This window comes from Nocardia vermiculata NBRC 100427 (assembly GCF_001613265.1).
GTDB classification, from domain to species: Bacteria; Actinomycetota; Actinomycetes; order Mycobacteriales; family Mycobacteriaceae; genus Nocardia; species Nocardia vermiculata.
Genome location: NZ_BDCA01000025.1, coordinates 1 through 57671, shown reverse-complemented (window position 1 = coordinate 57671; position 57671 = coordinate 1). Strand labels below are relative to the sequence as shown.

General features: G+C 66.6%; 48 protein-coding genes and 1 pseudogene (1 of these 49 running past the window's edge). 23 read left to right on the top strand and 26 right to left on the bottom strand.

Annotated elements, in window-relative coordinates; genetic code table 11:
* Both NV2_RS23180 and NV2_RS23175 read left to right on the top strand, forming a co-directional pair.
* Positions 1-244 carry the 3' end of a carbohydrate ABC transporter permease gene (locus tag NV2_RS23180; RefSeq protein WP_067878275.1) on the top strand. The gene continues 599 nt to the left of window position 1, outside the view, so only the last 244 of its 843 coding nucleotides appear in the window; its start codon lies off the left edge, out of view; its stop codon occupies positions 242-244.
* Positions 241-1527 (top strand): ABC transporter substrate-binding protein, encoded by a 1287-nt coding sequence (locus tag NV2_RS23175; protein WP_067878273.1) that lies wholly within the window; start codon positions 241-243, stop codon positions 1525-1527. Before NV2_RS23180 ends, NV2_RS23175 begins: the two co-directional genes overlap by 4 nt.
* Positions 1528-1608: 81 nt before the next feature.
* Here the strand turns inward: NV2_RS23175 and NV2_RS23170 are convergent, their stop codons facing one another.
* Both NV2_RS23170 and NV2_RS23165 read right to left on the bottom strand, forming a co-directional pair.
* On the bottom strand, positions 1609-2556 hold the full coding sequence (locus tag NV2_RS23170) for a DNA-3-methyladenine glycosylase family protein (RefSeq protein WP_245662745.1): 948 nt from the start codon (positions 2554-2556) through the stop codon (positions 1609-1611).
* A 453-nt stretch (positions 2557-3009) separates the two neighbouring features.
* Complete coding sequence (locus NV2_RS23165) at positions 3010-5787, bottom strand: FAD-binding and (Fe-S)-binding domain-containing protein (protein WP_067878270.1); 2778 nt, start codon at positions 5785-5787, stop codon at positions 3010-3012.
* A 145-nt stretch (positions 5788-5932) separates the two neighbouring features.
* On the opposite strand from NV2_RS23165, the gene NV2_RS23160 reads away from it, so the two are divergent.
* Positions 5933-7813 (top strand): ABC transporter ATP-binding protein, encoded by a 1881-nt coding sequence (locus tag NV2_RS23160; protein ID WP_067878410.1) that lies wholly within the window; start codon positions 5933-5935, stop codon positions 7811-7813.
* Between the two features lie 44 nt (positions 7814-7857).
* Here the strand turns inward: NV2_RS23160 and NV2_RS23155 are convergent, their stop codons facing one another.
* The 6 genes from NV2_RS23155 to NV2_RS23130 all read right to left on the bottom strand — a co-directional run bounded on the left by NV2_RS23155 (position 7858) and on the right by NV2_RS23130 (position 15248).
* A complete protein-coding gene (locus NV2_RS23155; protein WP_067878267.1) occupies positions 7858-9078 on the bottom strand; it encodes a Cmx/CmrA family chloramphenicol efflux MFS transporter in 1221 nt (406 codons plus the stop codon).
* 128 nt (positions 9079-9206) lie between these two features.
* Positions 9207-9779, bottom strand: coding sequence for a TetR/AcrR family transcriptional regulator (locus NV2_RS23150; RefSeq protein ID WP_067878264.1), 573 nt, complete (start codon positions 9777-9779; stop codon positions 9207-9209).
* Between the two features lie 47 nt (positions 9780-9826).
* Complete coding sequence (locus tag NV2_RS23145) at positions 9827-10825, bottom strand: oxidoreductase (RefSeq protein WP_067878262.1); 999 nt, start codon at positions 10823-10825, stop codon at positions 9827-9829.
* 63 nt (positions 10826-10888) lie between these two features.
* Positions 10889-13135: a hypothetical protein gene (locus NV2_RS23140; protein WP_245662744.1), complete on the bottom strand. Its 2247-nt coding sequence runs from the start codon at positions 13133-13135 to the stop codon at positions 10889-10891.
* Between the two features lie 110 nt (positions 13136-13245).
* The gene (locus tag NV2_RS23135; RefSeq protein WP_067878259.1) at positions 13246-14031 is read right to left on the bottom strand and encodes an enoyl-CoA hydratase/isomerase family protein; all 786 of its coding nucleotides are present in this window, start codon (positions 14029-14031) and stop codon (positions 13246-13248) included.
* 107 nt (positions 14032-14138) lie between these two features.
* The gene (locus tag NV2_RS23130; protein WP_067878257.1) at positions 14139-15248 is read right to left on the bottom strand and encodes a DNA polymerase IV; all 1110 of its coding nucleotides are present in this window, start codon (positions 15246-15248) and stop codon (positions 14139-14141) included.
* A gap of 164 nt (positions 15249-15412) precedes the next feature.
* On the opposite strand from NV2_RS23130, the gene NV2_RS23125 reads away from it, so the two are divergent.
* Together NV2_RS23125 and NV2_RS23120 are read left to right on the top strand one after the other, a co-directional pair.
* Positions 15413-15901, top strand: coding sequence for a PaaI family thioesterase (locus NV2_RS23125; protein ID WP_067878254.1), 489 nt, complete (start codon positions 15413-15415; stop codon positions 15899-15901).
* A gap of 32 nt (positions 15902-15933) precedes the next feature.
* Entirely contained in the window at positions 15934-16551 is a 618-nt protein-coding gene (locus NV2_RS23120; RefSeq protein ID WP_067878251.1) for a DUF1707 SHOCT-like domain-containing protein, read from the top strand.
* Between the two features lie 46 nt (positions 16552-16597).
* On the opposite strand, the gene lon is transcribed toward NV2_RS23120, so the two are convergent.
* Positions 16598-19033 carry an endopeptidase La gene (gene lon / locus NV2_RS23115; RefSeq protein WP_174550627.1) on the bottom strand — a complete coding sequence of 812 codons (2436 nt, stop codon included), beginning with the start codon at positions 19031-19033 and terminating at the stop codon, positions 16598-16600.
* 218 nt (positions 19034-19251) lie between these two features.
* Positions 19252-19917 (bottom strand): TetR/AcrR family transcriptional regulator, encoded by a 666-nt coding sequence (locus NV2_RS23110; protein WP_067878403.1) that lies wholly within the window; start codon positions 19915-19917, stop codon positions 19252-19254.
* Positions 19918-20016: 99 nt separating this feature from the next.
* On the opposite strand from NV2_RS23110, the pseudogene NV2_RS23105 reads away from it, so the two are divergent.
* The 3 genes and pseudogenes from NV2_RS23105 (at position 20017) to NV2_RS23095 (ending at position 23199) form a co-directional block, all read left to right on the top strand.
* Positions 20017-20930 (top strand): annotated as a pseudogene (locus NV2_RS23105) (SDR family NAD(P)-dependent oxidoreductase).
* An 86-nt stretch (positions 20931-21016) separates the two neighbouring features.
* Positions 21017-22306 (top strand): hypothetical protein, encoded by a 1290-nt coding sequence (locus tag NV2_RS23100; protein ID WP_168436188.1) that lies wholly within the window; start codon positions 21017-21019, stop codon positions 22304-22306.
* Positions 22303-23199 carry a hypothetical protein gene (locus NV2_RS23095; protein ID WP_067878245.1) on the top strand — a complete coding sequence of 299 codons (897 nt, stop codon included), beginning with the start codon at positions 22303-22305 and terminating at the stop codon, positions 23197-23199. Before NV2_RS23100 ends, NV2_RS23095 begins: the two co-directional genes overlap by 4 nt.
* Positions 23200-23214: 15 nt before the next feature.
* On the opposite strand, the gene NV2_RS23090 is transcribed toward NV2_RS23095, so the two are convergent.
* Complete coding sequence (locus tag NV2_RS23090; protein ID WP_157103035.1) at positions 23215-23991, bottom strand: GTP pyrophosphokinase; 777 nt, start codon at positions 23989-23991, stop codon at positions 23215-23217.
* A gap of 82 nt (positions 23992-24073) precedes the next feature.
* On the opposite strand from NV2_RS23090, the gene NV2_RS23085 reads away from it, so the two are divergent.
* The gene (locus NV2_RS23085) at positions 24074-24853 is read left to right on the top strand and encodes a TetR/AcrR family transcriptional regulator (RefSeq protein WP_067878239.1); all 780 of its coding nucleotides are present in this window, start codon (positions 24074-24076) and stop codon (positions 24851-24853) included.
* On the opposite strand, the gene NV2_RS23080 is transcribed toward NV2_RS23085, so the two are convergent.
* Complete coding sequence (locus NV2_RS23080; RefSeq protein ID WP_067878400.1) at positions 24808-25818, bottom strand: AurF N-oxygenase family protein; 1011 nt, start codon at positions 25816-25818, stop codon at positions 24808-24810. The two genes, NV2_RS23085 and NV2_RS23080, sit on opposite strands and share 46 nt — an antisense overlap.
* Before the next feature lie 265 nt (positions 25819-26083).
* Here NV2_RS23080 and NV2_RS23075 point away from each other — a divergent pair, with 265 nt between their 5' ends.
* From NV2_RS23075 to NV2_RS23055, 5 genes are all read left to right on the top strand, one after another.
* Complete coding sequence (locus NV2_RS23075; protein WP_067878235.1) at positions 26084-27439, top strand: DUF445 domain-containing protein; 1356 nt, start codon at positions 26084-26086, stop codon at positions 27437-27439.
* A gap of 55 nt (positions 27440-27494) precedes the next feature.
* Positions 27495-28286, top strand: coding sequence for a TIGR03084 family metal-binding protein (locus NV2_RS23070; protein WP_067878232.1), 792 nt, complete (start codon positions 27495-27497; stop codon positions 28284-28286).
* Between the two features lie 287 nt (positions 28287-28573).
* Positions 28574-29302 carry a hypothetical protein gene (locus tag NV2_RS23065; RefSeq protein WP_067878229.1) on the top strand — a complete coding sequence of 243 codons (729 nt, stop codon included), beginning with the start codon at positions 28574-28576 and terminating at the stop codon, positions 29300-29302.
* Positions 29303-29427: 125 nt separating this feature from the next.
* Positions 29428-29931, top strand: a complete 504-nt coding sequence (locus NV2_RS23060) for an SRPBCC family protein (RefSeq protein WP_067878226.1) — start codon at positions 29428-29430, stop codon at positions 29929-29931.
* A gap of 10 nt (positions 29932-29941) precedes the next feature.
* Positions 29942-30595 carry a ribonuclease H family protein gene (locus NV2_RS23055; protein ID WP_084475309.1) on the top strand — a complete coding sequence of 218 codons (654 nt, stop codon included), beginning with the start codon at positions 29942-29944 and terminating at the stop codon, positions 30593-30595.
* Between the two features lie 102 nt (positions 30596-30697).
* On the opposite strand, the gene NV2_RS23050 is transcribed toward NV2_RS23055, so the two are convergent.
* The 9 genes from NV2_RS23050 to NV2_RS23010 form a co-directional block, all read right to left on the bottom strand.
* Positions 30698-31678, bottom strand: a complete 981-nt coding sequence (locus tag NV2_RS23050; RefSeq protein WP_067878224.1) for a hypothetical protein — start codon at positions 31676-31678, stop codon at positions 30698-30700.
* Positions 31679-31739: 61 nt separating this feature from the next.
* Positions 31740-32909: an MlaD family protein gene (locus NV2_RS23045; RefSeq protein ID WP_067878222.1), complete on the bottom strand. Its 1170-nt coding sequence runs from the start codon at positions 32907-32909 to the stop codon at positions 31740-31742.
* The gene (locus NV2_RS23040) at positions 32906-34000 is read right to left on the bottom strand and encodes an MCE family protein (protein WP_067878219.1); all 1095 of its coding nucleotides are present in this window, start codon (positions 33998-34000) and stop codon (positions 32906-32908) included. The genes NV2_RS23045 and NV2_RS23040 overlap by 4 nt, the downstream gene beginning before the upstream one ends.
* Positions 33997-35124, bottom strand: a complete 1128-nt coding sequence (locus NV2_RS23035) for an MCE family protein (RefSeq protein ID WP_245662743.1) — start codon at positions 35122-35124, stop codon at positions 33997-33999. The genes NV2_RS23040 and NV2_RS23035 overlap by 4 nt, the downstream gene beginning before the upstream one ends.
* Complete coding sequence (locus tag NV2_RS23030; RefSeq protein ID WP_067878394.1) at positions 35121-36128, bottom strand: MCE family protein; 1008 nt, start codon at positions 36126-36128, stop codon at positions 35121-35123. Before NV2_RS23030 ends, NV2_RS23035 begins: the two co-directional genes overlap by 4 nt.
* On the bottom strand, positions 36125-37153 hold the full coding sequence (locus NV2_RS23025; protein WP_067878216.1) for an MCE family protein: 1029 nt from the start codon (positions 37151-37153) through the stop codon (positions 36125-36127). The genes NV2_RS23030 and NV2_RS23025 overlap by 4 nt, the downstream gene beginning before the upstream one ends.
* Entirely contained in the window at positions 37153-38655 is a 1503-nt protein-coding gene (locus NV2_RS23020; protein WP_067878213.1) for an MlaD family protein, read from the bottom strand. Before NV2_RS23020 ends, NV2_RS23025 begins: the two co-directional genes overlap by 1 nt.
* 11 nt (positions 38656-38666) lie before the next feature.
* Complete coding sequence (locus NV2_RS23015) at positions 38667-39530, bottom strand: ABC transporter permease (protein WP_067878210.1); 864 nt, start codon at positions 39528-39530, stop codon at positions 38667-38669.
* A gap of 4 nt (positions 39531-39534) precedes the next feature.
* The gene (locus NV2_RS23010; protein ID WP_067878206.1) at positions 39535-40353 is read right to left on the bottom strand and encodes an MlaE family ABC transporter permease; all 819 of its coding nucleotides are present in this window, start codon (positions 40351-40353) and stop codon (positions 39535-39537) included.
* Positions 40354-40897: 544 nt separating this feature from the next.
* Here NV2_RS23010 and NV2_RS23005 point away from each other — a divergent pair.
* The 4 genes from NV2_RS23005 (at position 40898) to NV2_RS22990 (ending at position 44892) form a co-directional block, all read left to right on the top strand.
* Positions 40898-41569, top strand: a complete 672-nt coding sequence (locus NV2_RS23005; protein WP_067878203.1) for a S1 family peptidase — start codon at positions 40898-40900, stop codon at positions 41567-41569.
* Positions 41570-41733: 164 nt separating this feature from the next.
* Positions 41734-42252, top strand: coding sequence for a DUF6764 family protein (locus tag NV2_RS23000; RefSeq protein WP_067878200.1), 519 nt, complete (start codon positions 41734-41736; stop codon positions 42250-42252).
* A gap of 221 nt (positions 42253-42473) precedes the next feature.
* The gene (locus tag NV2_RS22995) at positions 42474-43655 is read left to right on the top strand and encodes a serine hydrolase domain-containing protein (protein ID WP_067878392.1); all 1182 of its coding nucleotides are present in this window, start codon (positions 42474-42476) and stop codon (positions 43653-43655) included.
* Between the two features lie 409 nt (positions 43656-44064).
* Positions 44065-44892, top strand: a complete 828-nt coding sequence (locus NV2_RS22990) for a L,D-transpeptidase (protein WP_084475317.1) — start codon at positions 44065-44067, stop codon at positions 44890-44892.
* Between the two features lie 148 nt (positions 44893-45040).
* Here the strand turns inward: NV2_RS22990 and NV2_RS22985 are convergent, their stop codons facing one another.
* The 3 genes from NV2_RS22985 to NV2_RS22975 are packed head-to-tail and all read right to left on the bottom strand — an operon-like array spanning position 45041 to position 48426.
* Entirely contained in the window at positions 45041-47029 is a 1989-nt protein-coding gene (locus NV2_RS22985) for a M13 family metallopeptidase (protein ID WP_373863612.1), read from the bottom strand.
* A 27-nt stretch (positions 47030-47056) separates the two neighbouring features.
* Complete coding sequence (locus NV2_RS22980; RefSeq protein ID WP_067878383.1) at positions 47057-47620, bottom strand: DUF4190 domain-containing protein; 564 nt, start codon at positions 47618-47620, stop codon at positions 47057-47059.
* 59 nt (positions 47621-47679) lie between these two features.
* On the bottom strand, positions 47680-48426 hold the full coding sequence (locus tag NV2_RS22975) for a pirin family protein (protein ID WP_067878198.1): 747 nt from the start codon (positions 48424-48426) through the stop codon (positions 47680-47682).
* Positions 48427-48598: 172 nt separating this feature from the next.
* Between NV2_RS22975 and NV2_RS22970 the strand changes: the two genes are divergently transcribed.
* Complete coding sequence (locus NV2_RS22970) at positions 48599-49957, top strand: MFS transporter (RefSeq protein WP_067878195.1); 1359 nt, start codon at positions 48599-48601, stop codon at positions 49955-49957.
* On the opposite strand, the gene NV2_RS31510 is transcribed toward NV2_RS22970, so the two are convergent.
* Positions 49930-50211 carry a hypothetical protein gene (locus tag NV2_RS31510; protein WP_307613576.1) on the bottom strand — a complete coding sequence of 94 codons (282 nt, stop codon included), beginning with the start codon at positions 50209-50211 and terminating at the stop codon, positions 49930-49932. The genes NV2_RS22970 and NV2_RS31510 overlap by 28 nt on opposite strands.
* 261 nt (positions 50212-50472) lie before the next feature.
* Between NV2_RS31510 and NV2_RS22960 the strand changes: the two genes are divergently transcribed.
* Entirely contained in the window at positions 50473-52068 is a 1596-nt protein-coding gene (locus tag NV2_RS22960; RefSeq protein ID WP_067878380.1) for a glycoside hydrolase family 183 protein, read from the top strand.
* 57 nt (positions 52069-52125) lie between these two features.
* A complete protein-coding gene (locus NV2_RS22955) occupies positions 52126-52941 on the top strand; it encodes a hypothetical protein (protein WP_067878189.1) in 816 nt (271 codons plus the stop codon).
* A gap of 18 nt (positions 52942-52959) precedes the next feature.
* On the opposite strand, the gene NV2_RS22950 is transcribed toward NV2_RS22955, so the two are convergent.
* The gene (locus tag NV2_RS22950) at positions 52960-54408 is read right to left on the bottom strand and encodes a CCA tRNA nucleotidyltransferase (RefSeq protein WP_067878377.1); all 1449 of its coding nucleotides are present in this window, start codon (positions 54406-54408) and stop codon (positions 52960-52962) included.
* 168 nt (positions 54409-54576) lie between these two features.
* Here NV2_RS22950 and NV2_RS22945 point away from each other — a divergent pair, with 168 nt between their 5' ends.
* Both NV2_RS22945 and NV2_RS22940 read left to right on the top strand, forming a co-directional pair.
* Complete coding sequence (locus tag NV2_RS22945; RefSeq protein WP_067878186.1) at positions 54577-55113, top strand: NUDIX hydrolase; 537 nt, start codon at positions 54577-54579, stop codon at positions 55111-55113.
* Complete coding sequence (locus NV2_RS22940) at positions 55110-57623, top strand: DUF6049 family protein (protein WP_067878184.1); 2514 nt, start codon at positions 55110-55112, stop codon at positions 57621-57623. Before NV2_RS22945 ends, NV2_RS22940 begins: the two co-directional genes overlap by 4 nt.
* The last annotated feature ends 48 nt before the right edge of the window (positions 57624-57671 follow it).

The following is a 57671-nucleotide window of genomic DNA, read 5'->3' as shown; positions in this document are numbered from 1 at the left end:
TCTGGCGACTCTCACGGTCATCACCGTGGTCACCCAGTGGAACAGTTTCATGTGGCCACTGGTCGCCGGATCCGGCCGCTGGCAGGTACTCACGGTGGCCACCGCCGACCTGCAGACCCGGTACAACGAGCAGTGGACCCTGGTGCTGGCCGCTACGACGCTGGCCGTGATACCGCTGGTGGTGCTGTTCGTGGTGTTCCAGCGTCAGGTACTGCGCTCGATCACCTGGACGGGATTGAAATGAGGCGGGTGAAGGCCTCGACTCTGAGCGTCGTCGCGGTACTCCTCGGCGCGGTCCTGCTGATCACCGCGGCGCTCTGGTTGGGCCGGACCTCCGATGCCGACGATGCCGCCGGACGCACGGTGGTCCGGTTGCGCATCTGGGATTCGGATTTCGTGCCCGCCTATCGTGCTTCGCTGGATGCGTTCGAGCACGCGAATCCGGACGTGCAGGTGCGGATCACGGTGGTGCCGTGGGCTTCCTATCAGCAGAAACTGCGTCTGGATGTGGCCGGTGGCACCGTCGACGATCTGTTCTGGGCGAATATGTACTCCGACTATGCCGATGCCGGGCGGCTCACCGACATCGGTGCGCTGCTCGGCCCGGACGCGGTGCGGCAGTGGGATCCAGGCGCGGTGCAGCAGTACACCCGCAACGGCACGCTCTGGGCCGTACCGCAATTCGTCGACGGTGGTACCGCGATTTTCTACAACCGCGAACTCCTCGATGCCGCCGGAATCGAGCCGTCGGAACTGAACCGACTGCGGTGGGATCCGCACGGACCCGACACCTTCCGCTCGCTGCTGCGGCGGCTGGCCAGGGTGGCGCCGTGGGCCTACAACGCCGCCAACGATTTCCAGTCCATCGAGCTGCCGTACCTGGGCTCGGCGGGTGGGCATTTCCAGGACGGCGACCGGTTCGTGTTCGACAGCCCGCAGGGTGTGGACGCTTTCGGTTATCTGACCCGGCTGATCGATGAGCACCTCGCCCCACCTGCGGCCGATACCCGTAGTGGCAGCGACTTCACGAAGAATGCCTTCCTGCAGGGCAAGCTGGCGTTGTTCCAGTCCGGGAGTTTCACCCTGGCCCAGATCGCGGAGCAGGCGCCCTTCCACTGGGGAATCGCCATGCTGCCCGCGGGACCGGCGGGACGGGTCAGCACCGACAATGCGATCGGGATCGCGGCCAACGCTCGCACCGCACATCCCGAAGCGGTGCGCCGGGTGCTGTCCTGGCTGGGCGGTCCCGCCGGTAATCGCTATCTCGCCGAGGGTGGGCGCACCATTCCTGCAGTGGTCTCCGACCAGCAGGTGTACCGGGACCATTGGGCGGGCGAGGGTGTCGATGTCTCGCCGTTCTTCGACGTACTGCGGGAGGGTCGAATCGAATCCGGCGGTGGGCCCGGGTTCGCAGCCGCACTGGAGGCCATCGACGCGATATTCGACGAAATGTTCCTGGGCCGTATCCCGGTTCCCGAAGCGCTCGCCCGCGCACAGCGCGCCGCTGAGGAGGCCGCGCAGAGCTGAATGCGCGAAGGCTGCGCATCCTGCCCGGTACCGAGTGCCGGTACCGACTGCCGGGCCTGCACGGCCGAGATCGTCGCGAGCTCAGATCCGGCTGTGGTCGACCAGCGGGGTACGGGGGCCGAAGGCCGGTTTGCGGGCCTGACCGGAGACCTCCAGCAGCCGGATCGCACGGTACCGGTGCGGGCGGAGCGGCTCCAGGTATTCGACCATCGCCGCGTCGTCGAGCGGACGATCCAGTAACGACCAGCCGACGATCGCGGCCAGGTGATAGTCGCCGACCGACAGCGCGTCCGCATCCCCGAAGGCGCGCTGCCCGATCTCCGCGGCGCTCCACACTCCCAGGCCCGGCACCGCGCACAATCGCCGGACCGCCTCGGCCGGAGCCATCGCCGCGGCCGCTTCCAGTTTGTCCGCCATCCGGGCGGCGGTGACGATGGTTCGCGAACGACGCGGGTCCACATTGGCCCGGTGATACACCCAGGAGGGGATATAACGCCAGGTCTGCGCCGCCGGCGGCACCCGCATCGGTTCCGGGACCGGACCGGGCGCCGGATCACCGTAGCGCCAGACCAGCTTCCGCCACGACGCACGCGCGGTCACGGTATGGACCCGTTGCTCGATCACCGCCGGCACCAGCGACTCGAAAACCAGCCCGGTACGAAGCATGCGCAGACCCGGATGGCGGCGGTGGGCCTCGGCGAGGCGCGGATGTTCGGGCCGGAAGTCGCTGACGTCCTCGTCCACGCACAGCATCCGGGGTAACTGTTCGACGAATTCCGCCGCACCCGGCCCCCAGGCCCGAGCGTCGATCGCGGTGGGGCCGGCCTGGACGAGACGGGAGGTCACCGGGCCGGAGGCCATGCGGGAGGCGCGCCAGTGGGCACCGTCCCTCGTCACGCGGTAGGTCGGGTCTCCCGAGCCGCGGCGCAGCGGGGCCAAGGTGCGCGCCAGGTCGATGGGCCGTGACGCGGTGAGCGTGTGCCGCACCTCGGCTACGCCGCCGGCTCCGTCGTCACTGTGTCCTGCCACGGCATCATTGTGGCGTTTCGCCCCGACATCGCTGTGCGCGGCATCCCTGTGCTGCAGTGCGCGGCATCCGGAACGGTCTACGCACGGAGCCCGGAATGCACTGCGGGGCCTCCCAGCGCTGAGCAGGGAGATTTCGCTCGACGTTCTATGGTGTGTGTCACTCGAATCCGAGAGCATGTAACGATATGATTACGTGCACCGATTCGCCTGCAGAACAACTTTTTCGGCAATTGTTCGGCAATGCCCCGACGGAGGTATCCATGATTACCAACTTTCTGAATTTGCTGCTCGACGCCTGGGGTGGAGTATCCGCAGGCAGTTCGGGTTACCACATCCCTGCAGGCACCCTGCCGTTCGGCAGCTGATCACGCCGCACGCCGGGCCCGCCGCCCTCGACGACGGGCCCGGCGTGGGTAGTCCACCCGGCACCCACGCGGTCGCCGGGCGGACTTGCTACGGCCGTTCGCCGGACAGGTACTGAGCCAGATGCCGTCCGGAGCGCCCGGCGAGTTGCTCCGCCTGGGTACGACAGGAGAATCCGTCCGCCAGCAGAGTCGTGCCGGACCTCGCGGCACGCAGGGCAGGAAGTATTCCACCCTCCGCCACCGCGACCGATATGTCGTAATGTCCTGCTTGCATTCCGAAGTTCCCAGCAAGTCCGCAGCATCCGCTGATTTCGGTGATTTCCGCGCCGGTTCGCTGCAGCACCCGTAGATCGGCATCGAAGCCCGATACGGCGTGCTGGTGGCAATGCGGCTGCACCAGCACCCTGTCACCGGACCGATCGGGCGGATGCCACTCGGGCCGACCGTCCAGGAATTCGGCCAGAGTCCGCACGGCCGCAGCGGTCGGCGCCGAGCGCGGATCATCCGGTAGCAACTCCGGCAGATCCGATCGCAGGGCCGCCGTACACGACGGTTCCAGCCCGATCACCGGGCCTCCCGCCCGGATATGCTCGTCCAGCGCACCGAGCGTGTGGCGTAGGCGTCGTCGGGCACCGTCGAGCTGGCCGGTGCTGATCCAGGTCAGGCCGCAACAGACCCGCCGCGCCGGAATCCGGACCCGGTAGCCCGCTGATTCGACCAGTTCGACGGCCGCCCATCCGATGTCGGGTGCGAAGGCATCGGTAAAACTGTCGATCCACAGCATCGCCACCGGACGCGCATCGCGCACCTGCTCCCGGCGCGCCCACTGGTCGCGAAACGATTGCGGGGCCAACCGCGGCGCGGGCCGGCGTGGATCCATACCGGCCGCCCGCATGCCCAGCTCGCGCAGCCACCGAGCTCCGGTGAGCGCATTGACCGCCCGGGGCATACGTGTTCCGAGTGCCAGCCAGCGCGGGAGTTGTCCGAGCACGTAGTGGTCGATCGGACGGAGCCGATGCCGATAGGCCCGGTACAGGGTCTCGGATTTGTAGGTCGCCATATCGACCCCGGCGGGGCAGTCCGAGGCGCAGGCCCGGCACGACAGGCACAGATCCAACGATTCCGCGACAGCATCGGCACGCCAGTCGAGCGTCCCGCGCACCACTTCCTGCAGCACCCGGGCCCGGCCGCGGGTGCTGTCCTTCTCGTCCGCGGTCGCCAGATAGGACGGGCACATGAACCCGCCGCTGCTGCGAGTATCGGCCCGGCATTTGCCGACCCCGACGCACCGATGCACGGCGGTGCCGATATCCCCGCCGTCGGCGCCCAGCGCGAACCCACCGGCCGCCGGCACCGGAGCCAGGCCGGCGAGCCGCAGGTCGGCGTCTACCGGTCGCGGACGGACCAGGATGCCCGGATTCATGATCTCGTCCGGATCGAAAAGTCCTTTGAACTCTTCGAATACGCGTAAGGCGGCGGGGGAGTACATGCGCGACAACAGTTCCGAGCGGGCCCGCCCGTCGCCGTGCTCGCCGGAGGCGGACCCGCCGTAGCGCACCACCAGATCGGTGGCGTCGTAGAGGAAGTCGCGAAAACGCTGTGGGGCACGGGCGATCGGCAGGTCCAGCCGGACATGGATACAGCCGTCCCCGATATGCCCGTACAGCAGACCGTCGACTCGATGATCACGCATCAGAGCTTCGAAATCGCGCAGGTAGTCGCCCAGCCGTTCCGGCGGGACCGCCGCGTCCTCCCACCCCGGCCACGCCGGTTCGCCGCTCGGGGTGCGGCCGGCGAGTCCGGCACCGTCCGCCCGGATCCGCCACAGCCGGGCTGCCGTCGCGGCCTCGGTGACCAGCAGGGTGTCGAGGGCACCGCAGGCGCTCACCACCGAATTCGCGCTCTCGCGTGCGGCTTCGGTGGTCTCTCCCGCGAATTCTACGAACAGCCAGGCACCGCCGGCCGGCAGGTCGGGGACCGGACGTCCGTGGGCGCGCACCACGTCCACCAGCCGGGCATCCAGGCCCTCCACCGCGGTCGGGTGCCCGGCCAGCACCGCGCGCACATCGTCGGCCGCGGTGGGCATATCCGGATAGCCGAGCACCGCCAGCACCGTGACCGGCGGGATCGGCACCAACTCGACCGTCGCATCCAGCACCAGCCCGCAGCTGCCCTCGGAGCCGACGAATGCCTTCGCAATCGAGCCGCCACGCTCGGGCGTCAGATAGTGCAGGCCGTAGCCGGAGGCCTGACGATCGAAGCGGCCCAGTTCGGTGCGCAGCGCCGCGAGGTTGTCGGTGGTGAACTCCGGCAGGCCGGGTACCGCCGACAGATCGGTGCCCAGGGTGCGCTCCGCGCCGGTCCCGTCGAGTATGCGCAGTTCGCGGACGGTATCGGAGGTGCGACCCCAGGAGACGGCGTGCGGGCCACAGGCATTGTTGCCGATCATCCCGCCCAGGGTGCAGCGATTCTGGGTCGACGGGTCCGGGCCCAATCGCAGGCCGTGCGGGGCCGCGGCGGCCTGGAGCTGGGACAGGACGACACCCGGCTGCACTCGGGCGCAACGCTCGCCCGGATCCATCGCCAGCACCCGGTTCAGGTGCCGGCTGAAGTCGAGCACGATTCCCGGCCCGATCGCATTGCCGGCCACCGAGGTTCCGCCGCCGCGCGCGGTCACCGAGAGCCCTTCGTCGCGGGCGGTGCGCAAGACCTGCGCCACATCGGTATCCGCGCGCGGGTACACCACGGCAGCGGGACGCACCCGGTAGTTCGACGCGTCCGAGGAGTACTCCACACGTCGTCGCGGACCGGCCTCGACATCGCCATCGATCCGGTCGCGCAGGTCCCGCATCCAGGAGTCGGTCATATCGCCAGCGTAGAACTCGACCGCACGACCTCCGGCGGCCGGATTTCGCCCGGAGCGAACCGGAACGACTTGCCCTAAACCTTTGTTGAGGTCTTAATGTCGGTGGCCCGGAGTTCAATGGACCCGGCAGCGGAAGGAGATGCCGATGAGCATCGAATCGGTCGCGTGGAGCCAGCTGTACCGGCAGGCGAACGCACCCCAGCAACGGCGCACCCTGCGCCGCGAGACAGCCGCGCGCATTCTCCGATTCGCCCGGCCGCACCGTGGGCCGCTCATCGGATTCCTGGTCTTCAGCATCGCATCCGCGCTGCTCACAGTGGCCAATCCGGTGCTGGCCGGGCGCGTGGTCAACGATATCGTCGGCCACGCGGCCCCCCGCTCGGTTATCACCCTGGCCGTGATCATCGGGCTGGTCGCCGTACTGGATGCGGCACTGGGCATCGTGATCCGGTGGCTGTCCGCCCGGATCGGCGAGGGTTTGATCCTCGATCTGCGCACGGCGGTCTTCGACCATGTGCAGAAGATGCCGGTGGCCTTCTTCACCCGCACCCGCACCGGAGCCCTGGTCAGCCGGCTCAACAACGATGTCATCGGCGCGCAGCGTGCCTTCAGCACCACCCTGTCCGGTGTGGTGACCAATATCGTGACACTGCTGCTCACCGTGGTGGTGATGCTGCAGCTCTCCTGGCAGATCACCCTGCTCTCATTGATTCTGTTGCCGCTGTTCATGTTCCCCGCCCGCAAGATGGGCACCCGGATCGCGGCCATCCAGCGGGAGGCGGCCCAGCTCAACGCATCGATGAGCACCCAGATGACCGAACGTTTCTCCGCGCCCGGCGCCACTCTGGTGAAACTGTTCGGGCGCCCCGACCAGGAGTCCTCGGAATTCTCGGTACGGGCCGGGCGAGTGCGCGATATCGGGGTGCGCACCGCCATGTTGCAGACTGTCTTCGTCACCGCGCTGACGCTGGTCTCGGCGCTGGCTGTGGCCCTGGTCTACGGCCTGGGCGGCTGGTACGCGCTGCGCGGCCAACTCGACGCCGGCGCGGTGGTCGCACTGTCACTGCTGCTCACCAGGCTCTACACCCCGCTGACGGCCTTGGCCAGCGCGCGGGTGGACATCATGTCGGCACTGGTCAGTTTCGAGCGGGTCTTCGAAATCCTGGACCTGAAGCCACTGATCCAGGATGCGCCGCACGCGGTCGCGGTGCCGCCGGGGCCGGTGTCGGTGGAGTTCGACGGGGTGCATTTCGGCTACCCCTCCGCCGACAAGGTGTCACTCGCCTCGCTCGAGGATGTGTCGACCCTGGACCATCGCGGCGGGACCGAGGTGTTGCACGATATTTCGCTGCACGCCGAGCCCGGTCAGGTGATCGCGCTGGTCGGTTCGTCGGGTGCGGGGAAATCCACCATTGCGCAATTGGTTTCGCGGCTCTACGACGTGGACGGTGGGTCGGTCCGGCTGGCCGGTGTGGATGTGCGTGAACTGAGCACCCGGTCCATTCAGGACACGGTCGGCCTGGTCACACAGGACGGACATCTGTTCCACGACAGCATCCGATCCAATCTGCTGCTGGCACGCCCGGAGGCGAGTGAAGCGGAACTGTGGGACGCGCTGGAGCGGGCGCGGCTGCGCCCGGTCATCGACTCACTGCCCGACGGCCTGGACACGATCGTCGGTGAGCGCGGCTACCGGCTCTCCGGCGGGGAACGCCAGCGGCTGACCATCGCGCGGCTGCTGCTCAAACAACCCCGGGTCGTCATCCTCGACGAGGCCACCGCCTCCCTGGACTCCACGTCCGAGGCGGCCGTGCAGGAGGCGTTGACCGAGGCGCTGGAGGGACGCACCGCGCTGGTCATCGCACACCGGTTGTCCACGGTGCGTAATGCCGACACCATCCTGGTCATCGAGGACGGACGGATCGTCGAACGCGGCAGCCACGCACAGTTGCTCACCGAACAGGGCCGCTACGCCGAGCTGTATCGCACCCAGTTCGCCGATGATTCGGAAGTTGTCGCGGCATAAGCGGTTCCGGGTGCGGCTGCCATCGCGGCCGCACCCGGCCGGTGTCATCGGCAGGCCGGAACCGCGTCAGGCGTATCGGTAGTGCGGACGACGGCGGCCGGGACCCCGGGGGCGCCCGCCGGAAGCTTGTCGGGTGCCACGATTCTGCTCGCCGCAACCAACAGCAGTGCGACCAGCCCCAGCCCCGCTCCGATCCACGCGATCGAGGGGTAGCCCGCACCGGCGCCGATCGCCAGACCACCCAGCCACGGGCCGACCGTGATACCGACATTGAACGACATCACATTGCCTGCCGCGCCGAAGGTTCCGGCCGCCGGTGCGAGCGTGAACACTCGGCTGTTGAGTACCGGATTGGTGCCGAAACCGAAGGCGCCCACCAGGAATACCGCCACCACGACGATCAGGTACTGCGCGGTGAGCGCGAGCAGGACCGAGCTGATCACCAAACCGGTGATCCCGATGCCGAGACTGCTCAGCGGATGAGCGTCGGCGGTCCGGCCCCCGACGAGCAGCCCGACCAGCGATCCGACCCCGTACACCCCCAGCACCACCGGCACCCAGCTCTCGCTCAGCCCGGTGGTCTCGGTGAGCAACGCACCGAGATAGCCGAAGGTCACCAGTAGGGCGGACGTGGCGACCATCGTCGTGCCGTACAACAGCAGCACCGGCCGAGTCGCCAGGGCGCGCAATTCTTTCCGGACCGCCGGTGCCTGCTCGGGGCGCCCGTTCGGCACCACGAGGACTACGGCGAACATCACCACGGCGGAGATCAGCGCGACCGCCCAGAACGCAGCCCGCCAGCCCAGATGCTGACCGATGAAGGTGCCGGCCGGCAGCCCGATAATCGTGGCGAGGGTGAGTCCACCCGCGAGGATGCTCATCGCTCGCCCGCGCACGGTGCTCGGCACCATACCCACCACGGTCACCGCGGCGACCGACCAGAAACCGGCATAGGCGAACGCCCCGACCACCCGCATGGCGAACAGCACGCCGTAGTCGGAGGTGAGCGCCGAAACGATATGGGTGACGACGAAGACCGCGAGGAAGGCCGTCAGTGCGGCGCGACGCGATCGGTGCGCGGTGGCCACGGCGAGGATCGGTGCGCCGATCAGCATGCCGACCGCGAAGGCGGAGATGAGCAGACCGGCCTGGGGGATGGAGACACCCAGGTCCCCGGCCATCTCGGTGAGCAGGCCGGCCAACATCATCTCCGAGGTGCCCTGCGCGAATATCGCCAGGCCCAATATGTATACCGCCGAGGGCATATCGTTTCCCTTCAATTTTGTATCATTCAGTCCAAAACAAGAACATGAACGTGTCGATGAAGCACTGTCGGAAAGAATCGGGGCGTACTCGTGGTGCCACGGTCAGCGACCGGGCACCGAGACCTTGCTCACAGCGAGCGCAGGGCGACGCCGGCGATACCGGCGAGCTCCTCCCGGTCCGCGCCGCCACGCGCAGCCACCCGCATGCCACTGATCGTGGCGATGACGAATCGAGCCTGATCGGCCGGATCGACCCCGTCGTCGATCTCACCGGCGGATTGCCCGGCACGCAGCACGGCCACCAGGGCGGACGTCCGGCGATCCCGATCCAGTCGCAGCATCGTGGCAACCTCGTCATCCCGCGGCCCCATGTCGACGGTGGAGTTCACCACCAGACACCCCAGGGGCTCCCCCTCCGGCGCGTCCACCGTCCGCCACAGCAGCTTCTCGATCTTTTCGCGCGCCGACCCCGGGCCGTCGAGGAGTTCGAACGTATCCGCGTTCTTGGAATCCATATATCGGCGCAGCGCCCGGGTGAACAGGTCGTGTTTGCTACGGAAGGTGTTGTAGATACTGGAACGCCCCAAACCCGTTGCGGTACACAGATCCTGGGTGGACGTGCCGTCGTAACCCGCGGACCAGAAGGTCCGCATCGCGGCATCCACGGCACCGGCTTCGTCGAACTTCCTGGGGCGCGCCATGGTGGTGAGGCTACCACTTTTTTGGATCGATCAGTTCAAAACACTGCTCAGAAGCCACCGTCGACCGCGAGGACCGTGCGACCGGTGTGGTGACCTTCGCGGATAGCGCGCAAGACCGACTCGGCCTCGGAAACCGACGCGACATTTTCCAGCGTCGAGAGGTGGCGGGGCTTCAGCTCCTTGCCGAGCCGGGCCCACAGCTCGCGACGCCGCTCGATCGGATGATTCACCGAATCGATGCCCAGCAGGCCGACGCCGCGCAGGATGAACGGCAGCACAGTGGTGGGCAATGCGGTACCGCCGGTCAGGCCGCTGACCGCAACCGCACCGCCGTAGCGGACGGTGCTGAGGATGTGGGCGAGAGATTCGCCGCCCACACTGTCGACCGCGGCGGCCCAGCGTGCCTTGCCCAGCGGGCGCGGCTTGGCATCCGGATCCTCCGGCAAGCGGCCGATCACGGCGGCGGCACCGAGGGTGGACAGCAGCTCCCCGGCATCGGTCTTACCGGTCGAGGCGGTGACCTCGAAGCCCAGGCCGGACAGGATATCCACCGCGACACTGCCTACCCCGCCGGTAGCGCCGGTAACCAGCACCGGACCGTCACCGGTGGCCAGGCCGCGATCCAGCAGCGCCTGCACACTGAGGGCCGCGGTGAAACCGGCGGTGCCCAGAGCTGCCGCCTCGCGAGTGCTGAGCCCCTCGAGCTTGACCACCCATTCGGCAGGCACCCGCGCGTACTCGGCGAAACCGCCGTTGTGCGCGACCCCGATCTCGTAACCGTGCGCGACGACCTCGTCGCCGACCGCGAAGGCGGGGTCCTCCGAGGCGACCACCGCACCGGTCAGATCGATTCCCGGAATGATCGGATAGTCACGCACCACACCGCCGCGCGGAGTGATGGCGAGCCCGTCCTTGAAGTTCGCGCTCGAGTAGTGCACCTTGATCGTGACCGTGCCGGGGCCGAGGAAATCCTCCCCCACCTGCTCGTGGGCCAGAACTATGCCGCCGTCGTCGGACTGATGCGCAACCATCGCCTGGAACTCCATATGCCGAGCATAGGTGCGCTGCCGCCACCCGGCTACGGACAAGCGGCAGCCGCACCCGGTGCCTCAGTGCGCGAATGCCGCGACGCCCACCGGGCCCACCCCGACACAGAGCTCCGAACCCGGTGTGTAGGCACCGATTCGGAGATACCGGCCCTCGCCGTCCAGCCGCACATAGACGGTGTGGGCGCCCGCGCGCACGGGCACCACCACCGGTGCACCGTGTTCGAGCGCCACCGTGATCTTGCCGTCCTCGTTGGCGAAGTAGTTGAGCTGCGCCGTCCAGCCGCGTGCCATCAGCGGCCCGTCCAGCCACAGCGTCTGCGGTTGCGCGCCGTTGATCCGATATCCGCAACCGGTTTCGGGGCCGTCGAGAATCCGGCGATTCCACCAGACCGACGCGTCCACCAGCCGGCCCTCGTCGGTGAACATTCGCAGCCGTTCGGTGGAGGTACCGAAGGCACCGTCCGGCGCGACCGGGGCGAGGACCCGCGAGATCAGATTCTGCGGACGCGTCATCGGCATCAGCACACCCCACGGCACTTCCTGCTCCAGCAGCGGTGCACCGTCCCAGTCATCGAAGGAGGCCGCGGCATTGGTGAGGTAGGTCCGGGTCGGGCTGTCCTGCCAGGATCGGGTGAACGTCACGGTGGTGTACAGGCTGCTCGCCACGAATGCGGCCGTGAGCGCGATCCCCACCGCCTGGTTACGGCCCAGGGCCCGTCGGGGCACCGGAACTTTGCGGCTTTCCGGCTCCGTCGGTGCCCCCGACGCGATCTGCTTCGCGTCCACCTGCTCCGCACCGGACACCGTCGTGACAGCCGGCGCGCCGGCATCCGACCGCTGCCCGCGTGGCCGAGCACTCAGCAGCAAGGCGCAGGCCGCCGCCAGCACCACAGCCACATCGGCCAGGTACCGCAGCGATTGCATGAGCTCCGCAGCCGTATTGGGACCGCCGCGGATCAACACGATGGGAAGCTGCACGAGCAGCACGTATCCGACGACCGCTATCCACACCGGCAGCACGCGGCGCCGCCACCGCACCGTGACCACCACGACCGCCGCGAGAACCAACCATCCCACGACGACCAGCCAGGTCGGTGGATCCGCGAACGGTGACGACGGCAGCCAGCGCTCCCATCCCCACGGCCCACCCAGCAGCGTCGGCACGATCCCGAGCGAGGTGGCGCTGTGCAGCAGCCGGCGCGCCCCGGCCAGACTCGTATCGAGTGCGACATGCTCGGCCACCGACAGATAGACCGCGGCCCAACCGGCCAACACCAGCGCTGCACCGCCCCAGAGCGCCGCGCCGCTACGCGCCACCGCGCGCAGCGTCGTACCGAAGCTCTGTTCGGGACGGGCACGGATGTAGCGGTCCAGCACCGCCACGGCGAAGGCGACGAACGGCACCACCACGGTCTTCTCGAAGAACAGCAGACCCACGATCAGCGCCACGATCGCCGTCACCGCATAGCGGCGGCGTCCGGTCCGCACCAGCAGGACGGCATCGGCGACGACCCAGGCCATCGCGATCTGCAGTGGCAGTGCGTTCAGCGCGGCCGCCCACCAGGAGAACGCGGGCAGGGTGAGCGGACCGAACAGGTAGGCGGCCAACGGAATCAGGACCGCCCAACGCAGCGTGCGCCCCGCGCGCGCCGGCATCAGGACCACGAGCATCCGTAGCACCGACAGGGAGGCGGCGAGCTGCAACACGATCATCGTCACGATCGGCCCACCCCACTGCAGCGGAGCAATCTTCGTCACCACCCAGGCGGTGACGAAGGCCAGCGGCATGAAATGGCCGTCGTGGTCGTAGAGCAGCAGATCCGGCGACCACAAAGGATAGCGGTCGGCGCGGGAGACCAGAATCAGATCGTCCCAGTAGAAGTAGCCCTGCCCGGCAACCCAGCCCCGAATCGCCAGCTGCACGAGGATCAGAGCGAGAGCGGCCGGCACGATCGGCGGCAACGGGCGGCGCAAGAGTTCGCGCAGGCCGGATGAACCGGGACCAGTCGGTTCCGCGTCGCCGGGCGGTGCTGTCTGACCCGCGTCGCCTGGGGCTGCTCCTCGGCCCGCCTCACCAGGGGGTATTGCCCGCGTCGCTTCGCGCGGCTGTGCTCCCGATGCGGCGCCGTCGGATACCGCATCGCCGGATCCGGTGGTGGCGATCGCGACGGCCCCGTCCGGCTCGGATCGGGTGCTACCTGGTCCCGGGCCGCCGTCGACGGGCGGAACGGACGGTTCGGGCTGCCGGATGCCCAGCATCCGGCGGGCCCACCCCGGTCGGCGCGCGAAACCGGAGGCGGAGAACATGGCACTCCACCCTAGTGGCCATCGACCGGGCCCGCTCGCGCCGAAGCCGGGTACCGAACCGCCGTTCGTCACTTCTCACCTCTCCCCGGCCCGGCGCGCTCCTACGCTGCCTATTCGAAGGCCGGCGCGCGCTTACCGAGGAAGGCCGCGATACCTTCGGCGCCGTCCGGGGAATCCGCACAGCTCGCGATGAATGCCGCTTCGCGGGCGGTCTGCTCTTCGAGCGTGTGCGAGGAGCTCACCAACAGCAGCTTCTTCACGCTGGCGTTGGAGTGCCGCGGGCCGGCGGCGAATTCCGCGGCCAGGGCATCGACGGTCGCGGCGAGTTCCTCGTCCGGCACCACCCGATGCACGAGGTTCCAGTCCAGTGCCTCGGCGGCGGACAGGGTGCGGTTGGTGAACATCAGTTCCTGGGTGCGGCGCAGGCCGATGATGCGCGGCAGGTAATAGGAGGCGCCGCCGTCGGGGCTGAGACCGGCGCGAGTGTAGGCCATCGTGAACGCCGCCGATTCGCCGGCGACCACCAGATCTCCGGCCATCGCCAGACTGAAGCCGGCCCCGGCCGCCACCCCGTTGACGGCGACGATCAGCAGCGCGTCCATCCGGGCGAACGAGGACAACGCCTCGTGCAGATCGTCGGCGAGCCCCTTGACGTACTCGCCCGCACCGCCGCCCTGGGCGGCCATGGCCTTCAGATCGCCGCCCGCGGAGAAGAATTTGCCCGCACCGGTGAGCACGACCGCCTTCAACCCGGGCTCGTCCATGCACCGACCAGCGGCATCGGCCAGTTCACGACCGAGAACGTGGTCGATACCGTTGGCGGCCTTCGGCCGGTTCAGGGTGATCCGGGCGACGGGCCCCGTCTGCTCGAAGGTGATCGTCTCGTACTCGCTCATGAGCTGCCTTTCGGTCGAGTCTGCGGGCCCAGCATGACAAACCGCCCCACCGGCGGCCACGCCGCCACCCGTCCAGACATATCCGGCGGGCGCATTCGGAAACGCGGTCAGAGCGGAAGCAGTTCCAGCCGCACCCCGAGCAACCGGACCGGACGATCCAGTTCGAACCGGTTCACCACCGCCACCGCGGTGGCGACGATCGTCTCGGGATCTATGGTCGGTTCGGGCAACTTCTTCTGTTTGGTGCGGGTGTAGAAGGTGCTGGTGCGCACGGTGACGCCGACGCGCGTACCGATCCGACCCGCCGCGGCCATCTCCTCGGCCACCTCCCGAGCCAGGCGAGCGACCTGGGCTCGAATCTCCTCGTGGTCGGTCAGATCGTGCGGAAAGGTTTCGGATTTACTGCGCCCCACCGGGACCCGTGGTTCGGTGACTACATCGGTATCACCGGCACCGTGGCCCAGTACCCACAGGTAGGGCCCGGTCGTGGGACCGAACTCGGCGGCCAGTGCGGCACGGTCGGAGGCAGCCAGCTCGGCGACGGTGTCGATACCCAAGGCCGACATGCGCCCGGCGATGCGGTTACCGATACCCCACAGTGCGCTGGTCGGCTGATCCGCCATGAGCTCGTTCCAGTTCTCGGCGGTGAGCCGGAAGATACCGCCACCGGGGCGCTCCGGTCCGGCAGGTTCGGTAGTGCCGGCATCCGAGCCTTCCGGTACCGAGGCTCGGTTGTCGCCCTTACCGACCGATTTGGCGAATCCGGTGGCCAGCTTGGCGCGCAGGATGTTGTCACCGATGCCGATCGAGCAGGTCAAACCCAATTCCGCTACCGCAGCACGGATCTCGCGCGCCAACGCCTCCGGGTCATCGGTATCCGCGGCGAGAAATGCCTCGTCCCAGCCGAGGACCTGTACCCGCACCGGAAACCGGCGCAACACCTCCATGACCTCGTCGGAGGCATCCTCGTAAGTCGTCATGTCCAAGGGCAGGAACACGCCCTCCGGGCATTTGCGCAGCGCCGCCCGCAACGGCATCCCGGCTCGCACACCGAAGGCCCGTGCCGGATAGGAGGCACAGGTGACCACCTTGCGTGCCTCGTGTGGATCACCGTTACCACCCACGATGACCGGCTGCCCGCGCAGCTCGGGGTGACGGCGGAACTCCACCGCCGCCTGAAACTGGTCGAGGTCGACATGCAGCAGCCACCTGGCCACAAGTCCGTTTGTACCGCACTGCACCGACAACCGGACGGAAAACGCAGGTAGAAGCGCGTTGCGATACTGCGGCAGTTGTTCGCTCCCGTCATCACCCGGTGCGCCCGGGCCGCATGAGGCAGCATGAGCAGGTGCATCCGCGCCGTAGGGAGAGGACCTGATTCATGCCGCAGCCCGGTTCTGCCGAAACCACCCGACCCGACAGCCCCGCCCTGACCCTCGAGCAGGCTCGAGCGGTGCTCGCGGCGCAACCGTTTGCCCAGCTGGTGGGCACCGACATCACCGAGTTCGAGGACGGCGCTGCCACATTGGTAGTCGAGGTGGGTGACGATCACGCTCAGCAGTTCGGCTTCGTCCACGGCGGCGTCCTCGCCTATCTGGCCGACAATGCCCTCACCTTCGCCGCCGGATCCGCCCTCGGCCCCAACGTCCTGACCGGCGGATTCACCATCAGCTATCTACGCCCGGCCCGGAGCGGACGGCTGCGCGCCCGCGCGAGCATCACCGACGCCACCCGGCGGCAGGCCGTGGCCCGCTGCGAAATCTACTGCGACGACGGCGCGACCACCACGTTGTGTGCGGTAGCTCAGGGCACCACGCGGATCGTGGAGCGAGAACTGTCCGGGCAGGGTGAACAGCCTCGATCGACGTAGAATTCGTACCTCACCTGTAAGAGGATGCGTGGATGAGCGAACCTTCCGAATCCGGCGGCGCAGATACTCCGGCACGTCAGCCGGCACCCGTAGTCCGGGTGACCGAGCATGAACGCGCCCAGGTCGTGCGGCAGTTACAGCTGTCACTGGACGACGGTTCCCTGGACCTGATGGAGCTGGACCGGCGACTGGCCACCGTTTACGCAGCGCAGTCCCGGGCGGAGCTGGAAGCTGTCACCTCGGACCTCCCGGTGGCCGTCGCATCGGAACCACTGGTATTGAGCGTGGCCAGCGGGTCGGTGCGCAAGGAGGGCCGGTGGGTGGTCCCGGCGGACATCACCGCGAGCACCGCTTCCGGCTCGATCCGGCTGGATTTCACCGAAGCCGTCTGCGCCGCACCGGTTGTCGAACTACACGCGGGCGTCGCCTCCGGGAGTATCCGGATCACCATCCCGCACGGCTGGCGGGTGAATGCGGACAACGTCGCCATCGTCAGCGGCAGTGTGAAGAACAAGGCGACCGAGCCGCCACTGCCCGGATATCCCACCCTGCGCGTGGACGGGTCGGTCGCGTCCGGATCCATCCGCATCGGCTACCCGAAACCGCCGCGCCGCTCGTTCCTGTCCTGGTTGCTGCGACGACCGCGATGAAGTAGACGGGCCGTCCCCACCAGGGGACGGCCCGTCTACTCGGAGATCAGGCGGTAGCCGCGAGAGCCTTACCGTCGTAAGCCGGTTCGGTGATCGGCTCGATGGCGTAGGCCAGGATGTCGGCCACGTCGGCGACGGGGCGAACATCCAAGGCGGACAGCACCTCTGCCGGCACCTCGTCCAGGTCGGGCTCGTTGCGGGCCGGAATGAACACGGTCTTCAGTCCGGCACGCTGCGCGGCGAGCAGCTTCTGCTTCACACCGCCGATCGGCAGGACCTGGCCGTTCAACGTGACCTCACCGGTCATTCCGACATCGCCACGCACCTGCCGGCCCAGGGCCAGCGACACCAGAGCGGTGACCATGGTGACACCCGCCGACGGACCGTCCTTGGGGACAGCACCGGCCGGGAAGTGGATGTGGATATTGCGATCCAGCACCTTCGGCTCGATGCCGATCTCTTCCAGATGCGAGCGCACGTAGGTCAATGCGATCTGCGCGGACTCCTTCATCACATCGCCCAACTGGCCGGTCAGGGTCAGCGAACGCTCGCCCTCGGAGCCGTTGGTCTCGATGTACAGCACATCACCGCCGGCGCCGGTCACCGCCAAACCCGTTGCCACACCGGGCACCGAGGTCCGTTCCACCGAGTCCGGAGTGAAGCGTGGCCGGCCCAGATAGTCCTTCAGATCACCCAAACCGATGGTCAGGTGCTCGGAAAGCACAGTGGCGCCGGACTCTTCGCGAGCCACCGTAGCGGGGGTCCCCGTCGGGCCGTAACCCAGTTCCGGGTCGTAACCCAGCTCCTGCGTCGAATCATCACGCGAGCCGCCGAACTCGTCCTGCGACAGCCGAGTTGCCGCCTTGCGCAACGCCTTCGCGACCAGCCGCTCCATCTGCCGCACTCCGGCTTCGCGGGTGTAGTTCGCCGCGATCTCCCGCAGCGCCTCGTCGGTGAACGACACCTCCTGCGCGGTCAGTGCATTGCGTTCCAGCTGCCGCGGTACCAGGAAGTCACGAGCAATCGCGACCTTGTCGTCCTCGGTGTACCCGTCGACCGTGATCAACTCCATCCGGTCCAGCAACGGGCCGGGGATGGTCTCCATGACGTTGGCGGTCGCGATGAACAGCACGTCCGACAGGTCGAGATCCAGATCCAGGTAGTGATCGCGGAAGGTGTGGTTCTGCGCCGGGTCGAGCACCTCGAGCAGCGCGGCCGCCGGGTCACCACGGAAGTCGGAGCCCACCTTGTCGATCTCGTCCAGCAGGACCACGGGATTCATCGATCCCGCCTCCTTGACGGCACGCACGATCCGGCCGGGCAAGGCACCGACGTAGGTGCGGCGGTGACCACGGATCTCGGCCTCGTCACGCACACCGCCCAAGGCGACACGCACGAACTTCCGGCCCAGCGCCCGCGCCACGCTCTCACCCAGCGAGGTCTTACCCACACCGGGAGGGCCGGCCAGCACCATCACCGCACCGGAGCCGCGACCACCGACGACCTCCAAACCGCGAGCGGCACGACGGGCGCGCACGGCCAGGTATTCGACCATGCGGTCCTTGACCTCGTCCAGCCCGTGGTGATCGGCGTCCAGTACAGCGCGTGCCGCCGAAATATCGGTGCTGTCGGTGGTTTTCACCGCCCACGGCAGTTCCAGCACGGTATCGAGCCAGGTCCGGATCCAGCCCGTTTCCGGGCTCTGATCGCTGCCGCGTTCCAGCTTGTCGACCTCGCGCAGCGCGGCCTCGCGGACGGAATCGGGTAGGTCGGCGTTCTCCACCCGGGTGCGGTAGTCGTCGGCACCTTCGGGCTCGCCCTCACCCAGTTCCTTGCGAATCGCGTTGAGCTGCTGGCGGAGCAGGAATTCGCGCTGCGACTTCTCCAGGCCCTCGCGCACATCTTCGCTGATCTTCTCGGTGACCTCGGCCTCGGCGATATGTTCCTTGGTCCAGTCGATCAGCGTGGTCAGTCGTGCTGCGGGGTCCGGGGTCTCGAGGAGCTGCCGCTTCTGCTCACCGGTCAGGTACGGCGCGTAACCGGCGGTATCGGCCAGATCCGACGGATCGGTCAGCCGGTTCACCACATCGATGACCTGCCAGGCCTCGCGCCGCTGCAGCACCGAGACAACCAAGCGCTTGTATTCGGTGGCGAGTTCCTTGGTCTTCTCGTCGACGGCACCGGTCTCGACCGGTTCGGCTTCCACCCAGAGCGCCGCACCCGGCCCGGTGACTCCGTGCCCGATCCTGGCGCGCCGCTCGGCCTTCAGCACCGCGGCCTGCGCCCCACCACGCATCCGCCCCACCTGCTCGATGGTGGCGATCACGCCGTAGGAGGCGTAACCCTCGTCCAGGCGCGGCGCGAGCAGCACCGAGTCCGAACCGGCAGCACGAGCCGCATCGATGGCGGCCTGCGCGGATTCGTCGAGTTCAACCGGGACGACCATGCCCGGCAGTACCACCGGGTCGGTGAGGAACAACACCGGCAGACGTTGTGAGGTACTCACAGATTCAGCCCCTTCCGAAGCGTGCCCTGGACTTTTCTGTTCGCCTCCAGGGTTGAGCGTTATCTACTCAACTACAAGGTGGGGTGAGTTGTTCCAGGCGGTTGTTCGCCGGGGGTGAACAGCACCGAGCGGCTATGGCGCGGGAACCGGGGCAGCCACACAACCTGATGCCGTACCGCGCAGTGGCCGGATGATCAGCTGCGCGGCAGTACGCCGACGAGCGACGCGGTGCACGCGGCCTGCAGGGCATCGCGCAACTCCAGGTTGAGCGCCCCGAGTGCAGGCTCGTCCGCGTAGGCGGCGAGGACACTGGGCGGCGGTGGCACATATGCCGACAGCGCACCCGCCGAGACCAGGGTCATCAGGCAGAACATCTGCGCATCCGCACCGAGCTCCGGCAGGTGCCGACCCACGATATCGACCATGGTCGCCAGCCGGGCGAGCGAGGAACGTTTATGCCGTTTGACCACCTCGACCGAGACGTTGCGCTCGAGGACGCCGCCCTGTGCGCCGAAAAGGTCACAGAGCACCACCCGTTCCGCCAGCGTCCGGCTGAGGATCTCGGCCAGCTGACGTGCCCGAGTGTCCTGATCCGCCTGTGCGTCCATGCCTGCAGCCAGTTCGTCGGTCAGTTCGGCCAGCCAGCTGCCCAGGAAGTCGTCGAGTAGTTCGAGCAGTACCGCCTCGCGCGACTCGAAGTACCGCAGGACGTTCGATTTGGCCAGTCCCACCCGCCGGCTGAGCTCATTGAGGCTCACCTCGGCGACCGGCATCTCCTCGAGCATGGCCGCGGCCGTGTCGAGGATCGCCCGACGGCGAACTTCCCGCTGCTCCTCGCTGCGCGCCCGCTGAAACGTCACCACCCCACCCTAACTTGAAGACCACCGGTCTCTTGACAATAGACCGATGGTCTCTTACGTTCGATCAATAACAGACCAGCGGTACTTAAGGAGCGAGCGATGAGCAAGAACTGGACCGAACAGCACATTCCCGATCAGCAGGGCCGGGTGGCGATCGTGACCGGCGCCAACACCGGGTTGGGTTTCGAGACTGCCCGCATGCTCGCCGCCCGGGGCGCCACCGTGGTTCTGGCCGTACGCGACGTCGAGAAGGGCACGCAGGCCGCGAGCCGCATGACCGGCGATGTCACCGTCCAGGCCCTCGACCTGACCCGCCTGGACTCGATCCGGTCCGCCGCGGCCGATCTGCGCGCCGCTCACCCGCGCATCGACCTGCTGATCAACAACGCGGGCGTGATGTACACGCCGAAGCGGACCACCACCGACGGCTTCGAGCTGCAGTTCGGCACCAACCACCTGGGCCACTTCGCCCTGACCGGGCTGCTACTGGACCGGCTGTTGCCCGTCCCGGCTCGCGCATCGTCACGGTCAGCAGCACCGGCCACCGCATCCGCGCCGCCATCCACTTCGACGACCTGCAATGGGAGCGGTCCTACAGCCGCATCGGCGCCTACGGCCAGGCCAAACTCGCCAACCTGATGTTCACCTACGAACTACAGCGCCGGCTCGCACCGCACGGCACCACCGTCGCAGTCGCCGCCCACCCCGGGATGTCGAACACCGAACTCGTCCGCAACGTGCCGCCCGTACTCCGTGCGCCGGTAACCCGTCTCGCACCACTGCTCACCCAGACACCCGCCATGGGCGCCCTCCCCACCCTCCGCGCCGCCACCGACCCGGCCGTCACCGGCGGGCAGTACTACGGCCCCGGAAACCGCTGGGAGATGAGGGGTTACCCGAAGCCGGTCAGCTCCAGCCCCGCCTCCCACGATGCAGCGACACAGCGGCGCCTGTGGGCCGTCTCCACCGAACTCACCGGGGTGCAGTTCCCCCTGGGCCCGGGCGGGCAATGAGGTTCGACCTACACCACCACAACCGCAGAATCATGCATAACATCGCGACGTGTGTTACACAGGGCACCGGTGGTGAGGAGGCGGTTGTGGAACGTCCGTATCGGCTGGTGATCTGGGGCCCGGGGGATATGGGTGGACGAGCGTTGCGGGCAGCGCTCGAATCGCCCGAATTCGAGGTGGTGGGGGTGAAGGTTTTCAGCCCGCACAAGCACGGCAGGGATATCGGTGAGCTGGCCGGCCTGGCGCCGGTCGGGGTGGCAGCGACGACGTCGAAGGCGGAAATCCTCGCGCTCGATGCCGATTGTGTGGTGCATACTCCGACCACTCCGGCGTTGATCCAGGGGGCCGATTCCGATGTGATCGAGCTGCTGGAATCCGGGAAGAATGTGGTTTCTGCTGCGTCGTACCACAATCCGTCGATGCCGACCTGGCTGTCGCAGTCGCGGAGCCCACTGTCGGTGCTGCGCACGGTATCGAAGATGAAGGTCACCGGGGACGCGTTCGGCGCACAGTTGCGCCCGGCACTGCAGGCGGTGCGGGCCACGATGGCCACGGTGGATGCCGTCCCGCTGCGGCCACTGCGACCGGTGCTGGAACGGCTGGCCGGGCCGATCGTCGACCGGGCGTTGCCGCGCCGGGCACTCGGCAGCCGGCTGCAGCAGGCCTGCCGCACCGGCGGCGTATCGCTGCACGGGACGGGACTGCATCCGGGCCTCATGGTCGAACAGTTGTTGTTGCGGATGGCGGGGCTGCTCGACGAGGTCACCGAGGTGAGCTTCCTCGAGGTGGGCGATCTGTCGGCCGCACCGGACGGCATGTGGGGTGGCCTGGAAAGCCTCGGGTTCGGAACGCCTTTGCAGGCAGTGGATTCCGACCATGCCATCGGACTGATGCAGCATTTCTACTTCGACGGGGTCCTGGCGAATGTCGCGCACGCACTGTTCGGTGCGGGGCCCGAGCAGGTGCGCGTCGAGCGACACATCTATCCCGTCCCGGCACGGGTGCGGGTCGCCGCGGGCGGAACCGTGATCGAACCCGGCAGCGTCGGGGCCATCCATATGACCTATCGCGGTTACCTCGGCAACCGGCTGTTCATGACCAACTCCGAATGCTGGCACGTCGGCGCGGGAAACGCCCACCTGGGACCCGATCATCCGCACAGCCTGTCCGGCGGACATGTGATCACACTCGACGGTAGTCCGATGCGGGTCGAGATGCGCAACGAGATGGACGACGAGGCCTACAGTGCGGACTGGTCCGCGGTCACCGATATCTCGGTGCGCGCGATGCTGAGCGCGGTACCCGAATTGTGCGCTGCGCCAACGGGAGTCGCGACTCCCGAGCTGGCGCCCCGCTATCGGCAGGAGAACGTATGAGCAGCTCGATCCTCCCCGTCGCCGTGCTCGGTACCGGACCGCTGGCCGACCGTCTCGGCCGCCGCATCGACGCGCGCCCGGACCTGACCTTCGCCGGTCACTTCAGCTCCCCGCAGGCGCTGCCGGTCGAGATCGGATGTGCCTGCTACACACCGGGACTCGATACGAACGGCAGTGATCCTACGGTCCTGCTCCACCTGCTCGAAACCGGCGTGCACGTGGTCTCGGCCTTCCCGCCGGCAGCGCTCGGCGACATCCGCGCCGCCTGTCACACCGGCAACTCCACCTTCCACGCGACCGGATTCCCCTCCGTCCTCGCGGCCCGCATCACACGTTCGCTGTCCGAGATGACCAGCGAGATCCGTCGCGTCGAACTCGAGGAGGAACTCAGTCTGCCGCCGACCGGCGTGTATCCGTGGAATTCCCTGGCCCGGACCGGAATCGGCAGCCACGACACCGCGCAGGCGAAGGCCGCCGCGGCGGCCGCGGCCGGCTACTACGAAGCGGGCCTGCGCGTGCTGGACACCGCCGTCTTCGGCGCCACCGGGGCAGACGAGCAGCCGACGCTATCGGTCCGAGTCCGTACCACCGACGACGGAACCGTCGACGCGATCATCATCCAGCGCGATCTGGGGAAGCGATTGAGCTACCGCTCGACCTGGTCCGCGCGGACGAACAGCGCAGTGCCCCTGCGGTATCGGTTCACCACGTCCACCGCTGCCGCGCGCGGCACCACCACGGTCGACTTCCACGACACCGAGGGTGTGCATCCGGCGGACCAGTTGACCTCCGTCGGCCTGCTCGACGCGGTGCGGCCGATCCACAACAGCGAGCCGGACATCGTCCACCGGGACCTGTCGATCACCGCCCTGAAACCCGACCCCCGCCTGTGAGGTGAGGGCCGCGGCTCACCTTCGCCCGGGCCGGCGATCCGGTCGGCCGGCGATCAGATCCTCGTACAGTTCGCTGAGGTCCAGGGAATCGTCGGGGCTCGGGCCGGTGCGGATGTGGTCGACCTGGTCGTGCAGCGCTTCCATCGTCTCGTCCAGCCTGGTAGCCACCTCGGCGGCCTGCGCCAGATCGGCGCGCAGGTTCGGCGGGACCTCGCCGCGGTACTTGTAATAGATCTTGTGCTCGAGGCTGGCCCAGAAATCCATGGCGATGGTGCGGATCTGGATCTCCACCGGTATCTGTTCGGTGCGGTCGGCGCGGAACACGGGGATCGAGACGATCAGGTGCAGACTCTGGTACCCGTTCGGTTTGCGGTCGGTGATGTAGTCGCGTTCTTCCAGAACGGTGATGTCCTGCTGGCGGGCCAGCACGTCTCTGATCTTGCGGATGTCGGAGATGAAGCTGCACACCACGCGCACCCCGGCGATATCGAGCACATTCTCGCGAATCGAGGTCACGTTCATCGCGTAGTTCTTGCGCTGGACCTTCTCCAGCACGCTTTCGATCGTTTTGAGCCGGGAGCCGACATGTTCGATCGGGTTGTACTCGTGGGTGTTGGCGAAATCCTCACGCAGGATATTGATCTTGGTGGTGATCTCCTCGATCGCGAACTTGTAGCTGAGCATGAAGTTCGCGAACCGTTCCCGGAGCAACAGGACGTCGTCGATATCCACCGGGGCGCCGTTTCGAGGCGGGAGGTCTGCGGTGCTGCGGGTCGAATTCAACGGGTCCATCGACTCCATTGTGCCTGCGTATTCGCCGTCGGCGCCGGTGAGACGGTGTCCGGCGGGTGTGTACTGCCTTACACTCGACCGCGTGTCGAGCGCCTCTCCCTCTGCCCCGGTCCCGATCGGTGGCCACCGGGCGCGGTGGCAGCCGCACAACGACGAGCGGCGTGAACGAATCGTCGCGGCGCTGATCGAACTGCTCGAGGAGTCCGCGCCCGGCATCGAAGTGCCGATGCAGCAGATCGCGACGCGGTCGGGGCTGGCGAAATCGGTGGTGTACCGGCAGTTCTCCGGGCGAGACGAATTGGATCGACGGGCACGCAGCACGGTCAGCGCGCAGTTCGTCGCCACCATCGATACCGCACTGGATATTCACGACGGCTCGATCCATCAGATCCTGCATCGCACGGTGGCCGCGGTCGTGGACTGGATCGCCGAACATGCCCGGCTCTACGACTTCGTCCGCACGGGCCCCGCGGTGGGCGATCCCGACGACGTCGATGCGTTGAGCAGCATCAAGAACACCATCGCGGCCCGCAGCCGCGTCCTGGTCACCAGCTTGGGCGGGGAAGTGGGGGTGGTGGACGAGCCGACCATCGACACCATGACCTTCGCCATCGTCTCGATGACGGAGGCCACGGTCAGTCGCTGGGCGCGTGATCCCGACCCGCTGCTGACCCGCGACCGGCTGATCTCCGAGGTCGCGAGCTATGTGTGGAGTGTGCTCGACGGCGCGGCCCGCGCCCAGGACGTGACGCTGGATCCGCAGATGCCGCTGCTCGAGCTGATCGAATCGCTGGCCCGGCGACGTGAGCCGCCCGATCAGGCGGCCAGCCGCTCCATTAGCGATCCGACGATCGGCAGCTGAGTGACCGCTGGGCGGCGCCGCTGGGGTTCACTGCGATACCGCGACGGCTCACCGTCGATCTTCATCAATGTCCACAGCGCCCGCGTCACCGGATTCATCAAACCCAGATCGCCGGCCAGTTTCCGCATATCGCCGAAATAGCCCGCGAGGATACGACGCGAGGTCGGTGAATCCCAGAACGCCTCGTCGATGACCTCGCGCGGAATGTCGAATTCCCGCGCGAACGAGCGCGGCGGCGCCATGATCTCACCGGCCAGCCAGCGCATGGCCAGCGGAAATGCCACCCCGCACAGTGCGGTATTCACCCGGCCCATGCGCTCGACATGCGATGTCAGGAACTCTCCGGCGAAGCCGATGTGGCGGGCCTCCTCGGCGATATGGATCTGCATCACCCGGCGGACCACGGGCGGTATCGTGTCACCCTCGCGGATCAGCGCCTTCTGATAATGATCGATGGGTTCCTCACCACCGAGGATGCCGATGAACAGAATGGCGTGGACATATCCGCCCGCCACCCCGATATAGGGCGAGAGCACCCGGAACAGCGGCCGCATCCCCGGCACATCCACCCCGATGCGATTCACCAGCTCCTGGAACATCTGGATGTGGTTGCACTCTTCGGTCATCTCGTGCAAGCAGTAGCGGAACTCCGGCGACCCGTTGGGGAGCTTCATGATGTACTGCAGCATTCCGCGGATCAGGATGCTTTCGAAGGCCGAACCCACCTTGATCACGTTTGCGGTGCGCCATTTACCGATCTCGATCCGGCGCTGCAGCGGCTGCGACCGATACCACTCGGTGGCGCCGAGTGGATCCAGTTCCGGTGACAGTACCCAGCGCGGATCGTCGGGATCCATGGCCATTTCCGGGGCGTCCCAATCGATGTCCAGATAGGGATCGAACTTTCGATGGACCGATCCCTCGGACAGGATCGCCAGTGATTCACGGTATTCCGACAGCGTCATCGATGTCTCCTCACTCTGCGGGCCACCGCAGCCGTTCCGCACACCGGCGGCACGACCGCTCGGTGACCGACACCACAGGGGTGATACCTCCAGAGTATATGGGACTCGTGGTCCCACACAATCCCCACGAAATCCTCGAGCGGGACTATTTCTCCCCGCCGACCAGCACAGCTACCGCCCCGCCGCGTTGACACCGTTCGGCACCGGTGAGAATGTGAGTGACCCAGTCGTTCACAAAGCTCGCGCGGTGCAAGGGGGATCCTCGATGGCGGTAGTCGCCGGCGGCGTGTTCGTCGACTGGGAACAGCTGACCGGCCAATCCAAATTCGTCGTGGATCTGATCAGTTTCCCGATCTTCAGCGCCGCGGCCGGTTGGCTCACGAACTGGACCGGCGTTCTGATGCTGTTCTGGCCGTTACGTTTTCGTGGCATCCGGATTCCGGGACTGCAGGTGCTGTACCCGTACTTCCCGCGCCGGGTGCAGGTGTTGCCGACCTTCTCCGGCGACGGCAGACAACTGGGTTTCCAGGGGTTCATTCCGGCGCGCGCCGAGAAGATGGCGAGCATCTGCGTCGATATGGCGATCATGCGGATCGGCAGTCCACGCGATTTCATCCACGAACTCGATCTGGAAGCAGTCGCCGACTATATCGCCGAGCGGGCGCACGAACAGCTGCCGGAGATCGTCGACGAGGTGATGTACCGGGAGAATCCGGAATTGTGGCGGGCGGTACCACGCCCGGCGAAACAAGTCCTCTACCAGCGCATCGATCGCGAACTCCCGAAGCTGTGCCGGCGCGGATTCGAACAACTCGGCGACAATGTCGATCAGCTGATCGATATCAAGAGCTTCGTGATCCGTTATCTGCGGGCCAATCCGGAGATCCTGAAGGACCTCACCACCACCATCGCAGCGCCGGAACTGCGTTTCATGGTGCGCATCGGCCTGCTGGGCGCACCCTTCGGCGTGCTGCTGGCGCTGTATATGCATGTGCACGACAGCATTCCGGTGATCGGCTGGATTCCGGGCTGGCTGGTGGTGCTGGCCGCGTCCGCGACGATCGGCGTGCTGGTGAACATGATCGCGATCAAGATGGTGTTCGAGCCGGGCGATCCGCAGCCGCGCTACAAATACCTCTGGCGCCAGGCCCTGCTGGCGAAACGTCAGCCCCAGGCCGCGGCCGATCTGGCCCACATTCTGGCGTACCAGGTGCTGTCGCTGCCGAATCTGGCCGCCGAACTGCTCGACGGGCCCAACGGTGACAAGACCCGTCAGTTGGTGGAACATCTGATCGCCGACGAGATCCGCACTCAGCTCGGTCCGACCCGGTCGGTGGTGCGCGCCGCCTTCGGCGCCCGGCAATTCGACAATCTGCAGGTGGGGGCGGCCGGCGCGGCCGTGAGTCTGGCACCGAGCCTGGTACAGGACGAGGCCTTCGCACTGGTCCAGGCCGATAAGATCGACGGCTTCGCCGCCGGGAAGTTGAAACAGCTCACCCCCGGCGAATTCATGGAGATGTTCTACGCCTCGGTGGAGCAGGACGCCTGGCTGCTGTACCTGCACGGCGCCGCGCTCGGCCTGATGGTGGGCAGCATCCACCTGCTGCTCTTCGGCTGGTGACAAATACAAGCACGCATGCTTGCATTTTTTTTCGGGCGTTGCCATGCTTTCGGGCATGGCTGACCTAGAGGCGCTGCTCGACGACTTCGAGGCCGAATGCGCGGACCTGGACCGTCTGGTCGCGCCGCTGGTTCCGGCCGGGTGGACGCAGGAGACACCCGCTCCGGGCTGGACCATCGCCCACCAGATCTCCCATTTGACCTGGACCGACGAGGTATCGACGATCGCGGCCACCGATGCCGCCGTATTTGCCGAGCTGCTACGCGAGGCAACCACCAGGATCGCGACCTTCGTGGACGACGCAGCTGCCGAGTTGGCGACGACACCGGCGCCGGAACTGCTCGAGCGATGGCGCCGAGGCCGGGCTGGTTTGGCACAGGCGCTGCGCGCGGTGCCCGCCGGGACCAAACTGCCCTGGTTCGGCCCGCCGATGAGCCCGATGTCGATGGTCAGTGCCCGGCTGATGGAGACCTGGGCGCACGGCCAGGACGTGGCCGACGCGCTCGGTGCGGTGCGGGTGCCGACCGCGCGACTACGCAATATCGCCCACATCGGCGTGCGGACCCGGGACTTCGCCTACACCGTGCACGGGCGCCAGGCTCCGGCCGCTCCGGTGCGCGTGGAGTTGACCGCACCCGACGAATCACTGTGGTCCTGGGGACCGGCGGAGGCCGCACAACGTGTCACCGGACCGGCGCTGGATTTCTGCTTGCTGGTCACGCAGCGGCGGCATCGCGATGATCTCGCACTGGTCGCGACGGGCGCCGATGCCACCGAATGGCTGACCATCGCCCAGGCCTTCGCGGGACCGCCCGGGGGCGGACGAGACAGCGGGCAATTCAGCTGAAACCGCAGGTCGGGAGGAAGAGCGGGCGAGCGTCGGCTCCGGGTGCGCTGTGCTTATGGCCGACCGGACGCCATTGGCCGGAGGTCTTGAATCGCAGCTCGACGCCGACGCTCGCCGGCTCCCACCAATTACCCCTGGCGGACTCGGGACAAACCTCGGAGTTGTGATCTCGGTCGCAACGTCGCGGCGCCGGGGCGCCTCGGCCGCGTAGCCTCGTGGTACGCCATGACCTTCAACGGTGCGGGTCGCGTACGAGGGGAACGAGGGGATAGGGAGGCCGCACCGTTATGTCTCAGTCCGCGCAGTCCCGGCCCACCGGGCAAATTCTGCAATACACCGCCGTCGTGTTCGCCGGTATGGCCAGTATCGGCCTCACCGTCGCCGCCGGAACCTATGTCGTCAATCAGATCGGTGGTTCCCATTCGGTGATGTCCTCCGGTGGTCGCCACCAGGCAGCCGTTCCGGAGTTCGATCCCGGCCGTCCCGAGACTCGGGTACCGGTCGTCACCGCTGGGAACTGGGAGTCGGCCGCGGGGTACCGCGAGCTACCGGCTTCGTTCACCGCCCCGGCGGTGCCCGCGGATCGCGGCGAGGCGCACCCACCGGCACCCGTACGGACGCCGATATCGACGCCGGCACCGCAGAGCGCCGAAAGCCCTACCGGTACTGCGGATCCGGCGGGCCTCGGTGGCCGTCTCGCATTGTCCGAGGAGACCTATGTCGACGCGAATGTATCCAGGACACAGCAGCATTCGATCACGCTCACGATCGGGGCCAATCTGCCCGGTACCTTGGGCAATTCCGCCGATACCGGCACCGGCACCGAGGAGTCACCGGGTGACCGCACCACCGGGTTCCGTACCGACATCGACGTGCACACCGGCGAAATCAGTGTCTCGGTGAGTGACCCGCCGACGGGTCGCCACGAGATGCGTATCGAGCGGAACACGCTGCCGGCACCGGTTCCGGCCGAGCAGCCGCAACAGATCGGGCAGGATGGGAGCCCGCTGGCGTAACCCACCGCGGCGCCGAACGATCTCCCCGTCCTCGACTGCTCGCGTGCACGCTACCCAGTGGTAACCATTCAATAAAGAGGATATTTGTAGTACTTTTGTGGCAGCCGTGGAACAGGGAGGGGCCGATGGGCCACATCAGGTACGCGAGCGATGTCGGGGCTCCGGTCGAGGTGGCTTTCACATACACCGACAACCACCTGTTCGTACCGGAGTGGATGTTCGGTGTCGCCACATTCGAGCCGGTCGGCGATGCCGGCCACGGTCCGGGCGCGATTTACGTCGCGACCGTCCGGCTCGGCCCGTGGAAGATCCCGCTGGAATGCGAGATCTCCGATTACCGCCGGAATGCGGTCATCGGGTACACCCTGCGCAGGCGCCGGCCGGGGAAGGTGGCGCCTGCGCAGGGTGCGGCACTCGCTACGCTGACACTCCGATTCGACCCGCTCGGCTACGGCCGCTCGGTACTGACCTCGGAAGCCGACTATCCGCCGTTGCGCCGCCCGACCGGCGCAATCGCCTCCGGGATCGTCGACAAACTGGTCCGGACGGCGGTGCGTCGCAGCGAGTCGCAATTGCGCAGGGAGATAGAGGAATTCCACGGTACCGATCTTGTCGGCCGGATTGCGTAGGGTACCGGGCATGATCATCGTGAGCACCGACGGATCCTGCCTGCGTAATCCCGGCGGCGCCATCGGCTGGGCGTGGGTCGATCATCAAGGCGGTTCGGCGAACGCGGGCGCGGCCTCGGGCACCAACCAGGTAGCGGAGCTACGTGCGGTTCTGGAGGCGATCCGCGCCCATCCCGGTTCCGAGCCCCTGTTCATCGAGAGCGATTCGCTCTACGCGATCAAATGCGCGTCCGAGTGGTTACCCGGTTGGCGGCGCAACGGCTGGCGCACGGCCACCGGTAGTGCGGTGAAGAATGTGGAACTGGTCCGGTGGATCGACCACGCCATCGCCAGCAGGCCCGGCCCGGTGCGTTTCCGGTGGGTGCGCGGGCACGTGGGGAACTACTTCAACGAGCAGGCGGACAAGCTCGCCGGTGAGGCGGCACGGGCCGCGGCCGCCGCCTCGGATGCCGCACCGAACGCCGTCGACGATCTGCCACCGTTGCCCACGGGCATGCGGGTCGCACCACCGGTGCGGCGCAAGCCCTCCCCGAAACCGGCACCCGACACGATGACCGACACCGCGGTGACCACGCCGCTCACCACCGTCCCCGGCCCCGCGGCACCCACGAGCCCGGCGCCGAAGAAACGCCCGGATACCACGGACACTCTCACCCTGTTCTGAATCCGGCGCGCACCTGCGAGCCAACCGAATTGCTTCCGGCGGTGGTGTTTCGACCCACCGCCGGAGGCGCCCCGTGCCGACGCAGGCGGGATCCGGTACGACTCAGTTACCCGGCCCAGGGGCCGGTGCCGGCTGACCACCGTCGGCCTGCGGGGTGGCCGGACCGGGTTGTGCCGCACCCGGAGCTGCGGCGGCCGGACCGCCCATTCCCTTCGTCACCGGGGAATCGAACTTGGCGACCAGCCATTTTCCGTCGTGCTTCTCCATATGAGCCACACCGGGAATGGTCATGGTGCTCGGCTGCGGCACGACCTGGTTGGTCTGCTCCTGGGTGATCACTAGGACGACGTTCGCCTCGGTGTCGTTACCCGACTCCCAGGCGCAGTGGATTTCGTCGAGCTTCGACTTGGCCTGCACCTTCTCCATCGCCTGCTGCAGCGTCTCCTGCGCATCGGTGAAGAATTTGCCCCACTCGCCGGTCGACTTCTCGTCGACAGCCTTGAAGTAGGCGCCCAGATCCTTCGCGTCGTAGCTCGCTACGGCCTTACCGAAGTCGCACGCCGCCCGGGTCGAGTCGTCGCGGGCATCGAGCTGCCCCTGGCGATCGTCGGCCTTCATCCAGAAGGCCGCCACCGCGGTGATCGCGGCGACCAGCACCACACCCGCGGCAAACGCCGAGATGATCGGAACCCACGGGGTCTTCTTGCCGGAAGGCGGTGGGGACGGGTAGGAGGCGGCGGCCGCCGTGGAGGCCGACCCGGAAGCCGGCGGTGGAGCGGTCGGAAGCTTCACCGTCGCATCGGCATCGGCATCCGTCGCCTTCGCGGAGCCGCCCGCAGCGCCGATCTCGGCCTTGTCGGCCTTTTCAGCCTTCCCGGCTTTCTCGGTCTTCCCGGCGTCGTCCGCCTTCACGGTGTCCGCGGCCTCGCTGTCGGCGGCCTTACCTGCGGCATCGTCCGACGAGTCCGATTCGAACTTGACCGTTGCGTCCGCGGCGGTGCCTTCTTGCGCCGCATCGGCCTGCTCGGCCGACGTGGCTTCGTTGTTCGCCTTGTCCTTGGCGGTGTTGTCGTCATCGGACATGAATCGATCTGTCACCTTCCCAGCGTGGCCGTACCACGCCGTATGTTTTCGGCCACTCTACTTATCGCACCGGTTTCGGCGTCCGGGCATTCGGATCGGCGCCGGACGGCATCTGCGCTCCGTTGTTCGGAACGTCCGGCCGGGGTGCGTTCGCCGAACCACGGATCTGCTGGTCCGGCGGCGGGTTCGTGCAGTAGTTCCACTTCGGCAGGCTGCCGTCCGTCGCCACAGAGGGTGCGACCGGCGTCGTCGAGTACTGGCAGTAGGGTCGAGGCCAGATATCGATGATCGTATAGAACTCTCCGTCATGTGCTGGGACGCCCAGCGCGGCGCTACCGGTGACCAGCGACGGGAACAAGGCGCGCAGGGCCGGCAAGCGCAGCTGCGCGGCCCTGGTCATCGCGACGAAATTGGTCGCCAGGCTGGTGATCGGATCCGCGGTCTTGTCCAGCGTGGCACCCAGCGCCTGCATCTGCCCCGGAGCCTGATCGAGGACCTTGCGGAGCTCGTCGTTGGCATTGTTGAACTGAGTGAACAACGTCGACGAATTGTTGGTCAGGGTAGTCAGATCGGGTTGCGCATTGGCAGTGGTGGAGGCGATAACCTGCAGATTCTTCAACAGGTTCGCGGTCTGCGGGAGCAGATTGTCCAGTCCCGCCGTCACCAGGCTCAGCGCGTCGATCATATTGCGCAACTGATCCGGGCCACCGCTGAGCGCGACGTCGAATTCGTTGAGAATCGTGCTGAACCGGTCGGGATCGATCTGGTCGAAGAATCCGCTGGAGTTCTCCAGCACCTCCGACACCGGCGTCGGAGTCTTCACCTTCTCCGGATCGAACTGGACCACCGAGCCATCGGTCAGGAACGGGCCGTGATCGGTTTCGGGCCGGAAGTCGATGTACTGCTCGCCGGCGGCCGACAGCGCGTGCACGTACACCGCGGTAGCGGTCGGGATGCGGTAGCGACTGTCGATCTGTGCCTCGGCGGCGATCGACGAGCCGTGCCCGGCCAGATCGATCGAATTCACCTTGCCGATGCGGAATCCGCGCAGGGTGACATCGTTACCCGGCTGCAGCCCGCCGGAACGATCCAGCGCGACGGTGACCGTGTAGGTCTGGCGCAGCGGATTGACCCGCATGACATTGATCGCCAGATACGAGGCACCGACCACGAAGATCGCCACCAGCCCCAGGGCCGACAGCAGTAGCTTGTGTCGAAGCAGCCAGCTCATCGGTGGCCCCCTGTCACTCGGCCGTAGACGATCTGCAGCACCTGGATCAGACTGCCTGCCATGTCCTGCACATCACGCTCATCCCACAACTTGCTGTGTGGCGGATCGGTGATCAGACCCGCATCGAGCTGGGTCAAGGTCGCAGCGACGGCGAGCGTATTGCCCTTGAACGAGGCATCGGTCTTGGGCCTGATCTCGTGCATCGCATCCAGCATCGGGCCGAAGTCGGCGCGCGACTGCGACAGTGCCGCCATCAGCTTGTGCACATTGTCCAGCAGCCCGGCCAGCTGATCGTGACTGGTGTCGGCGTAATCGCCCAGTGCCGCACTGGTTGTGGAGATCTTGGCCAGCAGATCACCGATCTGCTTGTTGTTCTCGGCAATCGCGCCGATCATCTGCGGGAGGGTGTCGGCCACCTGGCCCAGCTGCTGATGATTGGCTTCGATGGTGTTGGTCAGTGCGTCGAAACCGTTGAGGACGCCGTCGATTCGATCGCTGTTGGCGTGCAGCGTGGTGGTGACGCTGGTCATCTGCCTGATCAGATTCGCCAGCTGCTCGGGCCGGCCACCGACCACCGAATCCAGTTCGGAGGTCAACTTGGTCAATGCGGCCACACCACCGCCGTTGAACAACAACGACACCGAGAGCAACAGCTCCTCGACGGTGGCGCCCGCCGAGGTGTGATCGATGCCGATGGTGTCGCCGTCCTGCAGCGCCTGCGTCGTATCGGCGGTCGCGGGCTTCGACAGCGCGACGAAGACATCACCCAGCGGGGTCGCCTGCCGCAGTTCCGCATGCGCGTCGGCCGGCAGCGAGATGTCGGAGCGCACATCCATATCCACGATGGCTTGGTAATTCTTCGTCTCGATATGGGTGACCACACCGATATCGGAGCCGCCGATCTTCACCTTGGCCTGGTCGGGCAGGTTGAGTGCGTTGTCGAATACCGCGTGCAGGGTGTAGGTCTCACCCGACTGCCCGGGTTCGGGCAGCGGCAGCGACTCCACCGTGAGCCCACATCCGGAAGCCGCCACCGTGGCCGACACTCCGAGGGCCAGCCAGGTGCGTCGCAGGCGCGTCGATACTGTCATTTCGTCAGTCCCAACAGTGCGGCGGTCAACCCGAGGTCGGGTCCGAAATCCTCGATCTTGCCGGTGCGGCAGCCGTCCGACTTCATCTGGATCCGCTCGCAGAACAGACTGACGATCTCACCGGAGAGCGCGGTACCGAGTACCGCATGCAGGCGAACGAAGCCCCGGTTCGGGTCCATCGCCCCCTCGATGTTCTGCAGCAGCAGTGGTGCCACATCGACGGTCTCGATCACGCCGGCGGCGTTCTGCCGCAGTTGCGCGGTGACATTGGTGAGCCCGGTCAGGCTGTCGGCCAGCTGATCCTGGTACTGGCTGAACACGCCGCTGGTATTGGTCAGGAAGCTGTTGAGCTGGTCGAGCGTGGCCTGCAGACCCGGCGCCTGTTCGGCCAGCAGCGAGGTCATCTGGGTGACCTTGTTGCTGAAGTCGCGCACCGACTGGTCGTTGTCGGCCAGCATCGTGGTCAGCTCGTTGAGCTTGATGATGATGGTCGAGATGGCGTCCTTGTTGTCCACGCCGACCTTCAGCGCCCCCGACAATGCCTCCAGGGTGTCGCGGATCTTGGCACCCTGACCGTTCACCATGTCGTAGAGCAGGGTTCCCGACAGCGGCCCCTCGGTCTGGCCGGGTGCCGGCTTCAACGCCGCGGTGAACTGGTCGATGGTCTTGATCATCGTGTCCAGCTCCACCGGGGTGCGGGTCTGCTGCACGGTGAGATGCGTATTGTCGGGCAGCTTGGGCCCGCCGGTGTAGCGCGGCGTCAGCTCGATGTGCCGGTCGGTGACGATCGACGGCGAGATGATCGCAGCCATCACGTTTTTCGGGATATCCACATCGTTGTTCACGGTCATGTGGACCTCGACGTACTCGTCCTTGGGAATGATCTTGTCGACCTTGCCCACCTCGAGACCGAGCACCGTGATCGGGTTCCCCTCGAACACACCGGCGATATTGCGGAAATCGGCGGTGATGTGGGTGGCACCGCCGGTGGCGTTGCGCACCGAATCCGGCATCACCGAACAGTTTCCGACGACCAGCGCGGTCGCGCCGATGACCACCGCCTTGGTGGCTCGTGAGAGCCACCGCCGGGTGGGCATCGTGAAGGTCGGTTTGGTCGGTTTCATCCCTGGCACCCCTCGACCACTCGCGCGAAGCACAACCAATTGTCCGGGAACAGCCACGGCAGGCCGACCTCACCGTAGGGGCCGTTACCCAGCACATTGTTGAACTGCCGAACCGCGACAGGCATGATCTGCAGCAGCCGGTCCAGGTTGTCCTTGTTCTTCTGCAGACCCTGCGCCATCGTGTCGAGCTGCTGGATGGTCGGGCCCAGCTGGTTGTTGTTCTCCGCACCGATCTGCTGCAACTGTTTGGTCAGCGTCGCGACATTGTTCAGCAGCTGCGTGATCAGGTTCTGCCGCTCCATCACCCGGCCGGCGATGGCCTCGCCCTGGGTGATCACCAGCAGCACGCTGTTGCGGTTGTCGGCGAGGATCTTGGTGACCTTGTCGAGGTCCTGCAGCAATCCCGCTACCTGGTCGCGGCGATCGTTGATGGTCTTGGCCAGCGCACCGACACTGTCGAGTGCCTGCGCCGTCAGTTGCGGCGAACCGTCGATCTGATCACCGAGTACCTGCAGCGATTCGGCGAGCTTACCGGTGTCGAGGGCCTCGAACTTCGGGGTTCCGATCTGCACGACATCGGCCAGATCGTAGGGAACCTTGGTGTTGGACTTGTGAATTCGATTGTCGGGCAGTCCTTTACCGTCGCCCGGATCCAGATCGATGTAGCGGGCCCCCAGCAGGGTCGCCATCTTGATCGAAGCCCGGGCGTCACGGCCCAACTTCACGTCGTTGTTCACCTGCAGGGTGATCAGCACGTGGTCACCTTCGAGCTTCGCACCGGAGACGGTACCGACATCCACACCCGCGACGTTGACCTTGTCACCGGATTTCACCCCGGCGGTCTGCACGAATTCGGCCTGGATATCGCGGGTCCCGACGCCCAGCTGCTTATAAGCACTGGAAACCACCAGCAGCACCACGATCAGAACCGCACCGAGGATTCCGAGCCAGAAGAAGCGGTTGCTCTGGAACCGGTTCTTCATCCTTTTACCGAAATTCGTCATGGCCGGCACACCGCCGAATGCGAATTGCCACCGATCTGGTTGAACAGCCCACGCGGGAACAGCACTCCGTAGAGCGAGACGTCCAGGCTGCACACATATGCGTTGGCGAAGGCGCCGTCCTGGGTGAACTTACCGACGTTGGTCAGAATGCCCGGCAGGTCGATCGCGGCCTGATCCAGTTTTGCACCGTTGTCGATCAGCATCGTCAGCGCACTGCTGGTGGAACTCTGCGCCTGGGCGAGCTTCGGCTGCACCTGACCGAACATATTCACCAGGGAGCCGGTGGCATTCGCGATCTGCACGGTCGACGCCTGCAACGACTGGCCCTGATCGTAGAGCCCGCCGATCAGCGCACGGGTCTGAGTCACCAGTGTCTCCAAGTCGTCACCTCGTTTCGCCAACCCGGACATCACGGCCGACAGGTTGGTGATCACGTCGGACAGAATCGCATCGCGGCGCTGGAAATCACCGGCCAGTGCCGCAGCCTGAGTGATGAACGAGCTCAGCGACACCCCGTCACCCTGCAATGCCTGGATGAAGGTGTTGGACAGATTGTTGACCTGCTCGGGCTTCAACGTCTCGAACAGCGGCTGGAATCCGTTGAGTAGTCCGGAGATATCGAACGACGGCTCGGTGCGCTGCACCGGAATGGTGGCGCCGCTACGCAGTTGGGAATTGTCGCCGTTATCGCCCGGAGCCAGCGCCACATAACGCTGTCCGATCAGATTCTGGTATCGGACAAGGGCTTTGGTGTTGCCGAACAGCGACTGATCACGCTGCACGATGAACTGCACCTTGGCCTCGTGCTGGCCCTCGAGATCGATGCCGGTGACCTTGCCGACGCGGACCCCCGCCATCCGGACGTCATCACCCTCACGCAGGCCGAGAACATCGGTGAATACCGCCGAATAGGTGTTCGTGGAACCGTGCACCGTGCGCGCCAGCGTGTTCCAGATGACGACGGTGACCAGTACCGAAACGATGGCGAAGATGCCGAACCCGATCAGCGGTTTGCGAATGCTCATCAGACGGCACCGCTTTCGGATACTTGCAAAGTTCCACCCCTCAGGATCGAGCTCAAGAACATGTATTCGGCGGTCGTGGGCGCACGGCCGAGAATGGCCTGCATGGCGTCCCGGCCCGTGTAGTACGCGATCGGCCCGGCGTTGGGCTTCGGCTGATCCGCGGCCGGTTCCGGCTGCGGAGCCGGGGCGGGTGCGGGGGCAGGGGCGGCAGGCACCCCCGGCAGGCCTGGAATAGGCGGAATCAGGCCCGCCAGTGGTGTTCCCGCGAACGGGTCACCCGGTGCCGGAGCCTGCTGTGGGGCCGGTGCGCTGTCACCGGAGGTGAGCCCCGGAATCATGGGCAGGCCGGGAATCGGGGGCAGGCCGGGCAGGCCCTGTGCCGAATCCAGTGCGTGCGGCTGCAGCGACGGCGTCGGTGGGCCGACGTCGGTGATCTCCGGTGCGGTTGCACAGCTGGGACCGGCGAGCTCACCGTAGGTCGGGCAGTTCGACCGGTCGTAGGGCTTGTACGGCGTGAGGGTGATGCCGAGGTTCCACACCATCTGCTGTTGCGTACCCCAGTGGAAGGTGGTGCTCAACGCGCGAATCGAGGAGTTCAGATTCGCGATGGCAGCCGGAATCGCGGACGGATCCTCGGCGAGCGCGCCGAACATGTCGCCGGTGCCGGAAGTCAATTCCTTGCCGACGTTCGGATTACGGGCGAACAGGCCGTTGACCTTGTCGACCGTGGCCGACGTGCCGGTGATCAGGCCGGCCAGCTCACCGCGCTTGTCGGCGATCGTCTGCGCGGTTTTCACCGATTCCGACAGCGCGTGCATCAGATCGGGCGCGGACTGGTTGAGCGCCTGGAACGATGCGGAGAAGTTGTTCAGCGTCCCGTCCACATCCGGTACCGCCCCGCGCACCTGGGTGAGCCAGTTGTCCAGCCGTTCCACGGTGGAGCCCGGAACCCGGCCACCGTCCTCCAGCGCATAGGACAGGGTGCTCAGGACCCGGCCCAGCTGAATGGGATCGATCTTGCCGAGGATGTTGCGGACCGTGGTGAGGGTGTCCTGCAAGGCGATGGTGCCCTTGCTGTGGTCCTCGGCGATGGTCGAACCGGCCTGCAGCGACGCGGTATCCGGGCCGTTGTAGACCAGTTCCACCGAAGTGACCGCGAACAGGTTGCTGGGGACGACGCGGGCAGTGACGTTGGCCGGGATACCGGAGAGGTAATCCGGCTTCATCTCGATGTGGACGTTCTGGATCGCACCTTCGTTCGCGACCGACACCTCCTTGACCGCGCCCACCAGCACCCCGCGGAACTTCACGTCCGCATTGGAGGGCAGTCCGTCACCGGTGGTGCTGAGCACGGCGGTGACATCGACCTTCGGATTCATGATGTAGCCCTGGTAGCGCGCGAACAGCAGACCCAGTGCGGTCACGATCACGACGACACCACAGGCACCGGCGACGAGCAGCTGCCGCATCGTGGGTCCACGCCCACTCGGATCGATGATCATCGGTTCCCTCCCTAGCCCGAGATCCTGATACCGGGGTCGACACCCCAGATGGCCAGGGTCATGAACAGGTCGGCGAAGACCACAGCGATGATGCAGAGCTTGATCGCACGTCCTGCCGCCACACCGACACCTTCCGGGCCACCGGAGGCGAAGAACCCGTAGTAGCACTGGATGAAGGTCGTAATCGCCACGAACAGAATGGCTTTGAGCAGCGACCACAGCACGTCGTGCGGCACCAGGAATTGATAGAAGTAGTGCTGGAAGGTGCCCGACGCGGTACCGCCGATGATGCCGACGGTGAACGAGCACGACAGGTAGGCGATCGGCAGCGCCAAGCAATACAGCGGCACGATCGCGATCATCGCGGCGATCATCCGGGTGCTGACCAGATAGGGCAGCGGCCGGATGGCCTGCGACTCCAGCGCATCGATCTCCTCGGCTATTCGCATCGAGCCGAGTTGGGCCGTGAATCGACAGCCCGCCTGGACCGCGAAGGCCAGAGTCGCGAGCATCGGGCCGAGTTCACGAGTGGTCGCGAACGCGGAAATGGCGCCGGTCAGCGGGCTCAGGCCGAGTAGATCCAAGGACGTGTAGCCCTGGATCGCCACGGTCATGCCGCCAAACGCGCTCAGGATCATGACCACGCCGATGGTGCCGCCACCGACGATCAGGCTGCCGTTGCCCCAGGTGACGTCCGAGAGCAGCCGCCAGACTTCCTTCGGATAGTGCTTGAGCGCCAGCGGCATCGAGCCGATCGACCGCAGGAAGAAGAAGACCTGGTGACCGACGCGCGCCAGCCAGTCGCGCGGGGCACCCACCGAGCTGCGGATCAGCTTCAGGGGCCGCAGTAGCGGCGGAACATAAGTTGACGACACCGGCTCAAACCATCTGTGGGGGGAACAGGGCGTTGTATATCTGCGTAATGATCAGGTTGGTGCCGAACAGCATCAGCGCCGACAGCACCACCGCCGTGTTGACCGAGTTCGCGACACCGCCCGGCCCGCCACGGGTGTTGAGGCCGGAGTCGCAGGCGATGATGGCTGCCAGCAATCCGAAGATCAGCGACTTGATCAGGGCCACCAGCAAATCCGAGGTGACCGCGAAAGACGCGAAGGTTCCGACATACGAACCGGGGGTGCCGTTCTGCGCGAAAATATTGAAGATGTAACCGGTGAGGAATCCGACGAAGACCACGAATCCGCACAGCAGCACCGATACCAGCATCGCTGCGCCGAGCCGGGGGGCGACCAGCCGGCGCATCGGATCGACGCCCATCACCTTCATGGCGTCGATTTCTTCACGGATGGTGCGCGAACCCAGGTCCGCACAGATGGCCGAGCCGACGGCGCCGGCGATCATGAGCGAGGTGACCAGCGGGGCGCCCTGCTGAATGATGCCGAGGCCGTTGGCCGCACCGATGAACGAGGTGGCTCCGACCTGCTGCGCCACCGACCCGACCTGGATCGAGACGATGACGCCGATCGGGATGGCGACCAGCAGGGTGGGCGCCGCGGCCACGCTGGCCATGAAGGCGCACTGCCGGACGAACTCCTTGAACGGAAAGCGGCGCCGGAAGATCGCGACGAACAGCTCCGCGACGGCGGAGATGCCCATGGTGATCTGGCGACCGAAGGTCTCGAGTGACCGCTTGGGGTGATCCTGCCAGTACGACTTCGTCCAGTCCGCCGCTGAGCTCATTCTCGATGGCGAGCTAATTGCCCCCGCCCCGTCCGGACCGTTGGTGACTTGCACTGGCTACCCCTCTCGACGCCGGTTAGACACCCCGGCGACTGTTTCGCTTGAGGCACCTTACTACGGAGTTAGGAGAAACACATCACAATGTGTGCCTGTCGTCATAGACCCAGATCACGGCCGAAGTTCTCTTGTGATTCGCCCCATCCGACTGGTATCGGCCACAAAGGCGAGGGGCATTTCTAGAACACGTTTCACCTTCTTGATCACGTGTCCAACTACAGTTCGGAGATCGTCTTTTTTCGGACTGAAATTCGAGTTATTGAGATTTGTCGTCGAATACTGCCGAAATCCTATAGCGCAGCCGTCGAAACACCCCCGAACTCGAGCCGGTGTCGCGCACGGATCGTTGCAGTTCCGCGTCCGATCGAGGGCCCCGGCATCGATCCAGCAAACTCGACCGGCGTACCGGGCGCGCCCCGGCATGATTACTGCAAGGATGTAGTACGACAAGGCTGATATCGTGCGGGCTTCCGACGTCTGGAGGGAAATGTTCAACAAACTCGTCAAGGTGGCGCATGCCGCCTTCGCCGTAGCTCTGGGCGCGGCGCTGCTCGGCACGGGCGCGGGAATGGCGCAGGCCGATCCCGGAGGTCCGGTGATCGGCGGTGGCTCGGGAATCATCATCGACAAGCAGTTCGAGTGCACCGTCACCACCGTCGGCCACGATTCCGGCGGACGATTGGTAGGACTGACCGCCGGACATTGCGGCGAAGCAGGTTCGGAGGTGTGGTCCGAGCAGGACCGGGGCGCCGGCGTAATCGGACATTTCGTCTATTCCAATCACGATCTGGACTACGCCGTCATTCAATTCGATCAGGGCCGGGTCACCCCGGTGAACCGGATCGGGAATGTCACCATCACCAATGTCGGCGCGCCCGCGCAATTCCCCAACATCGTCTGCAAGGAAGGCCGGACCACCGGTAATACCTGTGGGCTGGCCTGGGGCGATGTATTCCAGACCGACGAGACCTGGACACAGATGTGCGTCGTCGAAGGCGATTCCGGCGCACCGGTCGTGGTCGGCTCGACACTGGTCGGCATGGTCAACGCCTATCTCGCGGTGGCCTGCTTCGGGCCCGAGGTCGGCACCAACATGACCACCATCACCAATGACATGAACGCCCGCGGCGGTGCCGGGGCGGGATTCGCACCGGTCTGATCGGTCCGCGAAACCTCCTGTAACGGGCGGCGATTCGAGTGATTACCTCGGATCGCCGCCCGTTTTCGGTGGGTCGGCCGCCCGCGCGCCGCAGCGTGGATCGGGTCCGCCGGCCCGCCGTACGGCTATGGTGTGGACAGCCCGGCCCGAAAGGAGCAATCCCTGTGAAGGTGATCAGCGCGATCCTCTGCTCGGTCGTCGCGGCCGGCATCGCGGCGTGCTGCACCGGCACCGCCTCGGCAACCGGCGTGCAATGCAGTGCCCGAGACGGCGCGGACGTCACCATCGTCGCGGGTACCACGGCCTGTCGCGCGGCAGGTGTGGACAGCGGGCAGGCCCGGTCGGCCGGGCTGGACGGTGTGGGCTATGCCAAGGCAACCGCCGGCGCGATCGCCCTCGGCATCGGCGTCTCGGGTGGGATCGGCGCCAGCGAAGGACTCACCGGCATACCGGTCGCGGTAGGTATGGGCCCGGACGCCTTCGCCTTCAGTTCCATCGCGGGCGAGCCGGATCCACGCCGGATCGGCCTTTCCCTCGCGGCGAACGGCTCACAGGCACAAGTGATTACGGCCGAACGCAGTACAGTGTGTCTCGGCGCGGCAGCCCTGGCCTGGGATTCCCGCACGGGCGCGGCCTGCCTGGCGACACCACTCGGATCGTGGCGGGCACCGGCCACACCCTGAGCACCCGCACCGGCCTGACCTACGCTGGCCGGCGAGACCATCGACGCCGTGACGAACTGGAGGTCGGCAGAGTGGATTCGCACCAGCACACAGACGACACGATGGGCGGAGAGCGCAGCGGCTCGCCGGGCCGACCGGGTGCGGACGGTGCACAATTCACCGAAGCAGAGGCGGCACAGGTCGCCCGCGCGGCCGACCCGAATTCCGACGACGCGACCCGGATGATCATCGATCCGCGCTTCGTACCCGTGGTCCATCACTTCTTCCGGATGTTCCCCCGCCCCATCCGCGGCGGCGGCGCCTTCGCGGTATTTCTGCACGGACGGCCCGTCGTCGACGTATGGGCCGGCTGGTCGGCACCGGATCAACGGTGGCGCTCCGACACCGTGGCGATGAGCTTCTCCACCGGTAAGGGCGTGGCTACCACGGTGCTGCACCGGCTCGCCGAACGCGATCTGATCGATTACGACGCGCGTGTCTCGAAGTACTGGCCGGAGTTCGCCGCGAACGGCAAGGACGAGATCACCGTGCGTGAGGTGCTGTCGCATCGCGCCGGTCTACACAAGGTTCGCGGCCTGGCCACCAGCGCCGACGGCATCCTCGACTACGAGGCGATGGTCGCCGCACTGGCCGCGGCCGAACCCGACCCGCGGCGGCTGGAATCCTCCGGATATCACGCGGTGACCTTCGGCTGGCTGGTCGCCGAGATCGTGCAGCGAGCCACCGGCGAGCCCTTCACCGAGGTGCTGCGCCGCGAAATCGCCGAACCCCTGCAGACCGAGGAATTCTGGTTCCAGGTACCGGTCGAGCAGCGCCACCGCATCGCACATACCTTCCCGCGCTTGAAGATTCCCGGTCTCAGCTGGGACACTGCCTCGAAGTTCATCGCCCGCAGCCGCACGCTGGGTGCCATTGCCGAGGCCGGTATGCCCGCCGGTTTCGATGTCCTGGCTCGCGATCCGCGGGTACACGACGCGGTGATGCCGGGGTTCAACGGCGTCTTCTCGGCGCGTTCGCTGGCCCGGATGTACGGCGCGCTGGCAGGCGACGGCGTCGTCGAACTTCCGGACGGAACCTGGAGCGAGCCGCTGCTGCGGCCGGAGACGATCCGGACCGTCAACCAGACACAGCGCAGTGCGCACCGCGATTACGTGATCGGGGTGCCGGTAGCTTTCACGCTCGGTTACCACCGCCCGCCGATCGCCTCGCGGCGTCCGATCCGGCACGGCTTCGGCCATTACGGTGTGGGTGGCTCGGGCGCCTTCGCCGATCCCGATACCGGGATGTCGGTGGCCTTCGTGACCAACCGGCTGGGCAACTCGCTCAACACGATCGGCGACGGACGCCTGGCCAAACTTGCGGCAGAAGCGCGGGTAGCAGTGGAGGAAATCAGCCGCGGCTGAGTGATTTGACTCACAATCAGGTTTTGCCGGGTATCGATTCGGCCGTTCCGGGCAGGTCCGCTCCGAACAGCCGACTCGCCGCTATGAACGGCACTTTCACCCCACCGGCGTGACGCACCTGAGACACGGTGACGCATCACACATGCGGCCTGCGGAGTTCATAACCGGCAGAACGTAATTGGCCGTTGCCCCGTGGAGATGTAGTAATGGATGCCGGGCCGGGGCCTGATGAACCATATTTCGCGCCGACGCGTGCGAGTTTGCCTGCGCTGTCACGCGCGATGAGGTTGGAGAGGACGAAACGGCTGTGCGCACCACCAACTGTCGGAAGCCCGTTCGGGACAAGACCAGCCTGCTCGGGCGGACCGGGCTACTGACGCTCGCGGTGGCAGCCACCGGCGCGTTCACGATGGCGACCGCCTCTGCGGCGCCGCTGTGGCCCGGCGGCCCCGACGTACCCGGAGCACCGGCCGTCGTGCAGTCACCGCAGCCGGAGCCGGGCGCCGCACCGCAGCAGCATCCGCCGGAGCTGCCCAAGGCCAACTTCGCCGCCCCGAGCATCAGCCCGGGAGACGGCGAGGTCGTCGGCGTGGCACAACCGATCGTGATCAACTTCAAGGATCCGGTGCCCGATCATGCCGCGGCCGAGCAGGCCATCCGGATCACCTCCAGTAATGCCACCAACGGCCACTTCTACTGGCGCGGTGACAAGCAGGTGCGGTGGCGGCCGGAGGAGTTCTGGCCGGCCAACTCCGATATCACCGTCGAGGCGGGCGGCACCAAGGTGGCGTACAAGGTCGGCGACGCGGTGGTCACCACCGCCGACGACGCGACCCACACCATCACCATCACGCGCAACGGCGAGGTCGTGAAGACCATGCCGACCTCGATGGGCAAGAAGGACCACGAGACCCCGAACGGCACCTACTACGTCGGGGAGAAGAACCGGAAGATGATCATGGACTCCTCCACCTACGGAGTCCCGGTCGACGATCCGCAGGGCTACAAGCTCGAGGTCGAGTACGCGACCCGGCTGTCCAACAGCGGAATCTTCGTGCACGCCGCCCCGTGGTCGGTTCCGCAGCAGGGTGTCTCGGACACCAGCCACGGCTGTCTCAACGTCAGCACCGAGGATGCCCAGTGGTTCTTCGAGAACTCGCAGAAGGGCGATCCGGTCGTCGTCACCAACTCCACCGGCCAGTTCAGTGCCGGTGACGGTATGGGCGACTGGAGCTGATCGAGCCGCACAGGCGTACGACTGGACACGGAATACCAGCACCACGACATAAACCGGTGGCCCGGAGCTGCAGTGCTCCGGGCCACCGTCGTTTCGTGCTCGGCCGGGTGCAGCCGACGGCTACGACCCGCTACGGTTCGACCGCCTACTACCAGATCCGCACCCGCTCAGCGGGTTCCAGATACAGCTCGTCACCCGGTTCGACCTCGAACGCTTCGTGGAAACCGTCCAGGTTGCGCACCACGCCGTTGCAGCGGAATTCCGGCGGTGAATGCGGGTCCACCGCGAGCCGGCGGACGGCCTCTTCGTCGCGCGCCTTGGTCCGCCACACCTGCGCCCAGCCGAAGAACACCCGCTGCAGGCCGGTCAGCCCGTCGATAACGGGTGCCTCGGCGCCGTCGAGCGCGATCTTGTAGGCCGCCAACGCGATGGAGAGGCCACCCAGATCGCCGATATTCTCACCGATCGTGAACTCGCCGTTCACCTGATGACCGGGCAGGGCCTTGGGTTCGAATCCGTTGTACTGCTCGATCAATGCCTTGGTGCGCTTACCGAATTCGGTGCGATCGTCCTCGGTCCACCAGTCGACCATATTGCCGTCGCCGTCGTACTTACTGCCCTGATCGTCGAAGCCGTGACCGATCTCGTGGCCGATCACCGCGCCGATACCGCCGTAGTTGGCGGCGTCGTCGGCATTCATATCGAAGAACGGCGGCTGCAGAATAGCCGCGGGGAACACGATCTCGTTCATGCCCGGGTTGTAGTACGCATTCACCGTCTGCGGGGTCATGAACCACTCACCGCGGTCGACCGGACCGCCGAGCTTGCCCAGATCCCGGTCGTGCTCGGCGGAGTATCCGCTGCGGTAGTTACCGACCAGGTCCGCCGGGTCGACCTGCACCGCGGAGTAGTCGCGCCAGGTGTCGGGGTAACCGATCTTCGGGGTGAAGCGCTCCAGCTTCCGCAGCGCCGCCTGCCTGGTCTGCGGGCCCATCCACTCCAGTTCACTGATGTTGCGGCGGTAGGCTTCGATCAGATTCGCCACCAGCTGTTGCATGCGCTCTTTGGCCTCGGGCGGGAAATGCTCGGCCACATACAGTTTGGCCACCGCCTCGCCGAGCAGGTCCTGCACCAGTGAGACCGCGCGCTTCCAGCGCTCGCGATTCTCCTGCGCACCGGTCAACGTACGTCCGTAGAAGTCGAAGCTCTCCTCGACCACCGCCGCGGTGAGATACGGTGCGCGCGAACGCAGCACCCGCCACGTTGCCCATGCCTGCCAATCCTCGATCGACTCCGAGGCCCACAGTTGGGCGAAGGTGTGCAGGAAATCGGGCTGCCGCACCACGATTTCGGCGAACAGTTCCGCCCCGGAACCGTCCACGCCCGCTGCGAGGGCATCAGCCCAGGCGGCCCAGTCGAATTCGGGACTATTCGCCGTCAGATCAGCGAAAGTGGTGAGGTTGTAGCTCAATTCGGCGTCGCGACGGCGGACCACGTCCCAATGCCCCGCGGCGAGTTTGCGCTCCAGTTCGAACACCCGCTGCGGATCGTATTCGACAGCCGCCAGCGCGAACATGCGCCGGATGTGCTCGACATACTTGGTGCGGATCTCCGCATATTCGTCATTGCGGTAGTAGGACTCGTCGGGCAGGCCCAGACCGGACTGCATCAGATTCACCAGATACCGCTGCGAGTTCTTGTCGTCGGTATCGACGAACACCCCGACCGCGCCGCCGACACCGACGCGTTGCAGCCGGCCCAGCAGCGCCGCGAACTCGGCGCGGTCCGCGACCTCACGCACCGCCGCCAACTCCGCGGCGATCGGGGTGAGAGCGGCCGCCTCCACGGCCTCGTCGTCGATGAAGCTGTTGTAGAGGTCGGCGATCTTGCGCGCCTCCTCGGTATCGGGGACCGAGGTCGTGGTGCCGGCCGCCAAGCCCTGGATGATCGCCTTCACATCCAGTTCGGCCTGGTCGTACAAGGTGCGGAAGGCACCGTCGACCGCGCGATCGGCCGGAATGTCGTAGGTATCCAGCCATTTGCCGTTGACGTGCGCGAACAGGTCGTCCTGCACCCGCACAGCGCCATCGCGATAGGTCAGATCGATGCCCGAGGGAGTCGTCACGTCGAAAGTCACGACACCCAGTATGCCGACGAGACCGAACTACTGCGTCGGCTGCGGGTTGATCGTCACGCTGTATTTGTTCTCCAGCGTCTTGTTCCAATCGCGCTGACACTGGTCGATCTTGGACTGATCGTTGCCCGCGTCGTTCACACAGTCGACGAAGTCCCTACCACCGTTGTTGACGAAAAAGAGGCCCGCGACCACCACGATCACGATGCCTGCGATCAGGCCCAACAGGCCCAGGATCAGTCCGGCGATTGCCATCCCGCCGCCACCGGCGGTGCCACGGCGCGCCTTGACGACGGCCACGATGCCGACGATCACCGCTGCCAGGCCCAACAAGATGCCACCGATGACGGTCCAGCAGAACAGCAGCGCGATGATGCCCAGGATCAGCGCGGTGATCGCCAACCCCTTGCCCTGGGGCTGCTGCTGCCAGGCGCCGTCGCCGGGCCCTCCGGGATAGCCGCCGGGAGGCGGCGGATAGTTGCCCGACGGCGGGGGATAGCTACCGGGCGGCGGGGGATAGCCGCCGGACTCACCTTCGGGGCGTGGGTAGTTTTCGGGCGGTGGATAGCTTCCGGGGGGTGGGTTCTCCGTCATCGGTGTCCTCTCCTCTGCCTGCTGATCCACTGCCTGGGATGGGGGCCGTCCGAGCGACTCTATTGCCCGCCGAGACGGGCGTGCATCTCCCACACCAACACTTCCGCCGGATTCTCGGCGACGATGCGCTGCCCGCCACTGTGTGCCATCCGCACCGCGTCACCTTCGTAGAGGGTGCCCACACCTTCCATGTCGACCTGCCCCCGCGCAATGAATACGTGCAGGTAAGGGGCCTCGGGCAGGGTGACCACCGCGGGCGTACCGGCGACCGTGCCGGGCATCCGTGCCACGTGCAGAGCGGAATGGCTGCTACTGATGGCAATCGCGGCACGGTCGCGATACCGCGGCATACCTGTGGCGACCGTCACCAGTCCGCCACCGGCGAGCTCGTCGTCTATTTCCAGTTGCTGATAACCGGGAGTAATTCCAGGCTCGTCAGGCACCACCCACATCTGCACGAAATGCACCGGCTCGGCATGTTGAGCGGTACCACCCTGATCACGCGGGAGGCGCCACGAATCGTTTTTCTCCGAATGCAGGATTCCCGTTCCGGCACTCATTCGCTGCGCCAATCCGGGATAGATGACACCGGCATGGCCGAGAGAATCCTGGTGAACCAGTGACCCATTCAGAACCCAGGTGACAATTTCCATGTCGCGATGCGGATGAGTATCGAATCCCTCACCCGGAAGGACAATGTCCTCATTGTTCACCAGCAGCAGCCCGTGATGGGTGTTGTCCGGGTCGTAATGCTCGCCGAACGAGAAGGAGTGTTTCGAATCCAGCCATGCCACACGGGTTTTCATACGGTCGCCGGCGCGGTGGATATCAATGTGCGCGGTCGTTGGTGTGGACAACCGGATCCTCCTCTCGGGCTGGGAGTCGAGGCCGACGGGTAGATTCTACCGTGACGCCGCACGGGCGACACACATTGCTCGCGGAGGTGAGCCGACCATTGCTCGCGGAGGTGAACCGACAATGCGACCCGACGCCGGCCGGCGGGCCGCCGTCGCTGCGGCCGTCCGGCGGCCCGGAATGCTGCGACTGGCATCGGTTCGGTTCGCAGGTCAGTTCGGCGACGGAATGTTTCAAGCCGCGCTGTCGGGAGCCATCCTCTTCAATCCGGAACGAGCCACCGATCCATTGGAGATTGCGGGCGGTTTCGCCGTGTTACTGCTGCCGTATTCGGTGATCGGGCCCTACGCCGGCGCACTGCTGGACCGATGGGACCGGCGCACCGTGCTGCTGATCGCCAATGCCGCGCGCGCGGTGCTGATCGTCGCGGCCGCCCTCGGACTATGGGCCGGCATCGCGGCCACCCCGCTACTGCTGCTGGCACTGGCCGTGGTCGGAATCAGCCGATTCGTCCTCGCGGGCATCTCGGCGGCCCTGCCCCGAGTTCTCGAACAACGCTGGTTGGTGCCGACCAATTCGGTTCTGGCCACGGTCGCCTCCGGATGTGCCGGAGCAGGGGCGGCCACGGCGGTCGCGATCATCGGAATACTCGGCTCGGGCGACCGGGCCGGTGGGATCGCGGTCGCCGCCGCCGCATGCGGATCGGTGGTCTCGATCGTGCTCGCGGCCGGGTTCTCCCGCCACCTGCTCGGCCCGGAGCCTCGGGAGGCGGAGGCCGGAGATCGGCGCAGCACCGCCGTCCGGACGCTGCGCGCCGTGCTCACCGGCCTGCGCACCGGCGCCCGGGCGATCGCCGGCGCACGCGATTGCACCACCGCCATGATCGGTATCGGCGTACACCGCATCGTCTTCGGCGCCGACACACTGCTGATGGTGCTGGTGTTGCGCCGCCCGGGCTCCGACGGTGTCTCCGCGAGTTCCGGACTGATCGGATTCGGGGTCGCGATCACCGCTGTAGCCGCCGGGATGTTGGCCGCGGCAGTGCTGACGCCACTGCTGATTCCACGCCTGGGCCGGCCCCGCACTGTGCTGACCGGGCTGTGCACCGCGCTGCTCGTACAGGCGGCACTGGTGCCACCGATCACGATCGCGACCGGCGCCGCCGAACCACGTGCCCACCAATTACTGCTGGTAGGCGCCTTCCTCCTCGGCCTGGCCGGGCAGACGGTGAAGCTCACCGGTGATGCCACGCTGCAGATCGACATCGGCGACGACCGGCGCGGACAGGTGTTTGCACTGCAGGACACGATTTTCAATATCGCGTTCGTCGTGGCCGTCGCGCTGACCGCACTGGTGATCCCCGCCGACGGACGCTCACCGGCGGTAGCCGCGACCGGGGCGGCACTCTACGGGCTCGGTATCGCCGCGATCCTTCTCGACCGCCGCCGCGAGCGTCAGCCGGTGAACCCCCAGACCGGCTGATCCCAGGTGCCCAGACCAGCGGAATCGGTGCAGAAGTGATCCAGGACGCCGTCGTCGTCCAGGTCCAGGGCCGCGATCTCGGCCGTACCGTCACCGTCCCAGTCCCAGAGCGCGTCGTCGGCGTAGCCGTCGCCGTCGAAATCCAGCACCACCGCATCCGGGGTGCCATCCCCGCAGAGGTCCAGATCCGCCCGGGAGGACCAGCTTCGGGTGTCGCCGTCACCGGATCCGAACATGTACTCGATAGTCGTCATACCGCATCCGACGCGGTGCGACGCGGCCCGGTTCCCGGCCGATCCCGGACGCACCCCGTCCGGTCGGCTAAGTTGTTAGCCGCTGTGCTCGGTCCCAGCGAATGCGGTGACTGATCGGTGCATTGTCACCAGCGGTGCGAGTGGTAGTCGAGGAGAGCGGTGATCGAGAACTTCGAAAGCCGGGCCAAGGTCCGAACGGTCCGAACGTTCCGAAAGCGCTACGCGCCCACGGTTCTCGCGCCCGCGTTCGCGGGTCTGCTGATGTTCGGCGTCGTTCCCGCCCCGGCCACGGCCGAGCTCGCCCCCTGGGCGCCGCCGCCGAAGAACGCCTGCGGTGAAACGGGTTTCGACCCGCTGGCCCGGGAACCGGATCCGAACGCCCCGCCGCCGCCGGTACTTCCGCCGCGGATCGACATCCCGGTCCCGGTACCGGATTTCGTGCCGGTACCGATCCCCGGACCGCAACCGGACAACACCCGCATCGATCCGAAGCCGCTGCCGAGCGATCCGTGCCGGAACCCGTGCCCGGATATCCGGGACACCCCGAAACCACCGCCGGCGGTGAACCCCGACGAGGACGACAAGTCCGAAGAGGGCGCACCCGCACCGGATTCGGGCTCCGGCCCGGGCAGCTCGAATTCCGGCGAGGGTTCCTCGGCTTCGGGCACCGGTTCGGGGTCCGACTCCGGTCCGTTCAACCTGCCGAATATCAACATCCGTCCCGAACCGGAGACGATCCCCATCCCGATCCCGGGCGGCGAACCGCCGGCACCGCAGGAGCCGCCGCCACCCGTCGTCCATCCGGCCGAGCCGGGCCCGGTCACCGCGCCACCGGCACCACGACAGGTCGAATCGGTGGACCTGGTTAACCAGGTGACCGGCCACGGCTCGGTGAACCGCACCGATATGCGGTGGCAGGTCGACGGCACCGACCTCGGCTTGATGTGGGAGACCGAACCCGGCAAGGTCGCCGTGGTCTTCGGCGACACCTTCGGCAAGGGCTGGGAGTACGGGGTCGTCGGCGGCCCGGACTGGCGGTCGAACGTCCTCGGCTACAGCACCGAGCGTGACCTGTCCAAGGGACTGATCATCGACCAGATGGTGCAGGACAGCCGCTGCCACGCGGCCGAACTGCTCAACAGTCGCAAGATCAAGAACTTCGAGACCACCGTCATTCCCACCTCCGGCTTCGCCCTCGGCGAGCGGCAGTACATGAGTTACATGTCGATCCGGCGCTGGAGCAATATCCCCGGCATGTGGTGGACCAACGACGGCGGCCTGGCCTACTCCGACGACGGCGGCAGCACCTGGGTCAAGGACCAGTACGCCAAGTGGGACAACATGTTCGGCATCGACCGTTTCCAGGTCGCCACGATGGTGCCGCACGGCGATTACGTGTACATGTTCGGCACACCCAACGGGCGCATCGGCGTCATCGGCCTGGCCCGGGTGCCGAAACAGGAAGTGCTGAACAAATCCGCGTATCAGTACTGGGTCGACGGCACCTGGGCACCCGCCCAGGAGAATATGGCCACCCCGCTGGTCCCCGGCATCGCCGGAGAACTGTCGGTGCGCTACGACGACTCCACCGAGCAATGGCAGATGGTGTACCTGGATCCGGCGCGGCACGCGATCGTGTTGCGCACCGCGAACGACCCCCAGGGCACCTGGACCGACGGCGCGGTACTGGCCGACACCAACGACTACCCGAAGGCCTACGGCGGCTTCATCCACCCGTGGTCGACCGGTAAGGACCTGTACTTCACCATGTCGGCCTGGGACAGCTACAACGTGTATCTGATGCACGCGACCCTGGACGACCCGAAACGTCACGGCTCGAAACGCGAGGACCCGTAACGCCCGGCCCGAGCAAACGGGCACCGACCGGATCGGGCGGTTAGTCTCGAATCAATCATGGCCGCCTACTTCGATCCCAAGTCCTGGTCACCGTCGCGAGCGCTGGATCTCGGCAAACGACTGTTCGACCAGGATTTGCCGGATCAGTGGGCGACCTTCACCGCGACCTGGATAGATCCGGTCGCCGATCTCGGGTCCGGGACGGTCACAGCCCTGCTGCCCGATGCGCTGATGACCCTGCTCAGCGACGGCATCCTGAGCCGCTTCGGCGGCCGGGAGGTCACCGCGACGCTGCTGGGCCACGACCTGACCGCGGTGCTGCAGACGCTGCAGGTACGGCGTCGGGGCGCACACTTCCAGACCAGGACCGTGCTGACGGAGCTGCGCTGGAACCGACATCCGATCGAGCAGCTGACCGTCGTCGCACACGGCGTACGCCTGATCCCGGGAGTACCGACCAAGGTGCGTACCGCGGGTCTCGACATGATCGGAACGGTCACCACCGCGGCCCTGGTGGAGTGGCTCAACCGGAAGGGGTTGGACTGGCACCTGGAGGCCCACCCGAGTGGGCTGATCAGCGCGCGACATCGGCGGCGGAAGTTCCACGCGCTCGTCGACGCCTTCGTCGAAGACAACCGGATCAGCATCGATGTACACCGGGCCGGGTGGGCCGGGATGCGGGTTCCGCGCCGCTGGGTTTCCGTGGCGCCGGTGCACCTGGCCGGTCTGCCCAGCGAACTGCGCATCGTGCACGCCGTTCGCCGAGGTGACCGGGTGGATTTCCGGATCGAACTGCCAGCGGTCACCGGCTCCTTCGACCTGAATCAAATCCGGACCGCGATCGTCGCCGGCACGACACTGATCATCTTCTGACCCGCCCGGCGCTGCCGATCACTGCCCGCCCGCCGCCCACCACTCACGCAGCGCGGTCTCGGCTTCCTGCCGGGTGAGCGGGCCGCGGTCCAGGCGCAGTTCCTTCAGATGCCGCCATGCCCGGCCGACCTGCGGGCCGGGCTCCAGCCCCAGCAACTCCATGATCGCGTTGCCGTCCAGATCCGGCCGGACCCGCCGCAAATCCTCTTCCTGCTGAATCCGCTCGATCCGAGCTTCCAGATCGTCGTAGGTCGAGCGCAGCAGCGCGGCCCGGCGCTTGTTGCGCGTGGTGCAGTCCGCGCGCACCAGTTTGTGCAGCCGGGGGAGTAGCTCACCGCCGTCGGTGACGTAGCGGCGCACCGCGGAATCGGTCCACTGGCCCTTGCCGTACCCGTGGAAACGCAGGTGCAGATACACCAGCCGCGCCACATCCTCGGTGAACTGCTTCGGATACTTCAACGCGCGCATCCGCTTTCGCACCATCTTGGCGCCGACCACCTCGTGATGGTGGAAGCTGACACCGCCGCCGGCTTCATTGCGCTTGGTCGGCGGCTTCCCGATATCGTGCAGCAGCGCCGCCCAGCGCAGCACCAGATCCGGATCGCCCTGTTCCTGGTCGATGGCCTGACGCAGCACGGTCAGCGAATGCTGGTAGACGTCCTTGTGCTGATGATGTTCGTCGATCTCGAGCTTCATCGCCGGCACCTCGGGCAGTACCCGTTCGGCGAGTCCGGTCTCACACATCAGGTCGATGCCCTCGGTGGGGTGCTCACCGGCGATCAGCTTGTCCAGTTCGGTACGCACCCGCTCGGCGGTGATGCGCCCGATCTCGTCGGCCATCAGTGCGACCGCGACCCGCACCCGCGGTGCCACCTCGAAACCGAGTTGCGAGACGAAGCGCGCGGCACGCAGCATCCGCAGCGGATCGTCGTTGAACGAATCCTCGGGCGCCGCAGGAGTATCCAGCACACCCGCCAGCAGTGCGGTCATACCGTCGAGCGGGTCGACGAACTCCAGTTCGCCCGCACCGCCGATGTGCACCGCCATCGCATTGACGGTGAAGTCGCGCCGGATCAGGTCGCCGTCGAGACTGTCGCCGTAGGTCACTTCCGGATTCCGCGACACCCGGTCGTAGCTGTCGCTACGGAAGGTGGTGATCTCGAGCTGCCACCCCGATTTCGAGGCGCTCACCGTGCCGAACGCCAAACCGCCGGTGTCCCACAGGTTGTCGGCCCAGCCGCGCAGAATCTCCTGCACCACGTCCGGGCGCGCGTCGGTGGTGAAGTCGAGATCGGTACCGAGCCGGCCCAGCACCGCATCGCGGACGCTACCGCCCACCAGATACAACTCGTGCCCGCGCGCGGCGAACAGGCCGCCCAGCGGGGTCAGCACATCCGACAACCGGCCGAGTGTGATCGCCGCCGCAGCCAGCAATCGAGTCCGGCGATCTCGGTCGGGGTCGGACACGGCTGTCTCCACTTTTGCGCCGCCCTCCACTTCTGCGTCAACGGACTTCGGCGAAACCACGGAAACGCAGCTTAGTTGGTGCACGTCGGCAGGCCCGCGCCCGGATCGGCGGACGACTCGGCATCGAACACGTTCAGTGCATCGATCCGGCGCGGCTAGACTGACGCAGTGTCTCCGGCCGATCGCGCGAACAGTCGACGCCGCCAGCCCCGGCGCCGCGGTTCGGCCGGTAATGCGGCGAAACCTCGTATGCGCACGGTCCGGGAAACCTCGGCCGGCGGTTTGGTCGTCGACGGCTTGGACGGACCTGCTGATCAACGCTGTGCCGCGCTCATCGGACGTACCGACCGGCGCGGGCGGCTGCTGTGGTCACTACCGAAGGGACATATAGAGGAAGGGGAGACGGCCGAGCAGACCGCCGTCCGCGAGGTTGCCGAGGAAACCGGCATCAACGGTCGGGTGGTCGCCGAACTGGGGAGTATCGACTACTGGTTCGTCACCGAGGGCCGTCGGGTACACAAGACTGTGCACCATTACTTGATGCGGTCGTTGGGGGGTGAGCTCTCCGATGCCGATATCGAGGTCACCAAGGTGGCCTGGGTGCCGTTGAGCGAACTGGATTCCCGGCTCGCCTACGCCGACGAGCGGCGTCTGGCCGAGGTGGCGAATCGACTGATCGACCGGATGGAGAGCGGCAGACAATGACGCGTGCGGGTGGCAGTGCGCACCGTTGGGTGCTACTGCTCGTCTCGCTGGCGCTCGCCGTGTTGAGCGTGCCGTCGGCCGGGCCGAGCAAGGCGCAACCCTCCGGCTCGGGGGACGCGACGGCGCCGAGATTTCTCAAGCTCACCCTCGATTCGGTCTCGCCCGGCACCATCACCACCACCAGCGACTCCGTACTGACGCTGACCGGCACGGTGACCAACATCGGCGACCGTCGGGTACAGGACGTGAGTGTGCGCGTGCAGCGTGGCCCAGCCATCTCCCAACCCGGCGAACTTCGTTCCACGCTGCGTGACGACCAGTCCAACTTCCAGGTCACCGGGCCTTTCCATGATGTCTCCGACGAGTTGGCGCCGGGTGAACGCAAGCAGTTCACGCTGCGGATCGGGGTGCGGGAAGGGATGCACAACGCCGCCACCAGCCCACCGGTCACCGCCTCGCTCGGCATCACCGACCCCGGGGTGTATCCGCTACTGCTGAACGTCAACGGCGAACCGGCCTACGGCAACCAGGCCCATCTCGACGATGCTCGATTCCTGCTGCCGGTGCTGGGCCTGCCGGCGCTGCCGAGTACCGCCGACGCCGAGGCGGCGGGCAGCCTGCCGATCCCCCCGCCGCCGCAACCACCCATGGCCACCACCATGCTGTGGCCGCTGGCCGACCGGCCGCGCCTGGTCGCGGGAATCCCCGGCTCGGTGGACGGCGAAGCCTTGCTGACCGACGACGAACTCGCCGGCGAACTCGCGGCGGGCGGGCGGCTCGATCAACTGCTCTCGGCATTGGAATCGGCACTGCGCGACGAACCGGCACCGGATTCGAGCCATCCGGGCTCCGGCTTGGCGAGCTCGCTGTGTCTGGCCGTGGACCCGGACCTACTACTCACCGTGTCGCGGATGACCGACGGCTACCGGGTCCTGGCCAGTCCCTCCGACCCCGACGGGCCGACCCGGGAGGGCACCGGTCCACAGGCGGCCCGCACCTGGCTGGACCGGCTACGCGCTCTGGCTCCGTCGGTATGCACGGTATCCCTGCCGTTCGCGCAGGTGGATACGTCCGCGCTGGCCGCCGTGCACGACACCGACCTCACCGCGCGCGCACTCAACTCGCCCGCCGATATCGTCGATTCGATTCTGTCGGTCCGGTCGGTGCGCAATGTGAGCATCCCCGCCGCCGGTGCGCTCGATCCGGAAGGTGCCACACTCCTGCGCGAGCGTGGCTTCACGACCGCGATCCTCGCGGACAACGCCCTCACCGAGGGGGAGCCGCGCAGCGATGCGACCGGGACGCTCCAGACCGGGGCAACCGTGCAGAGCACCGCAGCGGTGCTCCCCGGCCCCGACGCCGCCCTCCCCGAGATGGTGCGGCTGCCGGCCGGGGCGGGTACGGAACCGGCACCACCGCCGGAGGAGACCATGAAGGTCACCACCTTCGACACCTGGTCGGCCACCGCACTGGCCGCGGTGGGCGCCAACCCGCCGACGCCGGCGTTCACTCCCGAATCCGTCCGCTACACGGTGACCAACGATTCCCGTACCGCCCGGCTCCAGGACGCACTGGGCGCACTCACCTGGCCGGTCCTGCACCCGACCGAGGGCAGCCCGCGTGCCACGCTGCTGATGCCGCCACCGCAGTGGGGTGCCGACCGGGACGAGGCCGGTGCGCTGCTCTCCCAGCTGGAACTGCTGTTCCACAGTGGTCTGGCGACACCACGTCCGCTCGCCGACGTGCTGGCCCAGCCCGCCGACCCCCGCCCCTACTCGCTGAACTACTCGGCGGAAACGGCGGCGCAGTCGGTGCCGGACCAGTTCATCGCTCCGGTCGGACAGCAGGAACATCGCATCGACGACCTGATGCGCGCGCTGGTGGAGATACCGCAGCAGGAGCCCACACCGCGCGGCTTCGTGACCCCGCTGCGTGACGACCTGATCCGGACACTGACCCTGTCCGATCGCACCGGCATCGACGCCCGGGCCGATACCGCGGCGCAGCGCCGCATCGAGCAGATCACCCGCACAATGGACAATCTGTTCTCGTCGGTGACCGTGCTACCACCCGGCGGGGTGTACACACTGGCCTCCGAACAGAGTCCGCTGATCCTGGTGGCACGCAACAATCTGCCCGTCACGATCCGGATCAGGTTCAAGATCGACGCGCCGTCCGAGACGAATATCACCGATATCGGCGAGCAGCAGATTCCCGCAGAGGGCACCCGGTCGTTCCAGATCCCGACCAAGGTGACCGACAGCCGTAACCTGGTGATTCCGATTTCACTTACCACACCGGACGGAGTGCCTCTGGGCAACGCCACCTCGGTTTCGGTACGTTCGAACGCTTACGGTCAAGCTTTGGCGATAATTACCGCATGCGCCGGCGCACTGCTGTTCCTGCTGGCGGGCCGCCGTTTGTGGCGCCGCTTCCGCGGACAACCGGACCCGGCAGACGAACAAGCAGCCACAACGAACGAGGACGAGGAGAAGGAGGAGGCACAGTGAGTGACAATCGCGTAGCGGCTCGCTGTGCCGACCGGGTGCGGGTGTCCC

What these genes read in the sequence shown, in the direction of transcription:
- NV2_RS23175 (WP_067878273.1), top strand. Translation starts at nt 241, where the DNA reads ATGAGGCGGGTGAAGGCCTCGACTCTGAGCGTCGTCGCGGTACTCCTC.
- NV2_RS23165 (WP_067878270.1), bottom strand. Translation starts at nt 5,787, where the DNA reads ATGACCGACTCCTGGATGCGGGACCTGCGCGACCGGATCGATGGCGAT.
- NV2_RS23160 (WP_067878410.1), top strand. Translation starts at nt 5,933, where the DNA reads ATGAGCATCGAATCGGTCGCGTGGAGCCAGCTGTACCGGCAGGCGAAC.
- NV2_RS23155 (WP_067878267.1), bottom strand. Translation starts at nt 9,078, where the DNA reads ATGCCCTCGGCGGTATACATATTGGGCCTGGCGATATTCGCGCAGGGC.
- NV2_RS23150 (WP_067878264.1), bottom strand. Translation starts at nt 9,779, where the DNA reads ATGGCGCGCCCCAGGAAGTTCGACGAAGCCGGTGCCGTGGATGCCGCG.
- NV2_RS23145 (WP_067878262.1), bottom strand. Translation starts at nt 10,825, where the DNA reads ATGGAGTTCCAGGCGATGGTTGCGCATCAGTCCGACGACGGCGGCATA.
- NV2_RS23140 (WP_245662744.1), bottom strand. Translation starts at nt 13,135, where the DNA reads ATGTTCTCCGCCTCCGGTTTCGCGCGCCGACCGGGGTGGGCCCGCCGG.
- NV2_RS23135 (WP_067878259.1), bottom strand. Translation starts at nt 14,031, where the DNA reads ATGAGCGAGTACGAGACGATCACCTTCGAGCAGACGGGGCCCGTCGCC.
- NV2_RS23125 (WP_067878254.1), top strand. Translation starts at nt 15,413, where the DNA reads ATGCCGCAGCCCGGTTCTGCCGAAACCACCCGACCCGACAGCCCCGCC.
- NV2_RS23120 (WP_067878251.1), top strand. Translation starts at nt 15,934, where the DNA reads ATGAGCGAACCTTCCGAATCCGGCGGCGCAGATACTCCGGCACGTCAG.
- NV2_RS23095 (WP_067878245.1), top strand. Translation starts at nt 22,303, where the DNA reads ATGAGCAGCTCGATCCTCCCCGTCGCCGTGCTCGGTACCGGACCGCTG.
- NV2_RS23090 (WP_157103035.1), bottom strand. Translation starts at nt 23,991, where the DNA reads ATGGACCCGTTGAATTCGACCCGCAGCACCGCAGACCTCCCGCCTCGA.
- NV2_RS23080 (WP_067878400.1), bottom strand. Translation starts at nt 25,818, where the DNA reads ATGACGCTGTCGGAATACCGTGAATCACTGGCGATCCTGTCCGAGGGA.
- NV2_RS23075 (WP_067878235.1), top strand. Translation starts at nt 26,084, where the DNA reads ATGGCGGTAGTCGCCGGCGGCGTGTTCGTCGACTGGGAACAGCTGACC.
- NV2_RS23070 (WP_067878232.1), top strand. Translation starts at nt 27,495, where the DNA reads ATGGCTGACCTAGAGGCGCTGCTCGACGACTTCGAGGCCGAATGCGCG.
- NV2_RS23065 (WP_067878229.1), top strand. Translation starts at nt 28,574, where the DNA reads ATGTCTCAGTCCGCGCAGTCCCGGCCCACCGGGCAAATTCTGCAATAC.
- NV2_RS23060 (WP_067878226.1), top strand. Translation starts at nt 29,428, where the DNA reads ATGGGCCACATCAGGTACGCGAGCGATGTCGGGGCTCCGGTCGAGGTG.
- NV2_RS23055 (WP_084475309.1), top strand. Translation starts at nt 29,942, where the DNA reads ATGATCATCGTGAGCACCGACGGATCCTGCCTGCGTAATCCCGGCGGC.
- NV2_RS23050 (WP_067878224.1), bottom strand. Translation starts at nt 31,678, where the DNA reads ATGTCCGATGACGACAACACCGCCAAGGACAAGGCGAACAACGAAGCC.
- NV2_RS23045 (WP_067878222.1), bottom strand. Translation starts at nt 32,909, where the DNA reads ATGAGCTGGCTGCTTCGACACAAGCTACTGCTGTCGGCCCTGGGGCTG.
- NV2_RS23040 (WP_067878219.1), bottom strand. Translation starts at nt 34,000, where the DNA reads ATGACAGTATCGACGCGCCTGCGACGCACCTGGCTGGCCCTCGGAGTG.
- NV2_RS23035 (WP_245662743.1), bottom strand. Translation starts at nt 35,124, where the DNA reads ATGAAACCGACCAAACCGACCTTCACGATGCCCACCCGGCGGTGGCTC.
- NV2_RS23030 (WP_067878394.1), bottom strand. Translation starts at nt 36,128, where the DNA reads ATGACGAATTTCGGTAAAAGGATGAAGAACCGGTTCCAGAGCAACCGC.
- NV2_RS23025 (WP_067878216.1), bottom strand. Translation starts at nt 37,153, where the DNA reads ATGAGCATTCGCAAACCGCTGATCGGGTTCGGCATCTTCGCCATCGTT.
- NV2_RS23020 (WP_067878213.1), bottom strand. Translation starts at nt 38,655, where the DNA reads ATGATCATCGATCCGAGTGGGCGTGGACCCACGATGCGGCAGCTGCTC.
- NV2_RS23010 (WP_067878206.1), bottom strand. Translation starts at nt 40,353, where the DNA reads ATGAGCTCAGCGGCGGACTGGACGAAGTCGTACTGGCAGGATCACCCC.
- NV2_RS23005 (WP_067878203.1), top strand. Translation starts at nt 40,898, where the DNA reads ATGTTCAACAAACTCGTCAAGGTGGCGCATGCCGCCTTCGCCGTAGCT.
- NV2_RS22995 (WP_067878392.1), top strand. Translation starts at nt 42,474, where the DNA reads ATGATCATCGATCCGCGCTTCGTACCCGTGGTCCATCACTTCTTCCGG.
- NV2_RS22990 (WP_084475317.1), top strand. Translation starts at nt 44,065, where the DNA reads ATGGCGACCGCCTCTGCGGCGCCGCTGTGGCCCGGCGGCCCCGACGTA.
- NV2_RS22980 (WP_067878383.1), bottom strand. Translation starts at nt 47,620, where the DNA reads ATGACGGAGAACCCACCCCCCGGAAGCTATCCACCGCCCGAAAACTAC.
- NV2_RS22975 (WP_067878198.1), bottom strand. Translation starts at nt 48,426, where the DNA reads ATGAAAACCCGTGTGGCATGGCTGGATTCGAAACACTCCTTCTCGTTC.
- NV2_RS22970 (WP_067878195.1), top strand. Translation starts at nt 48,599, where the DNA reads ATGCGACCCGACGCCGGCCGGCGGGCCGCCGTCGCTGCGGCCGTCCGG.
- NV2_RS31510 (WP_307613576.1), bottom strand. Translation starts at nt 50,211, where the DNA reads ATGACGACTATCGAGTACATGTTCGGATCCGGTGACGGCGACACCCGA.
- NV2_RS22960 (WP_067878380.1), top strand. Translation starts at nt 50,473, where the DNA reads ATGTTCGGCGTCGTTCCCGCCCCGGCCACGGCCGAGCTCGCCCCCTGG.
- NV2_RS22955 (WP_067878189.1), top strand. Translation starts at nt 52,126, where the DNA reads ATGGCCGCCTACTTCGATCCCAAGTCCTGGTCACCGTCGCGAGCGCTG.
- NV2_RS22940 (WP_067878184.1), top strand. Translation starts at nt 55,110, where the DNA reads ATGACGCGTGCGGGTGGCAGTGCGCACCGTTGGGTGCTACTGCTCGTC.